The sequence below is a fragment of the Myxococcus qinghaiensis genome (genome assembly GCF_024198215.1).
GTDB classification, from domain to species: Bacteria; Myxococcota; Myxococcia; order Myxococcales; family Myxococcaceae; genus Myxococcus; species Myxococcus qinghaiensis.
Genome location: NZ_JAKCFA010000010.1, coordinates 170,793 through 228,463, shown reverse-complemented (window position 1 = coordinate 228,463; position 57,671 = coordinate 170,793). Strand labels below are relative to the sequence as shown.

Below are 57,671 nucleotides of genomic sequence, written 5' to 3'. Positions count from 1 at the left end.
ACGGCGACGGCACGCTGTCCGCCGAGGAGCGCGTCGCGCTGGTGGACGCCATGGAGGCGCGCTGCCAGCGCCTGCGCACCGAGCGGCTGGAGCAGCACGACACCAACGGCGACGGCTCGCTGGACGACTCCGAGCGGCAGGCGGCTCGGGCGGCCCGGCGCGCCCGCTGGGAGGCCCGGCGCCAGGAGCGGCTGGTGACGTACGACACGAATGACAACGGCGTGCTCGACGCGGGCGAGCGCGTGGCGCTGCGCGCGGACCGCGTGGAGGCGGCCCAGGAGCGCCGTGCGACGCTGCTGGCTACGTATGACTCCAACGGCGACGGCCGCCTGAGCACCGCGGAGGCCCTGCCGCTGCGCCAGGACATCCAGCGCCGCATCATCGAGGGGCGCGACGCGGAGGACTGAACCCCTCGTCTCCCAGGTTGCCCTCTTCCGGGCCTCGGGGCGGCAAGTGGCCGGTGGCTTTCGGTCGTCTTCCCCCGGGGCCCGCTGGCCCCTTGGAGTCCGAGTGCACACCTTTTCCGGCACGCAGCAAGGAGGAGGTCCCCCTGGAACCCGCGCTCATCGAGCCTCCACGCCGGCTGGCCCCGGACGACGGGCCCGCGGCCCTGGTGGTCAACACGCAGTCGCGCTCGGGCCGCGAGGCCTATGCGCGCGCCCGGGAGGCCCTCGCCTCGCGCGGTGTCCTGCTGGCGGAGAGCCACGCGCTGTCGAAAAGCGGACGGCTGCGCCGCGTGCTGGAGCAGGTGCTGGGCAAAGGCACCCGCCGCATCATCGTCGGCGGCGGAGACGGCACCCTGAGCGGCGTGGTGGGACACCTGCTGGGACGCGACGTGACGCTGGGCGTGCTGCCGCTGGGCACCGGCAACGACTTCGCGCGCTCGCTGGGGATTGAGCCCGACGTGGAGGCCGCGTGTGACGTCATCGCCCGGGGCTACACCGCGCGCGTGGACGTAGGCCTGGCCAACGGGCGGCCGTTCCTCAACGCGGCGAGCCTGGGACTGGCCTCGGCGATTGCCCGGCGGCTGACGAAGGAGCTGAAGCAGCGGGCGGGCAAGCTGGCCTATCCGGTGGCCGCCGCCGCGGAGGTGAAGGACCTGCGCCCCTTCCGCATCCGCATCAAGGCGGATGACCAGGAGCTGGAGCTGGACGTGCTGCAGCTCGTGGTGGGCAACGGGCTGTACCACGGCGCTGGAAACATGGTGGCTCCCGACGCGCGCCTGGATGACCGGCGGCTGCACGTCTACGCCGTCTCCGCGCCCTCGGCGACCTCCGGCCGGGACGGCACGGGCCTGGGACAGCTCCAGGACCTGGCCACGCTCGCGCGGGTGGCGCTGGCGGTGCGCAGCGGGGAGCATGGGGAGAACCCCGCCGTCACCGCGCTGCGCGCCGTGCGGCTGTACGTGGAGGCGACTCCGCCGCAGGAAGTCAACGCGGACGGGGAGCTCGTCGGCCTGACGCCCATGCGCTTCGAGGTGGCCCCCGCGGCCCTGCGCGTCTACGCCCCCGCGCCCGCCTAATTCCGAAATGACCCAGGCTGGCCTACGCTGGCGTCCTCACGAGGACGAGCCAACATGCGCCTGCGGTCCCACCGTCCCCTCTTCTTCGCCGCCCTGCTCGCCATTGGCGCGATGCTGCTGCTCTGGTTCCGCGTGCCGAGGCCCGGCGCGCCCTCCCACCCGACGCCCTCGGAGCTCCGCGCGAGCCCCACCGCCAACGCCGGAGGTCTGGCCGCGCGCGCCGAGCCCGTGTCGGCCACGACGGCTCGCGACGAGCCCGCGACCGACGAGGAAGGCGCCTTCGTGGTGCGGGTGGTGGGGCCCTCGGGTCCGGTGTCGGGCGCGAGTGTGCGGGCCTGGCGCAATGAGGCGGTGAACCGCGCCGATACCTCACCGTACTCCTGGCGGCTCGCGCGCGAGGGCGTCACGGCCGAGGACGGCACGCTGCGACTGCCGACCCGACCCGGCGACTACCTGTTGTCCGCGCGCGCGCAGGGCCACGCGCCCGCGCGCCGCGAGGCCACGCGCCCCTCGGGTGAGTCGGAGACGTCCGTCGAGCTGACGCTGAGCGCGGGTGTGACGCTCCAGGGCCGCACGGTGGAGGAGAAAGGCGGCGAGCCGGTGCCGCTGGCGGAGGTGACGCTCCATCCGTATCCCGGAGCCGCCATCGCCTGGGCGGAGCCCGCGACGATGCCCGAGGAGGCCGTGACGGCGACGAGCGACGGGCGCGGCCAGTTCCAGTTCTCCGGACTGGCTCCGGGCCGCTATGGCCTCACAGCCGAGGCACCGGGCTACAGCCGCCGCACGCTGCGCTTCCTCCATGTTCCCCAGCAGGGAGAGCTGGTGGTGGGGCTGTGGGGCGCGGGCACGCTGGAGGGCTTCGTCGTGGACGCGCAGGGCCAGCCCGTCTCCGGCGCGCAGGTGACGGCGTCGGGAGGGAGGGAGCCCGTGAACACCGCCACCAGCGAGGGCGGCGGCTTCGCGCTCGAGGTGGGCGGAGGTGACTGGGTGGTGACCGCGCGACATGGCAACACCCTGGGCCGCGTGCCCGGCACGCTGTTCGTGGCTCCGGGCCAGACGCTGCGCGGCCTCACCGTGAGGCTGGTCGCGGCGAGCGGGCTGACCGGGCAGGTGGTGTCGGCGGGGGATGGCGCGCCGGTGCGCGACGCGGAGTTGGTCGTCAGGTCCTCGGGGGCCGAGGGAGTGCTGGGCGGCACGACGTCCAGCGGCGAGGGCCTCTACCAGCTGGCCCTGCCGCCCGGTGAGTACGACGTGACGGTGCGGGCGCGGGGCTTCGCGAGGGCCACGCATGAGGGAGTGGTGGTGAGCGAGGGGGCGCCCGCGAAGCTCGATGTGAAGCTGGAGCCGGCCACGGCCGAAGTCGAAGGCGTCGTGCTCAATCCCCAGGGGAAGCCGGTGGAGGGGGCGGAGGTCCGCGCCCAGCCGCGCACGGGCGGAGGCGCCGCGAGCACCACGCGCACGGACACGCAAGGCGCGTACACGCTGAGCGGGCTGGTACCGGGCCCCACTGCGGTGCGCGCGCGCAGAGATGGCTCGCAGGGCTGGACGAGCCGCGTGGAGACGCTGAAGGCCGGCGTGCGCACGCGCGTGGACCTGACGCTGACGGAGTCCGGCATGGTGCAGGGACGCGTGACGCAGGCCTCGGGCGAGCCCCTGTCCGAGCCCGCCGTGGTGCGCGCGGTGCCACGCGGCGCTCCGGGTGGCACGTCGGACCTGGCATGGGCGGAGACGGACGCGGCGGGCCTGTATCAGCTGGAATTGCCGGCGGGCGTGTACCAGCTCACCGCGGTGCTGCCGCGCGCTCGCTTCATCTACTTTCAAGACGACGACCCGAGCGTGACGGTGAACGCGGGCAGCGCCGTGCAGCAGGACCTGGTGCTCGTGGAGGAGCGCGGCATCTCCGGCACGGTGCGCGAGCCCTCCGGCGCGCCCAGTCCCTTCGCGGTGGTGGCGGCCGTGCAGGGAGGCAACATGCCCTTCACCATGCGCGTGCGAGCGGACGAGGACGGCACGTTCGCAATCCCCACGCGTCCCTCGGGAGCACCGCCACTGGAAGAACTGGTGGCCCACAACGGAGGTCGCGTGGTGCGAGTGCCTTCGGTGCGCGAGGGCCAGGGCCTGGTGGACCTGCGCCTTCAGCCCGCGGCCCACCTGCGCGGCAAGGTGGTGGCGCGTGGTGGCGCGGTGCCCGAGGGCTTCACGTTGCGGCTGACGGAGGACAACGGCGAGGAGCTGCCGTGGGAACCCCTCGCCCCGTCAGCGCGGCGCTTCAGCGGTGACACCTTCGAGATGAGGGACGCGCCCGGACAGGTGGTGAAGGTGCACGTGCAGACGCATGACGGACGCACGGGCTCGGCGCGGGTGGCGTTGGAGCCGGGCGGCAGCGCGACTGTGGAGGTGCCGCTCACGACGGGAGGCGCGGCCTCCATCATCGGGCGCGCGGTGTGGAGTCGGGGGGGTGGGCCCGCGGCGGGCGTGGCGGTGTTCCTGGACCGCGCCGTGTCCGCGAAGCCCGACACCGTCACTGGCGCGGACGGCCGCTTCCGCCTGGAAGACGTCAGGCCCGGTCCGCACACGGTGCGGTTGATGCCGCCCGAGGGACGCGTGGAGACGCACCCCGTGAAGGTGACGGAGGCGGAGGCCTCGGACCTGGGTGACGTGACGGTGTCCCCGCGCCGCGCGTCTCCGGGCACGGTGGGCGCGGGCTTCAGCGAGGAGCGTGGACAGGTGGCCGTGGCATGGCTGACGCCGGACGGACCCGCCGCGCGCGCGGGTGTGGTGGTGGGCGACCGGCTCCTCGCGGTGGACGGCCTCGTGGTGCGCGACAGGATGGAAGCGGAGGCACGCACCAGAGGCGCGCCCGGCACACCGGTGCGGCTCCAGGTGCGGCGCGACGGCGGCGAGCGAGAGCTACAGGCCACTCGCGCGGAGTGAGGCGAGTTACACCGTCGGGTGACGGCCTCCGCGATGGTGCCCTCGCCGTCACCAAGTGAGGCGAGCGACCCTGCCGGGTGACGTCCTCCGCGAGGGCGCCCGCTCCGTCGCCGAGTGAGGCGCACCGCACCATCTTCGTCATTCGAGACGACACCCGCGCGGCGTCGTTCACCCACGGCACCGCGCGGAGGTATCCCCTCCGCGCGGAGTGACGCGGGCTACACCTTCTCCAGCACGCGCGAGAGCACCTGCGCGGTGAAGTTCACCAGCGGAATCACGCGGCGGTAGTCCATGCGCGTGGGGCCGATGACGCCCACCGTGCCGAGCACCTGCTCCTGGTTGCCGTAGGGGCTCGCGATGACGGACACGTCGCCAGCGGCGGAGAAGTCACTCTCCGCGCCAATGAAGATCTGCATCTCGTTGGCGCGCTGCACCTGGTCCAGCAGCGACAGCAGGCGGTGCTTCTCATCCAGCGTCTTGAAGAGCGCGCGCATGCGCTCCACGTCCGCGAACTCCGGCTGCTCCAGGAAGGAGTTCGTCCCCTGGATGAGCACGCGCTCCGTCGTCGGCAGGTCCGTGGCCGCCGCGCCCAGCTTGAGCGCCTTCGCCGTCAGCGCGTTGTAGAGCGCCTGCTCCTGGTCCATCTCCGAGCGGATGCGCTCGCGCGCCTCCTCCAGCGGCACCTCGTGCAGCAGCTCCGACAGGTAGTTGCTCGCCCGCATCAGCTCGTCCGAGGTGATGGGGAAGTCGACGGTGATGGCCTTGTTGTGCACCTGCCCGCTCTGCCCCACCAGGATGGCGAGCACGCGGTCCTCGCGCAGGCGGACGAACTCGATGCGACGGAACACCGCCGACTCGGGCCGGGGCGTGACGACGACGCCCGCGTGTCGCGTCAGCGAGTGGAGAAGCCGGCTGGCATCGCCCAGCACCTCCTCCAGGTTCGCGTCATGGAAGAGGCCCGCGTGGATGAGCTCACGGTCTCTCGGCGTGGGGTCCTTCAGCTTGACGAGCGTGTCCACGTAGAAGCGGTAGCCCGCGTCGGTGGGTACCCGGCCGGCCGACGTATGAGGCTTCTCCAGGAACCCCAGCTCCTCCAGGTCCGCCAGGACGTTGCGCATCGTTGCCGAGGAGACCTCGAATCCGGGGCGGCGGGCGAGCTGCTGACTCCCCACCGGCCCGCCCGTGGAGATGTACTCCTGCACCACCGCCCGGAGGACTTCCTTCTCGCGTTCACCCAGCTCTTCGGACGACATCCAGGCGCTCTCACTCTGGAGCATGCGGCCAGCCACGGCGCCGCGAGCGCTCCACGAGACCCAAGTGTAAGAAAGCGCGTCCGGGGGTTCAATCCACGTCGGAAGGAGACAGGCGGACAAAGGGTGGTCCCCGCCCTGGCTCACACCCGCCAGGGAGCCGAGCAGGCACTCCCGCATCCCACCTGACGTGCACCCGCACTGTACCGCCCGACGGCTCCAGCCACTGTGGGGTACGGCAATGCGCACATGGCCCACGGGGAGGGCGGACGCTACAAGCCGCGCCACCGTGTCCGCATCGTCCGCCGCTTCGTCCCTGTCCACGCCGCCCTCCACCCCCGCCCTCTCCTCCGTCGCGCCCCCTGTCCCCGGTGACGCGCTCCAGGCGGGCGCCCAGCGAGGTCGCATCCTGCTGTGCCTGGTGACGCTGTACCTCGTTTGGGGCTCCACCTATCTGGCCATCCGCTGGGTACTCCAGGGTGGCATGCCGCCGTTCCTGGCCTCGGGGACGCGCTTCCTGTTGGCGGGCGCGCTGCTGTTCGGGGTGATGTGGCTCAAGGGTTCGCCGGTGCCCACGGCGCGGCAGTGGGGCGCGAGCGCGGTGGTGGGACTGCTGCTGCTCGGTGTGGGCAACGGGGCGCTCGTCTTCGCGCAGCAGTGGGTGCCCTCCGGTGTCGCGGCGCTGGTGGTGGGCAGCCTGCCCATGTGGTCGGCGCTGTTTGGCGGACTGTTCGGCCAGTGGCCCGGAAAGCTGGAGCGCTGGGGGCTGGCGGTGGGGTTTGGCGGCATCGTCCTGCTCAACTTCGGGGGCAAGCTGGGCGGCGGCGGGTGGGCCACGCTGGCCCTGTTGATGTCGCCGATGAGCTGGGCGCTGGGCTCCGTGCTCGCGCGCCGCATGCCCATGCCGCAGGGGATGATGGCGCCCGCGGCGCAGATGCTGTGCGGGGGCGCGCTGATGCTGACCTTCGGCCTCCTGCGCGGCGAGCAGTTGGCGGCCATGCCGGAGGCACGAGCGCTCGCGGCCTTCGCGTACCTGGTCACCTTCGGCTCGCTGGTGGGCTACACCGCGTATGGCTATCTGATGCGCCACACGAGCCCCTCCGTGGCCACCAGCTACGCGTACGTCAACCCGGTGGTGGCGGTGCTGCTGGGCGTCGTGTTCGCGGGCGAGTCGATGAGCGCCCAGTCCTGGGTCGCCATGGCCGCCATTCTCGGCGCCGTCGTGCTGCTGACGCGCAAGAAGCGCTGACGACACCGGGCAGGGTGGTGCGGATTCACGGCTCCGGCGCGCAGCAGTGGCACATGCCCGACGCGGCCATCAAGGGCATTGGCGGGCTGTGCCTCGACATCGAGGGCGGCGTCATCACCCACGGCGCGCGTGCAGCTCTCCGAGCGCAACGGCGGCGCGCGGCAGAAGTGGGAGTACAACCTCTGGTCGCCTTGGGTCCTTCGCTCGCGGACCCTGGGTGCTCAGGGGACCGCACGTCGCGTGTCAACCTGAGCGAGCAGGGGCACACGGTGCTTGACGCTGGTGCCCTTCCTCGCTGTTTAACGGGGGGATGGAATTCGTCCGCGCGCTCTGTCTCACATGGCTGCTGGTGGGCGGCCTGGCCGCCGCCGCGCCCGTCGTCCAGGTGCCCGAGGGCGGCGCTGGCGTGCCGGTCGTCTCGAAGGGGGTCGTCTGCGGGCCCCTGCGCGCGGGCTGGACGCTGGCGACGGACGGCCGCACCCTCAAGCCACCGCAGCGGGTGGACCAGGACGACGCTCGCATCCAGGAGCTGAAGGTGGCTCCCTCGGCGGCGCAGTGCGAGACGACCGAGGAGCGCGTCACCGTCATCGCCACCGGCGCCTTTCCTCGCGTGGACGCGGCGGGTACGAACTTCTTTCCAGACGAGGGCCGCGTGGAGCTGCGCGGCACGGGGCTGGACCACGTGGGCATCGCCTGGAGCGGAACGCCCCGGGGCGAGTCCCAGCCCCAGCTCATCGAGGGACAGGACCGGTGCCTTGCGCCCTCGACGGAGCGAGGGACGGCGAGCTGCACGGTGCCGGTGGCGCGAGGGCTGCCCACGGACGCGGCGCTCTATTGGACACCCCCCCATGGACGGCATGGACCGGACGTCACGACGTACGATGCGGCGGGCAACGTGGTGGCGCCGGAGACGTTCCGCCTGCGTCCGGGCCGCGTGGTGCTGACGCAGCCACTCATCCAGTCGGGGGGCGTGGATGTGTCGCGAGGCCCGGGCTCGGTGGCGCTGAGTCACTCGGAGGCGCTCGCGTCGGTGGACTGCGGGCCGGTGCGCTGTGAGGTGAACGAGGGGACGGTGTCGCTGCGCAACGTGCCCGGCGTGGACGTGAGCGTGACGCTGCGCCTGCGCCTGGCGCCGCGCATCTACTTCGCGCGGGGCGAGGTGCTGGAGCAAGTGCTGTTGGAGACGCTGCCGGTGCTGGCGTGTCCGCTCACGGCCGTGGAGGGCACGGTGCTGCGCGACGCGGAGAACGCGGCGATGGTGGTGCGGCTGGACACCTCGTGTCAGCACGACCCGCGCAAGCTGCTGTGGTCGATGAACGACCAGCGCGCGCGCGTGGAGCGCGTGGTGAAGGCACAGGACGGCGTCTATGTGCTGCTGCGCACGGGGGGCACGTCCGAGCAGCAGGTGACGGTCATCGCGCAGACGTCGCGGGTGGAGGGCTCCGTGGTGGCGTCGGACACGACGAAGACGCAGCCCTTGCCGGTGCCGCGTGCGTCCCTGGAGCTGTCGGACCAGGGGGCTATCGACTTCATCCCCATCAACCGGCCGGCGGAGCTGATTGTCGCCTCCAGCGGGGAGCAGGGACGTTTCGTGCCGCGTCCGGTGGCGGGGGCGTACAGCATCACCTCGCGCGACGGGACGACCTATGTGCAGGGCGAGCCCACCGCGGGGGGCTTCGTGTCGCTGCGCTTCGGTTATCAGGTGTCCACGCTGCCCGGAGAGCTGGCGACGACGGACCTGTTCATCGTCAACGAGCGGGTGCAGCGCTCGGTGCGCGAGGCGAGCGTGCCCATCCGCATCGAGAGCGTGGTGGAGTTGGTGTGCGCGGACAAGGAGGGCAAGGACGAGGTGCTGGAGCCCAGCCGTCCGCACCGCATCCACTACGAGATGCGCAACTCGTGTCGGGTCATCATCCACCGTGAGCGGCTGAAGCCCGAGCAGGGCACGCAGGAAATCGTGCTGCGCATCGACGTCACCAAGGCGGACGGCGCGGCGCGAGGGGAGAGCCGGGTGGAGCAGCGGATGTTGCTGCGGCCCCAGGGCGAAGCGCGGACGATTCCGGTGCCGGGCCAGCTGTCGCAGTTCGACCGGATCCTGGTGCAGGTGTCGCTGGTGGCGGACGAGTCGCGTTATGCGCTGAGCACGTCGGACCGCTCGGGGCTGCCGTCGGCGCAGTGGACGGCCATCGTGAGTGGTGGGCGCTTCCGGCTGTACACGACGGCGACGATTCCAGCGGGCCTCTACCGGGCGACGGAGCCCAGCGGGCAGCTCATCCTGAACTTCGGCGTGGTGTCGCGCCTGGCGCTCCTGAACAGCGAGGGACAGGAGCGGCTGCTGGGCATCGAGATGGGGTTGATGGGGATGGGGTTGATTCCCCAGTCCGGAGACATCGAGTTCCCGCCGACGCTGGCGGTGGTGATGGGGCTCAGCTTGCGCGTGCCCATTGGACCGGGTGCGGCGGTGGGAGCGCAGGCGTGGGTGGCGAGGGAGTTCCGGGACGACATCACCCGCCGCTCCGACGGCTCCGTCATCGACTCGAGCCGCTGGTCCTTCATCTTCGGACCCAGCATCTCCGTGGGCAACGTGGGCTTCAACCTCTGACGCCGCGCTCGCGGCGCCCTGTCAGCTCGCCGTGCGCGTCCCGTGCTCGTGGTGCACGGCGCCGCCGGGGGACTCCGTCTCACGGGGCAGCCACACGTTGAACGTGGACCCCTGGCCCGGCACGCCCTGGGACTCCACCCAGATGCGACCGCCGTGCTGCTCGACGATGCCCTGGCTGATGGTGAGCCCCAACCCCAGGCCGCCGTACTTGCTGCCGTGCGCGCGCCCGAAGCGCTCGAAGATGAGCGCCTGCTTGTCCTTGGGAATCCCCACGCCGCTGTCGTTCACCGACAGGTGCACCCCTTCCTTCCCCTCGCGCACCAGTCGCACCAGCACCGCCCCACCCTCCGGTGAGTAGCGGATGGCGTTGGACAAGAGGTTCGTCAGCACCTGGTCCAGCCGACCCCGGTCCCACGTCCCCTCCAGGTGCTCCGGCGTCTCCACCTGGATTTCATGCCCCTGCGACAACACCGCCATGCGGTCCCGCGTCTCCTGCACCAGCTGGCTCAAGTCGAACTTCTCCAGCTCCAACGACAGCCGCCCCGCCTGCAGCCGGCTGATGTCCAGCAGGTCCTCCACCAGCTTCGCCATCCGGTCGATTTGCCGGTTGATGATTTTCAGCGACTTGCCCGGCCCCGCCTCCGTCTCGCCCCCCAGCTTCAGGAGCGCCAGGTGCGCGTGCCCCTTGGCCGCCGCCAGCGGCGTGCGCAGCTCGTGGCTCGCCGCCGCGAGGAACGCGTCCTTCGCCTCGCTCGCCAGCCGCAGCGCCGTCTCCGCCCGCTGCCGCTCGGTGATGTCGCGCGCCACGGAGATGAACCGTCCAGGCCCCTCCGCCGCGCCCACGAACTGGAGCACCACCTCCACCGGCACCTCGGTGCCATCCCGGCGCCGGTGCGTCGTGGAGTACGTCTGGCTGGGCAACGTCCCGCTCACCAGCGGCGCCAGCAACTTGCGGAACCCCGCCTCGTCGAACGCGCCCTCCACCTCCAGCACCGACAACCCCACCAGTTCGTCCGTGCTGCTCACCAGCTGCTTGGCCGCACCCGCGTTGGCGTACGTGAGCGTCAGCGAGTCCGGCGAGAACATCAGGACGCAGTCCAGCGTCGCGTCCAACGTCATCTTGAAGCGCCCCAGCGCCTCCTCCGCCCGCCGCTTGTCGTCGATGTCCGTGGCCACGGCAATCCAGCCCTGCACGTGCCCGGACTCGTCCCGCTCCGGCACCGCGCGCGCCAGATGCCAGCGATACACGCCGTCGAAGCGCCGCAGCCGGAACTCGCGCTCCACCCGCTGGGTGGAGCGGATGGCCGTCTCCCACGCCGAGCGCATCTCCTCCCGGTCCACCGGATGCACGAACTCCAGGAACGTGCTCAACGACAGCGGCTGCTCCTCGTGGATGCCCGTGTAGTCGCGCCCCGCCCGGTTGGCATACGTGAACGAGCCGTCCGCCCGCGCCGCCCACATGACTTCCGGCAGGGACTCCGTGAGCCGCCGGTAGCGCAGCTCGCCCTGCCGCTCCACCGCCTCGCGCTCGCGCTGGCGCAACATCGCCGCCTGGCGCTGGATTTGTTGTTCCTTGAGGAACAAATCCACGAAGACGCTGACCTTCGAGCGGAGGATTTCCGGGTCGAAGGGCTTGAGCAGGTAGTCCACCGCGCCGTGCGCGTAGCCCTTGAAGATGTGGGCCGCGTCGCGGCTGAGCGCGGTGAGGAAGATGATGGGGATGGTGCGCGTGCGCTCACGCTGCTTGATGAGCGTGGCCGTCTGGAACCCGTCCAGGCCCGGCATCTGCACGTCCATCAGGATGACGGCGAAGTCGCGCTGCAGCAGGAACTTCAGCGCCTCCTCGCCGCTGGTCGCCTTGACCAGCTCCTGCCCCAACGGCTCGAGGATGGCTTCCAGCGCCAGCAGGTTGGACGGGTGGTCGTCCACCATCAAGATGCTCGCCCGGGGACGGCTTGCGCCGTCCTGGGGGCGTTCGGAGATGTGTTCGCTAGGCGTCATTGAAATAGGAGCAAGGTATGCCCCACCGTTCACTGGCGGGACAGGCTAGGCGCGACCTCCGCTGTCCCCAAGCCCGGCGGTAACGAGTCGTGCGCTAACCATCATTCGACCTCTCAAGCCGACACCCAGAGACGGATGAGCTCCAGAAGCTTGTCCGTATCCACCGGCTTTGGCAGGTAATCACTGGCCCCCGCGGCCATGCACTTCTCCCGGTCGTCCTTCAGGGCCTTCGCGGTGACGGCGATGATGGGCAGGCTGGCGTACTTCACGTCCTTGCGGATGGCCCGCATGGTCTCGTACCCGTCCATCTCCGGCATCATCACGTCCATCAGGACAATGTCCACGTCGCGGTGCTGCTCGAGCGTCTCGATGGCCGCCCGCCCGTTCTCCGCGAAGACCACCTGCAGGCCGTGGTTCTCCAGCACGCTGGTGAGGGCGAAGATGTTGCGCATGTCGTCATCGACGACGAGCACCTTCTTGCCCGTCAGCTCCGTCTCCTGCTCGCTGCGCTGCGCCAGGGCCGCCCGCGCTCGCGGAGGCAGATTCTGGTCCAGCCGGTGCAGGAACAGCGCGGTGTCGCTGAGCAATTGCTCGGGGCTCTTCGTTCCGCTCTTGAGGATGACGCTGCCGGTGTAGCGGCGCAGGCGCGCGTCGTCCTTCGGCGTCAGCTCCTTGCCCGTGTAGATGACGATGGGCAGGTCGCGGAAGCGCTGCTGCGTCTTCACCTCCTCCACCAGCTTGATACCGTCCATGTCCGGCAGCAGCAGGTCGATGACGAGGCAGTCGAACTCGCCCTCCTCCAGCTTCTGGAGGACCTCCTGGCCTGTCGCCACCGCCGTGACGACGACGTCGCCGCCCTCGGCGAGCAGGCTGACCAGGCTGTTGCGCTGGACGTCGTCGTCCTCCACCAGCAGCAGGCGGCGCTCCTTGCGCTCCAGGAACTTCGCCAGCTGGTTGAACACCCGCTCCAGGCCTTCCTTGCTGACGGGCTTGGTGAGGTAGCCGAACGCGCCCTGGGCGTTGCCCAGGTGCTTGTCCATGACGCTGATGATGTGCACCGGGATGTGGCGCGTGCGCGGGTTGCGCTTGAGCCTGTCGAGCACGCTCCAGCCGTCCACGACGGGCAGCTGGATGTCGAGCGTCACCGCGTGCGGCTGGAACTCGTTGGCCATGGACAGGCCGGTGTCACCGCGCGTGGCGACCAGGGCCTTGAAGCCCTTCTCCCGCGCCAGCTGCACCATGATGCGGGCGAACTTCAGGTCGTCCTCGATGATGAGCAGGACGCGGTCACCCTCGCGGATGTGGTCCCGGTCGTCCTCCACCGCGAGCGGCGGCAAGAGCGAGTCCACCTGGGGAGGCGGCAGCGCCGCGTCCAGGACGTGCGCGCTCTCCGCGGCGGTGGGGGGCACCGGCACGGATGGGGGGACTTGCGGGAACAGGGGCTCCGAAATCGAGACGTGGGGCGCGCGCGACAGGGGATCGAGCGGCGCCGGCATGACCGGCATGCCGTCGTCCTCCGGGCCCACGTACTCGGGCGGCAGGTACAGCGTGAAGGTGCTGCCCTTGCGCGGCTCGCTGTGGACGTGGATTTCGCCGCCCAGCAGCTTGGCGATTTCGCGGCTGATGGACAGGCCCAGGCCGGTGCCGCCGTACTTGCGCGCGGTGGAGCCATCCGCCTGCTGGAACGCCTCGAAGATGAGGCGCTGCTTGTCCTTGGCGATGCCGATGCCCGTGTCCGTCACCGCGAAGGCGAGCACGAAGCGCGAGCGCTTGAGCACCTCGTGGTCCAGGCGCGTGCCCGGCTCGGCCAGCTTCACCGTCATCTTCACGCTGCCTTCGTCGGTGAACTTGAAGGCGTTGGAGAGCAGGTTCTTGAGCACCTGCTGCAGCCGCTGCGGGTCGGTGCGGATGTGGCGGGGGGCGCCCTGCGCCACCTCCACCGTGAAGGCCAGGTTCTTCTGGTCCGCGACGGGGCGGAAGCTCCGGTCGATGAACTGGTTGAGGTCCGACAGGACGATGTCCCGCGGCTCCACCTGCATCTTCCCGGCCTCCACCTTGGACAGGTCGAGGATTTCGTTGATGAGGCTGAGCAGGTCACCACCGGAGGCGTAGATGGTGTTCGCGTACTCCACCTGCTTGGTGCTGAGGTTGCCGTCCTTGTTGTCGGACAGCAGCTTGGCCAGGATGAGCAGGCTGTTGAGCGGCGTGCGCAGCTCGTGGCTCATGTTGGCCAGGAACTCGCTCTTGTACTTGGAGATGACGGTGAGCTGCTCGGCCTTCTCCTCCAGGCTGACGCGGGCGCGCTCGACCTCGTTGTTCTTCTCCTCGACGCGGCGGTTCTGCTCCTCGAGCAGCTTCGCCTTGTCCTCCAGCTCGCTGTTGCTGCGCTTGAGCGCGTCCTGCTGCTGCGTCAGCTCGCGCGACTGGCTCTGCAGCTCCTGAGTCAGGCCCTGCGACTGCTGCAGGAGCTGCTCGGTGCGCATGTTCGCCATGATCATGTTCAGGACCACGCCGATGCTCTCGGTGAGCTGGTCCAGGAAGATTTGATGGATGGCGCTGAAGGTGTGGAACGAGGCCAGCTCGATGACGGCCTTGACCTCACCCTCGAACAGCACGGGCAGGACGATGATGTTGAGGGGCGCGGACTCGCCCAGGCCGGAGGAGATGGTGATGTAGTCCGGCGGCACGTGGGTGAGCAGAATCGTCTTCCGCTCCAGCGCGCACTGGCCGACCAGGCCCTCGCCCAGCCGGAACCGGTTGGCGATGTGCTTGCGCTCCCGGTACGCGTAGGTGCTCGTCAGCTTGAGCACCGGCGTGCCGGAGTCGGTGTCCATCAGGAAGAAGGCGCCGTGGTGGGCGGAGACCAGCGGCGTCAGCTCGCTCATGATGAGACGGCTGACGGCGTCCAGGCTCTTCTGGCCCTGCATCATGCCGCTGAACTTCGCCAGGTTCGTCTTGAGCCAGTCCTGCTCCTGGTTCTTCTGCGTGGTCTCACGCAGGTTGACGATCATCTGGTTGATGTTGTCCTTCAGCGCCGCGACTTCGCCCTCGGCGACGACGGTGATGCTCCGGGTGAGGTCACCCTTCGTCACCGCGGTGGCCACATCCGAGATGGCGCGCAGCTGGCTCGTCAGCGTGCCGGCGAGCTGGTTCACGTTGTCGGTGAGCTGCCGCCACGTACCGCGCGCACCGGGCACGCGGGCCTGACCGCCCAGCTTCCCTTCGATACCGACTTCGCGGGCCACCGTGGACACCTGCTCGGCGAACGTGCCCAGCGTGTCCGTCATGTTGTTGATGGTGTCCGCGAGCGCGGCGACCTCGCCCTTCGCGTCGACGATGAGCTTCTGGGTGAGGTCACCGTTGGCGACCGCCGTCACCACGCGGACGATTCCGCGCACCTGGGTGGTGAGGTTGGAGGCCATGAAGTTCACGTTGTCCGTGAGGTCCTTCCACGTGCCGGCCACACCGGGCACGCGGGCCTGTCCACCCAGCTTCCCCTCGACACCGACTTCGCGGGCCACCGTGGACACCTGCTCGGCGAAGGTGCCCAGCGTGTCCGTCATGTTGTTGATGGTCTCCGCGAGGGCCGCCACTTCGCCCTTCGCGTCCACCACCAGCTTCTGCTTGAGGTCGCCGTTGGCGACGGCCGTCACGACCTTGACGATGCCACGCACCTGCGTCGTCAGGTTGCGGGCCATGAAGTTCACGTTGTCCGTCAGGTCCTTCCAGACGCCGGACACGCCGCGCACTTCCGCCTGCCCACCCAGCTTGCCTTCCGTGCCGACCTCGCGAGCGACGCGCGTCACCTCGGAAGCGAACGAGTTGAGCTGGTCCACCATGATGTTGATGGTGTCCTTCAGCTCCAGAATCTCGCCCTTGGCGTCGACGGTGATTTTCTTCGACAGGTCACCATTGGCGACCGCCGTCGTCACCAGCGCGATGTTTCGCACCTGCGCGGTGAGGTTGGAGGCCATGCTGTTGACGTTGTCGGTGAGGTCCTTCCACGTGCCGGCGACTCCGGGCACCGCGGCCTGACCGCCCAGCTTGCCGTCCGTACCGACTTCCTTCGCGACGCGAGTCACTTCGGCGGCGAACGCGCGGAGCTGGTCCACCATCGTGTTGATGGTGCTCTTGAGCTCCAGGATTTCGCCCCGCGCCTCGACGGAGATCTTCTGCGACAGGTCGCCGTTGGCGACGGCCGTCGTCACCTTGGCGATGTTGCGCACCTGGTCCGTCAGGTTGCCGGCGAGGACGTTCACGTTGTCGGTGAGCTCCTTCCAGACGCCCGCGACGCCGGGCACCGCGGCCTGACCGCCCAGCTTGCCCTCGGTGCCGACCTCCTTGGCGACGCGAGTCACTTCCGACGCGAAGCCTCGGAGCTGGTCCACCATCGTATTGATGGTGTTCTTCAGCTCCAGCACCTCGCCCTTCACGGAGACCGTGATCTTCTGCGACAGGTCGCCATTGGCGACAGCCGTCGTGACCTTGGCGATGTTGCGCACCTGGTCCGTCAGGTTGCCGGCGAGGACATTCACGTTGTCGGTGAGGTCCTTCCAGACGCCGGACACGCCCTTCACGTCGGCCTGTCCACCCAGCTTGCCCTCGGTGCCGACCTCCTTGGCGACGCGAGTCACTTCGGCGGCGAACGCGCGGAGCTGGTCCACCATCGTGTTGATGGTGCTCTTGAGCTCCAGCACCTCACCCTTGGCGTCGACGGTGATTTTCTTCGACAGGTCGCCATTCGCGACGGCCGTCGTCACCTCGGCGATGTTTCGCACCTGGGCCGTGAGGTTGTTGGCCAGCAGGTTCACGTTGTTGGTGAGGTCCTTCCACGTGCCCGCGACGCCCGGCACCTCCGCCTGCGCGCCCAGCTTGCCCTCGACACCCACCGTGCGGGCGACGTCCGTCACCTGCTGGGCGAAGATGGACAAGGTCTGCGTCATCGCGTTGATGGTCTCCGCGAGGGCGGCGATTTCGCCCTTCGCGTCCATGATGAGCTTCTGGGTGAGGTCTCCGTTGGCGACCGCCGTCACCACGCGCACGATGCCGCGCACCTGGCTGGTGAGGTTGGAGGCCATGAAGTTCACGTTGTCCGTGAGGTCCTTCCAGACGCCGGACACACCGCGCACTTCCGCCTGACCACCCAGCTTCCCCTCGGTTCCGACTTCCTTGGCGACGCGAGTCACTTCCGACGCGAAGCCTCGGAGCTGGTCCACCATGGTGTTGATGGTGCTCTTGAGCTCCAGCACCTCGCCCTTGGCGTCGACCGTAATCTTCTTCGACAGGTCACCATTCGCGACGGCCGTGGTGACTTCGGCGATGTTGCGGACCTGGTCGGTGAGGTTGTTCGCGAGCAGGTTCACGTTGTTGGTGAGGTCCTTCCACGTGCCCGCGACGCCCGGCACCACGGCCTGGGCGCCCAGCTTCCCTTCCACGCCCACCGTGCGCGCGACGTCCGTCACCTGCTGCGCGAAGATGGACAGGGTCTGCGTCATCGCGTTGATGGTGTCGGCCAGCTCGGCGACCTCGCCCTTGGCCTCCATCTTCAACCGCTGCGTCAAATCTCCGTTGGCGACCGCCGTCACCACCTTGGCGATGCCACGCACCTGGGTGGTGAGGTTGACGGCCATCACGTTCACGTTGTCCGTGAGGTCCTTCCACGTACCGGAGACACCCTTCACCTCGGCCTGACCGCCCAGCTTGCCGTGCGTGCCGACCTCGCGCGCGACGCGCGTCACCTCCGACGCGAACGAGTTGAGCTGGTCCACCATCGTGTTGATGGTGTTCTTCAGCTCCAGAATCTCGCCGCGAGCGTCGACCGTGATCTTCTTGGACAGGTCACCATTCGCCACCGACGTCGTCACCAGGGCGATGTTGCGCACCTGGGTGGTGAGGTTGGAGGCCATGCTGTTGACGTTGTCGGTGAGGTCCTTCCACACGCCGGCGACGCCCTTCACATCGGCCTGACCGCCCAGCTTGCCGTCGGTGCCCACCTCGCGCGCGACGCGCGTCACTTCGGAGGCGAAGGCGCGGAGCTGGTCCACCATCGTGTTGATGGTGTCCTTCAGCTCCATCACCTCGCCCTTCACGTCCACCGTGATCTTCTTCGACAGGTCGCCCTTGGCGACGGCCGTCGTCACGTCGGCGATGTTTCGCACCTGGGCCGTGAGGTTGTTGGCCATCAGGTTGACGTTGTCGGTGAGGTCCTTCCACGTGCCGGCGGCGCCGGGCACCTGGGCCTGGGCGCCCAGCTTGCCCTCGACACCCACCGTGCGCGCCACGCTCGTCACCTGCTGGGCGAAGACGTTGAGCGTGTCCGTCATGTTGTTGAGCGTCGCGCCCAGCGCGGCGATTTCGCCCTGCGACGGCACCATCAGCTTCTGGGTGAGGTCGCCGTTGGCGACGGCCGTCACCACCTTCACGATGCCGCGCACCTGAGTGGTCAGGTTGGACGCCATGAAGTTCACGTTGTCGGTGAGGTCCTTCCACGTGCCGGAGACGCCGGGCACCGCGGCCTGACCGCCCAGCTTTCCTTCCGTACCCACTTCGCGCGCGACGCGCGTCACTTCGGAGGCGAAGCCGTTGAGCTGGTCCACCATCGTGTTGATGGTGCTCTTGAGCTCCAGCACCTCGCCGCGCGCGTCCACCGTGATTTTCTTCGACAGGTCGCCGTTGGCGACGGCGGTGGACACCTCGGCGATGTTTCGCACCTGGGCCGTGAGGTTGTTGGCCATCAGGTTCACGTTGTCCGTGAGGTCCTTCCAGACGCCGGACACGCCCTTCACCTCGGCCTGACCGCCCAGCTTGCCGTCGCTGCCGACCTCGCGCGCGACGCGCGTCACCTCGGCGGCGAACGAGTTGAGCTGGTCCAACATCGCGTTCACGGTGGTGCCGATGCGCAGGAACTCGCCCTTCACCGGCTGGCCGTCGATTTCGAGGGCCATCTTCTGCGTCAGGTCGCCTTCGGCCACCGCCACCAGCACGCGCGCGACTTCCGTCGTCGGCTGCACCAGGTCGCCGATGAGCGCGTTGATGGAGTTCATCCCCGTCGCCCAGTCGCCGCGCACGTCGCCCAGCGACACGCGCTCGCCCATTCGGCCCTCGCGGCCGACGACGCGAGACACGCGCACCATCTCGTGCGTCATGGAGGAGTTGAGCGACACCACCGCGTTGAAGACGCGGGAGATGTCATCCATCACCGGCAGGCTGGAGAAGTCCGGCAGGCGCACGGAGAAGTCTCCGCCCTGCACCGCTCGCAGCGCGGCCAGCAGCGTCTGCATCGGGTCATCCCCTCGGATGCGCGTGCCGCCGCCGGGGGTCCTGGCGCCGCCCCCTCGGCCGCGCGATGCCTCGCCCCCCTGCCTGCCCGCGCCGTCGCCGGGGCGCGCTTCGCCCGCTCGGGTACGTGAGGCTTCCACGCGGTTGGCGGCGAGGTTTTCGCTGGAGCCCTGCGGGCTGGAGGCCGCTTCGCTCCGAGACTTGCGCGTCGGGGCGCGCTTCTTGCCGTTGGCGGTGGAGCTGGGAACCTTGGTGTCGTCCACGAGGAGAACCCTTCTGATCGGCGGGATGAACGCCGTGAGCTGTGTTTCACGACGGACGGGCCGGGGCTCGAATCTCCTGTGAGTTCGCGGGCTTGTCGATTCAAAGCCCACCCCGGCGGGGCGATTTGTCGGCTACTGGACTTCAAGGCGGGCATTCCGGACGCCCCGTGTGGAAACCACGGGACCCAGAGCCTTTGTGCAACATGTCAGGGCGGCGGCGCCGTGCAGGGAAAACCGTCACAGCCCTGCACATAGAGCGGCCGACCGGAGAGTCGGCGAGCAGGGGCCAGACTCCGATATTCCGGCGCCTTCTCCTGAACACCTGTGCGCACGTCGACCGTGAAGGACGGCGCCCCGGACGGTGCGCAGCCGATCAACAACCGCTCGGGTGCGTCCAGCCACCACACGGTCTCCACGGCGCAGGGAGAGGCCAGCTCGACGGGGGTGAGGGTGCGAGCGTCGAAGACCCGGAGCACGCCCTCGGAGAGCACGGCGGCCAGGATGCCGCCCGCGCCCACGGAGAGCCGGCTGGCGCTTCCGGAGACGAGCGTCTGCGCGAGCACCGTGCCGCCAGGGGACACGGCGACGAGTTGGCCGGAGTCATCCAGCGCCAGCATGCCGTGGGAGTGGCCAGCGAGGGCCACGGGCGCGAAGTCGCCCATGGGGCGAAGGGCCGCGCCGTCCTCGCGCAGCAGGCGGCCTCCGACGGAGAGCCACAGTCGGTTGTCCGCGTCGAAGGCCAGGGCGAGGGTGCCGGTGAGCTCCCTTCGGCTGACGAAGTCACCGGGGCCGCAGACGGCGACGGAGTGGGGGCCGTAGACGGCGGCGCGCGAGGCATCCGGGGAGACAGCCCAACCCAGCCGTGCCTCGGGGTGGGCCTGGGAGAGACAGTGGTTGAGGGCGCCGAAGTTCGGGTCCGTCGTCGGAGAGGACACGAGGTACGGCAGGCTGGTGCTGGCGACGTAGAGCAGGAGGCCCAGCGAGACGGCGGTGGCGAGGGTGAGGGGCCAGGGCCGGAGGCTGCGCGCACGGGTGTTCCTGGCGGACGCGCGTGCGCCCTTCCTTCCCGTGGTCACCGCGCTCTCGCGTCCACTCAAGGTGAGTCCTCGTGACAGTCCTGCCCCGGCCCTCGGCCTCACACGCATAGCGCCCGGACCGCTTCCGGGCCACCCACCCCGAGGGTGTTCGCAGCACAGCACGGAATCATCACGGGTGCCTGCCTGCTCCGTGCGGAAACCATGACCCAAGACGCTCGGGCCCCGTGGAAGGTTCTGGGGGATGCGGAACCTGACCGTGCTTCACGTCGTCGTCGGAGTCTTCTTGGGGATGGGCTGGACACCGAAGGCCTGGGCGGAGCCCACGGGCAACATCTTCGGCACGGTGATTGATGCCCAGAGCCGACAGCCCCTCTCCGATGTCGTGGTGACCGCTACCGCGTCCGAGCCTCGGGGTGAGTTCACTGTCGTCACGGAACTGGATGGTACCTACCGGTTCGAACCCCTTCCACCGGGCGTGTACGAGCTGCGCTTCGAGAAGGAAGGATTTCTACCGTTGAGGAGGGACTCGGTCCCCGCGCGAGCAGCGCGTGCCTTGCGCATCAATGCCAGCCTCCTTCCCGAGTCCTTTCGAGAGTTGTTTGAGCCCACTCGCGGCGAGTTCCCCCCAGTGGACACCGAGAGCACGGGTGTTTCCGAGACCCTCGACCACCTCGACACCGACCTTCTTCCCATCGCACGGCCCATCCCGGGCAGCGCGATGCGCTCGGTCGACAGGCTTCAGTCCTTGCGCTCGGAAGCAGTCGACACGAACCAGGGGCTCACACTCCTCGGCGCGAGTCCCTCGGAGAACGGATATGTGCTGGACGGCCTCTCCACCCAGGACGGCGTGTTCGGACGCAATGCCGTACCCCTGAGCCTGGAGCTGATTCAGTACAACTGGGGCGAGCTGCTGTTCCGTGGACGCCTTCCCCAATACGGCCGAGCCACGGGAGCCATCATCGATGCGGGGGAGAACAAATCCGGTGGCAATGAGTTCAACGGGTCCGTGTTCGCCCATTGGGCCACCGGCTTGCTCCAGGGGCGCCGGCCGCTCCAGGACGGTCCCCATGAGGTGATTGAGAACATGGGAGAGCTGGGCGCGGTCCTCTCCGGCGCCATCCTGAAGGACCAGCTCTGGTTCTCCCTGGGGCTGATTCCCTCGGTTCAGCGAGTGGAGAGCACACGCTCGCGGTCAGCCGTCCCCGAAGAGAACTCCCTCACCATTCACTCCGACCAACGAGAGGTCCAGGCCTTGGGTCGCCTGACCTACCTGTTCAACGCGGACCACAACACGACGCTGACGTTCATCACGATGCCCGCCACCCAGCGAGTGCATCAGGGGACGGCTGCTTTCGCACCCCGCACGCTGGAGCGAGACACCCTGCTGCTCGGACTCGGGCACCGCGGGGGGCTGTTGGACAAGGCGGTGTTGCTCGATATCGATGCGCGCTGGCTTCGACAACACTTCTCCCAGCGCCCTGCTCCCGCTGGGGACACGGAGACGAACACAGAGGGCCTCGACTGTGGCTCCACGCTGTTGGCGCTCTACACCCAGTGCGGAGGAGACCAGGAGCACGAGACGAATCAATTCCAGGTCCGTGGGTGGGCCCACTATCGAAAGTACGGCGCCCTGGGAGTCCAGGCGCTGCAGCACACCGTGAAGGTCGGGCTCGACGCGGAGTGGCTGGTCCACGATGCGGTACAGAGGGCACCTGGTGCTCAACGCCGGACTCCGCGTGGCCTCCAGGCAGAGGCCCCGAGCATTGTGACCCGCACGCATCGAGACATGGTGGGTGGCTTCGTCCAGGACTCCTGGATGTACTCCTACATTCTGACCCTCAACGTCGGCCTTCGTTACGACCTGCAGCGGCTCGCGCCATCACACGGGGAGGCACGTGCCGTCAGCCACGCGCTCTCGCCTCAATTGGGCGTCGTAGTGGACCCCTTCGGCCGTGGCGAGATGCGCCTCTTCGCGCACTACGGCAAGTATCGCGGGCAGGCGCTGCTCGGACTGCTCCTCCCCGATGCCTCGGGCGAACAGGTTCGCGAGGTGGAGGTGGACCCGCACCTGTCACCCACCTCCACCAGCGAGGTCACACTCGGTGCCGACGTGGCGGTACTGAGCGAAACAGTCTTGAGCGTGACCTATGTCTACAAGGAGTTGGATACGGGGCTTGGACTCGTGAGCGACCAGGAAGGCGATGCATGGCGGCTCGTCAATCCCGGCAAGGGGTTGGGCTCCGACCTGCCGAAGCAGGAGCAGACTCATGGCGCGGTGACGTTCCAACTGGCACGAACGGTCATGGACGACTGGGTGGGACAGGCCAGCTACACGTGGTCACGCTTCGGCGGCGGTCATGAGGATCCGCTGAACCGCGTGCCGAGGGGGGCGGCCGCCGTGGCACGGCATACCCATGTCCTCAAGGCGTTCGGGGCAAGGCGGCAACGATTGACCCCGACAATGTGGGCCCACCTGGGCGTGGCCTATGTCGCTGCATCGGGCGCACTCGAGGCAGGACAGCGGGCATCCACGCCTTGGCTGCATGTCGTCGATGCACGGCTCGGGGTGGACTATCGATTCGAGGGCCGGAAGGAGATGTCCTTCGACATCGATGCCTTCAATCTCTTCAACATCCAGGCGGCCCCCCGGATGCCCCCGAGCAGTGAAGGTCGCACCGAGGCCCTGGAGCATCAGCCTCCGCGACAGGTGCGCCTCGGCGCGCGGTACAGGTTCTGAGCCCTGGCTTCAAGACTGGCCTGAGGGCTGCACTGCGCCAAAGCCCATGCGATGGAAGCGCGGCTTGCGATGGCTGGTGTGGCTCCTGGGACTCACCGGTGTGGTGCTCCTGGCCGCACTGGAGGTCTTCTACAGCCACACTCTCGCGAAGGTACCTGCCCTCCCCTCCAAGCCCGTGCCCCTTTTCCGGCCTGCTGAGCGACTCCGGCTCCAATGGTGGATGAGCATGGCGCGGCCCCAGGTGACTCACGTCCAACCCATCTGGCCCTGGACAGTGGCCCTTGGTGTATTGAGATTGATCCCTTTTACGACCGCGTGCTTCGCAGAATGCGAACCCGAGGGATTCGGGCTCGCACTCGATGCCGCGTATCGCTGGAGTGATGAATTAGAGGAGCGCGGCACCGACGGCATTAGGCCTGGGGAACGCGTAGCGCTGGCCGTCTGGCTCACGCGCCACTGGAACGTGGAGGACCTGGTAATGGACGAACTCCAGCACCGCTCCCTCGACCTACAGGAACAGGACATCTTCGACGCCGCCAGGAGCGTCTTCGGCAAGGAGTGGGCAGAGCTCGACCTCGCGAGCACCGCACTGCTTAAAACGGTCTACGACGATCCCACGAGACGGGACCCCTGGTGCGCTCCGGAGCACAGTCTTGAGGGACGAGACTGGCTCCTGCGCGCCTCTCACGAGCACGGAGACATCACCCAGGATGAGCTGGAGGAAGCGCTCCGGGCACAGCCTCTTCTCGCACCACGTCCCAAGCAGTGGCCTCCCTGCAGAACACCTTGTCGAGGGAGTGGCACCCGAGATTGCGACGATCCGCCTTGATTCGAGGTGGATGCGACTTCTTCCCCGTGCTAATGCCCACGGACGGTCCTGAAGGCTGCACTGCGCCAACACCCATGCGATGGAAGCGTGGCTTGCAATGGCGGGTGTGGCTGCTGGGACTCATGCTTGTCTCGCCCCTGGTCGCACTGGAGGGGCTCTACCACCACACCCTTTCGCGGGTGCCCACCCTTCCCTCCAAGTCCGAGCGACTGTCCCTGCCCGAGGAGCGCCTTCGGCTCCGCTGGTGGATGAGCCTGGAGCAACCCCCAGTGCCTTACGTCCAGCCCGTGTGGTCGTGGACCGCGGCGGTCTATGTCCTGAAGGTATTCATGCGCACCTCGGATTATCGAGACGACTCACCCATGGGCCTCACGCTCGCGGATGGGGTGGCTCGCCAATGGAGCTCCGAGCTGGAACAGCAGGGCGCCCCCCGTCTTCGTGGACCGGAACGCCTGGCCCTGACGGTATGGCTCACGCGCCACTGGAGCGCGGAAGACCTGGTGATGCACGAACTCCAGCACCGCTCACTCTTCCAACAGCACGACAGTGTCTTCGACGCGGCCAGAAGCGTCTTCGGAAAAGAGTGGGCGGAGCTCGACCTCGCGAGCATCGCGCTGCTCAAGGCGTTCATCAACGCGCCCTCGCGCTGCAACCCCTGGTGCGCTCCGGAGCGCAGCCTGCGGAAAAGGGACTCACTCCTGCGTGCGGCTCACTCGAACACAGACATCACCTTGGAGGAGTTGGAAGAGGCCCTCCGGACCCGGCCTCTCCTCGCACCACGCCCCAAGCATTGGGCCTCCTGCGAAAACTCTCGCCTGGGCGACACCTGGAACTCCGCCACTCCACCTTGACGAAGACACGTCCTCAATCGACGGACACCGTCCAGCCGACTCCCTCCCTGCTCGCAGGTACGCAGTACGAACAAGCAGCACGCAGGACGAATGCGAGCACGCGAGCTTCCGCGAGGCTCGCTTGTCGCCAGGGCCCCCAGCCTCAACCTTGAGCATGAGGAAAGGACCCCACCCATGCGACGAGCGCTCTTCTCAGCGGCCCTGACGTTCAGCTTCTTGATGACTCCCGTTGCCCTCGCGCAGACAGCGGGCAGTGGTGCGAGCGGTGGGACGTCCGCTCAAGGAACAACCCCTCTCCCCGAGAATCAGCAAGGCAGAGGTGTCTCGGGCGATACCAGCGTGCAGCCCCCGGGCACGTATGAGTCAGGCAACTTCTCGCCCGTCCCACAGGGCGCCACGGGTGCCGAGGACAATCTCGGCACGCCGAACACGGACTACTCGGGCACCGGCGGCTCCGGCGCCAGCGATCCACGCTACACCCCACCCTCGCCCGGAACCTCGTTCGTGCCTCAAAGCTCGGACGTCGGCGGCACAGCAGGTACCGGTGGCTCAGGCACCACCACCCACTCGAACGGGAACACCGCCACGGACAACAACTCCAACGTCAGCGGCACCCAAGGCACCGGTGGCTCGGGCAACACGAACAACACTCCCGCCCAGAACCAGGGCTCTGGAAATAGCGTCCCCAGCGGCAGGGCGCCCTCCACGTCGCAAGGCACTGAGCCCACCGACGCGGCCGGCGACGCACACGGTGGCAGCGCGGAGGCCGCCGCCTCGGGAAAGGACCTGAGTCCTCGGCAGCTGACTCGTGAAGTCGCGATGCTTCGCTCCGATGTCCTGCGACTCCAGCGGCAGGTCAACGCCCTACGCGGCGGGCACGCAGACAAGCAGGACGAAGGCACCGGCGGCTCGGGACAGACTGCCTCGGGACAGAATGCGCCCCCGGAACAGAGTGCATCCTCGGAGCCCGCACGGGACACGGGGGCGAACCCTGAGAAGACCGTGGTCGCCAGCGTCGTCATGACCGGACAGGTGGCCTCGACCTCCAAGGGACGCGTCGTGGTCCGAGACTCGGAGACCGGTGACCTCTACAACCTGCGCGTGGGACAGAACACCCAGGTGGTCCGCGATGGCCAGCGCATCTCCCTCGACAGCCTGCCCCAGGGCACCGCCGTCCAGGCCGCGTTCAGCCTCATCGCCGACGGCAGCACCGATGCGACTCGAATCCAGGTCACCCCGAGCCCACGCCCGCGCTCACGCTGAGCCGTCACCGCTCTCGCGCGAACCGCTCGATGCGCTCCATCGCCAGCTCCATCTTGTGGCGCGCGGAGCTGTTCGCCGAGTGCACCCGGACTCGAGGAGGAACGAAGCCTCGCGTGGCCACCGCCTCCTCGAGCCACAGCAGCACGTCGTAGCCCGTGCCGTGCTCATCGTCTCCGAGGTCATGGTCGAGGCTGAGCTCGACGACCTGCCCGGCTTCGAGCAGCGCGATGGCCTCCTCCGGCCACCGCACCGCCACCCAGCCCTCGGGCGTGGGGCGCTCGTCGTCCAGATAGACCTTCATCGACGTGCCCACTCCACCGTGGACCTCAGCGTTCCTCGTCCTTCGACTTGCTCTCCGTGAGCTTCCGCATCTTCGCGGCGAAGGGGCTCTCCCCCTCCACGCGATTGGGTCCGCCCGCCAGCCGCTGGCGCCGGGTCATCGCCAGCGGACCTTCCGCGGGACCCTCCAGCGCTTCCTTCTCGTAGCGGTCCTGCCCTCCGAGCGCGCGTCCCACGGGACGGGCAGAGGCAACGCGACGATTGGTATCCACGGGCATGACGGGACCTCCAGCGGTGGCGACGCTCCCCGTTCTACCCCACCCGCGCGCTGCTCGCAGCCCCCCACGTCTCCTCCGGGGCCTCCAGCGCCGCGCCCACGTGCCGCAGCACCTTCGCCACCACCTCCACGTCGAGCGCCCGCGCATCCCACGTGCACGTCAGCGTCATCATCCGCCCGGGCACCAGCTCGCCCGCTTCCACCACCGGTACGGACCGCACCGCCCCCGGCGCGAGAATCAACGGCACCCGCGTGTACGGCACCGTCGCCACGAAGCCTCGCTCCAACCCCAGCGAGCCCAGGCTCGTCACCACCACCGAACCGAACGGGTCCCTGGGCATCCCCACCCAGCGCAGGTCGATGTTCAAGGTGAACCAGACGAAGGACAACAGCCGCAGCGCCAGCCCCATGAACATCCCGGGGATGCGATACGAACGGCGCTTGCCCCGCTCGATGACCGCGTCCTTGCGCGAGCGCACCTGGGCCACGACGGCCTCCATCGCCCCCGCGAACTCGCCCAGGGACAACGTGTCCGCGCAAGGCACCGTGGCCGTCGTCAGGTCCGCCCGGCCCGACTCCTCGGGCTGAACCACGAGCACGCACACGCCCACGTCCACGCGCGGCACGGGGGAGCCCCAGCGCAGGAGCACGTTGGCCTCGGGATGCAGGCGCAGCGCATCCGCGGACGCCTTGGCCACCAGGTGTGTCACCGTGAGCCGCTGCCCCGTGCGAGCCCGCCACGCCTCCAGGAACGCGACGGCCTTCTCCATGCGCACTTCCAGGGACGCATAGGCGCTCGCGTCACTCGGCGAGCGCCAGGCCCCCAGGGCGAGCTTGCGGAAGGCACCCGGCGGAGGTGCCGGCTTCAGGTCGAGTTCCACGGCGGGTGTCCGGCTTCGCACGGAGCCCGGGTGCCTGCAACCCTGCGCCGCGCACCCCACCCTGTTAGACAGGGGGCCACTGCTGGAAGCCCCCTCTCACCGAGGCACCCGACATGACGCCCCTTGCCCTGGCCCTGTCCCTCGCCCTCCAGGCCGCGCCGGCCCCGCAGAAGGCCCCGCCCCCGAAACCCGCTGCCCCCGCCAAGACCGTGTCCACTCCCACGACGCCCGAAGACCTCGCCGCCTCCACTCGCGCCTGGCATGAGCAGCGCATCCAGCGACTCCAGTCCGAGGAGGGATGGTTGACGCTCGTCGGCCTCTTCTGGCTCAAGGAGGGCGAGCAGACCGCCGGCTCCGCGCCCGAGAGCGACCTGGACTTTCCGGCCGGTACGCCCGCGAAGCTCGGCACCTTCACGCGCAAGGGCAACACCGTCAGCTTCCAGCCCGCGTCGGGTGTGCGGTTCACGCGCAACAACAACGAGCCCTTCACCGGGGGCGAGCTGAAGACGGATGAGAAGGGCTCGCCGGATGTGGTGAAGCTCGGCAGCCTCAACTTCCAGGTCATCCTCCGGGGCGACAAGCTGGGTGTGCGCGTGAAGGACTCGCAGGCGCAGGCGCGCAAGCAGTTCCACGGCATCGAGACCTATCCGGCGAGCCCCACGTGGAAGGTCACCGCGCGCTTCGAGCCCTCGGCGACTCCGCGCACGCTCCAGGTGCCCAACGTGCTGGGCACCACGGAGGAGATGAAGGCGCCGGGCACGCTCGTCTTCACGGTGGACGGCAAGGAGTACCGCCTGACGCCGGTGGAGGAGGAGGGCTCCAACCAGCTCTTCATCATCTTCGCGGACGAGACGAACCGCGACGCGACTTACGGCGCGGGCCGCTTCCTGTACTCGGACATGCCGAAGGACGGGCAGGTGGTGCTCGACTTCAACCGCTCCTACAACCCGCCCTGCGCCTTCACGCGTTTCGCCACCTGCCCGCTGCCGCCCCGTGGCAACCGCCTGGCCGTCCGAGTGGAAGCCGGCGAGAAGCGCTACGGCGACCACTGACGTCCGGGAAGCTGTTCATCCCGCTGTGCCTTGCGCCAACAGGCCACGAGCCGACACACTTCTCCGTCCGCTCGTGGCCCGTGACTCCATCAGTGCATGCTGGACGGCTGCTCCGAAGTGGCCTCGCGCCCGCGCGACGGCTCCATGCGCGGGGCAATGCCCTTGTCCACCTGCCGCAGCAGCGCTTCACTGAAGGCCGGCAGGTCCCCCGGGTTGCGTGAGGTGATGAGGTTGCCGTCCTCCACCACCTCGCGGTCCACCCAGCGAGCCCCCGCGTTGATGAGGTCCGTGCGGACGGAGGGCCAGGAGGTGACGGTCCGCCCGTCCAGGACATCCGCCTCCACCAACATCCACGGCGCATGGCACACGGCCGCCAGCGGCTTGTCCGCGCGGTAGAAGTCCCGCACGAAGCCCACCATGTCGATGTCCATGCGCAGATGGTCCGGCGAGTAGCCCCCCGGAATCACCAGCGCATCGAAGTCCCGGGACGACACGTTCCGAATCGCCTTGTCCGGGGTGATGACCTCCTGGCCCTTCTTGCCCTTCACGGGCTTGTCAGCCTCCACGCCGATGACGACCGCCTCGTGCCCCGCTTGCTTCACGCGGTCATACGGAATGCGGAACTCAGAATCCTCGAAGTCGTCTGCCAGGATGAACGCGATGCGCGCCATAGGACGTCTCCTTGTTGCGAATGGACGGGTTGTCCCGTGCGCTGAAGGTGCCCACGCGCCTCGCGACGACACAGGCGCGTATCCACGCGTGGCTCGCCCGCCTGCCCACCCTCCCGACGAGGGACTCCTCCCCGAGCGTCCCCGCCCTCACGTCCATCCCCTGTCACGCTGGCGCGCTCCCCCAGGGGCGGTCATTAATCGCCCCATGCGCGCCTCTCGCCTGCTCGCCTCCGCCCTCGTGGTGCTCGCCGTGTCGGCCTCCGCCTGTCGCAAGAGCCAGTCCCAGGGCACCGCGTCTCCCCAGGACTGCGTGCGCGTCGCGGACGACTGGGGTCCGGACGGCGCCGTGCCCATCACCGTGGACGTCATCGCCGAAGGCCTGGAGGTCCCCTGGGGCATCGCCTGGCTGCCAGGGGGCGACGCGCTCGTCACCGAGCGACCCGGCCGCGTGAGGCTGCTCAAGGCCGGCGTCCTCCAGCCCCAACCCGTGGCTACCGTGCGCATCACCCGCGCCGCGGAGGGCGGACTGCTCGGCATCACCGCCCACCCGGACTTCGCGACGAACCGCTGGTTCTACGTCTACGTCACCACCGACGCGAGCGGCCAGGACGAGAACCGCGTGGAGCGGTGGACCCTCTCCGAGGACCACACCACCGCGACGTTGGACCGCGTCGTCTTCGGCGGCATCCCCTCCGCCACCTACCACGACGGCGGACGCCTGCGCTTCGGCCCCGACGGCATGCTCTACGCGGGCACCGGCGACGCCCGCGAGCCGGACCGCTCGCAGAACGTCAATGACCCCGCCGGCAAGCTCCTGCGCCTCACCCCTGAAGGACAAATCCCCCAGGACAACCCCTTCCCCAACTCCCCCGCCTTCCTCACCGGCATCCGCAACCTCCAGGGCTGGGACTGGAAGGATGCCACCACGCTGTACGTCACGGACCACGGCCCGAGCGGCGAGACGATGCGCCGGGGACACGACGAGGTGAGCCTCGCGCGTCCCGGGAGCAACCTGGGCTGGCCCGGCAGCTACTCGTGCGAGATTCACGAGGGCTGGGTGACGCCCTCGCTCACGTTCGCGGACGCGATGCCCCCGGGGGGCGCCGCCCTCTACACCGGCACCGCCATCCCCGAGTGGAAGGGCTCGCTGCTGGTGGGGACGCTGGGCTCCCGGCACCTGCACCGCGTGGAGTTCGCCTCGGACAACCCGGCCCGCGTCGCCCGCCACGAGGTGTACCTTCGCGACACGTACGGCCGGCTGCGCGAGGTGAGCATGGGTCCGGACGGCCACCTGTACGTCACCACCAGCAACTGCGACGGGCGCGGGGACTGCGGGGCGAAGAAGGACCTCATCCTCCGCCTGAGGCGCTAGTCGCGCCCGCGGGCAGGCCGACGGTTCGCGCGAGGGGGTCGTGACCTCGCTCTTCCGTTCTGGAAGACTGCGCGCCGTGCACTTGGAGATGCCTCTCGTCATTGGACTGATGGTGGCGGCCATCGTCCTGGCCATCGCAGCCAAGCGGGCGAACATGCCCTACAACGTGGCGCTCGTGGTGGGAGGGCTGCTCATCTCGGTGGGCAACCTGCTCCCCGGCGTGCCACCCCTCAACCCGGAGGTGGTGTTCCTCGTCTGCCTGCCGGCGCTGCTCTTCGAGGGAGGCATCACCGCGGACCTCAATGGCATCCGCGCCAATGCCCTGCCCATCCTCATCCTGTCCACGCTCGGGATGGTGCTGGCCATTGGCGCCACGGGCACCGCGCTGCACTACCTGGTGGACCTGGCCATCTGGCCCGCGCTGCTGTTGGGCGCGCTCCTGGCAGTGACGGACACCGTCTCCATCCTCTACGCGTTCCGTCGCGCCCCGGTGCCGCCGCGCCTGTCCGGCATCATCCAGGGCGAGAGCCTCTTCAACGACGGCACGGCGCTGGTGGCCTACGCGGCCATCGCCAGCGTGGTGGCGGGAGCCGCGGCGCCGTCCCTGCCGATGCTGGCCGCGCGGGTGCTGCTCGCGTCGGCGGGTGGCGCGGTGGTGGGGCTCGCGGTGGGCATGCTGGGCGCCTTCGTCATCCGCCGCACCGAGGACCCGCTGGCCGAAATCATGGTGACGACGGCCGTGGCCCTGGCCTCGTTCGTGGTCGCCGAGCAGATTCACCTGTCGGGCGCCATCTCCGCCGTCGTCGCGGGACTGGCCGTCGGTGTCGGGCTTCGCAAGGACGTGTCCCCGCAGAGCCGCGTGGCCATCCACTCCTTCTGGGAGTACGCCACGTTCGGGGTGAACACCTTCCTCTTCCTGGCGGTGGGGCTCACCACCAAGCCGGAGACGCTCAGCGGCTACCTGCCGGAGACGGCCATCGCCGTGGGCTGCGTGCTGGGCGGGCGCGCGGTGGCCATCTACGGGCCCTTCTTGCTGCTGCGGCTCATCCGGCCGGCGGAGGCGGTGCCGCCGCGCTGGCAGCACGTGTTCATCGTGGGCAACATCAAGGGCGCGCTCTCCATTGGGCTCGCGCTGGGGCTTCCGGAGACGACGCCGGGCCGCGAGAAGCTGGTGGCCATCGCCTTCGGCGTGACGCTGGTGTCGCTGGTGGGTCAGGGGTTGGTGCTCACGCACGCGCTGAAGTGGCTGGGCCTGTTCCAGCAGGACGAGGTGGCGCTGGCCATGTCCGAGCAGCGCGGCCGGCTCATCGCCAGTCGCGCGGCGCACCAGGAGCTGGCGTCGCTGCACGAGCAGGGGCTGGTGCCCCGGGCCGCGTATGACCACCTGCGCAGCGAGTACCAGGTGAGCATCGCGCGGGCAGAGCGGGAGCTGCGGCGGCTCAATGACCATCATCTGGCACAGGGGGCCAGGGACCTCATCGCCATGCGACGGCGGCTCATCGACGCGGAGCGCACGGCGTTGCAGGTGGCGCGCCGGAGCGGGCTCATCCCCGAGACGACGGCGGAGCACATGCTGGCGCAGTTGGATGAGCGGACGCTGATGTTGGAGAAGGTGTTGCACGGAGCGCACGGCGACGAGCCGGCGGCGGAGCCCGGGAGGAAGGCGTCGTGAAAATCGTCATCGCGGGAGGGGGACGGGTGGGAAGTGTGCTCGCGTCCCGGCTGGTGGCCGAGCAGCACAGCGTGACGGTCATCGAGCGGGACTCGAGCATCTGCACGCGCCTCTTCGAGGAAGTGGGCGTGGTGGCGGTGTGCGGGGACGCGACGAGTCCTCAAGTACTCGAAGCGGCGGGCGTGGCGTCCGCGGACGTGGCGGCGGGCGTGCTGGCGAGGGACCCGGAGAACCTGGCGTTCGCCATGCTGGTGCGCAGCATGTCGCCCGCGCGCATCATGGTGCGCATGCTGGACACGAGCTACCGCGAGGCCTACCGGCTGGCGGGCGTGAAGGAGCTGGTGGCGGAGGCGGAGGTGGTGGTGGCGAAGATGACCACGGCCATCGACTTCCCGCAGGTGGCGGGCTCGTTGCCGCTGGGTGATGGCGACACGGTGCTGTTCGAGCTGGCGCTGCCGCTGCGTGCGCGCGTGGCGGGGCAGACGGTGGCGCAGGTGCGGGCGATGGAGGGCTTCCCGCGCGAGTGCATCTTCATCGGCATGGTGGACCCGCAGGGCCGGGCGGCGCTGCCGGATGGGAGCACGGTGCTGAAGGCGGGGCACACCATCATCCTCGTCGCGAGGCGGGCACAGCTCGCGGACGCGGTGACGTTCCTCACGACGGAGCCGGTGGGCACGACGGGGGCGGCGGCGCTGGCGGCGACGTTGCGCAAGGTGGACTTCCTGGCGCCGTTGAATCCGGGAGAGTTGGAGGCGGTGGCACGAGGCGCGGAGCACCTCCAGCGTCCGGCGGGCACGGAGCTGTTCCGACAGGGTGACGCGGGGGAGAGCTTCTACGTGGTGCTCGCGGGCGAGGTGCAGCTCAAGGACACGGGGGGACAGGCCGTGGCCACGGTGAAGCCAGGAGGCTTCTTCGGAGAGCTGGCGCTGCTGACGGGCGAGCCGCGCACGGCCACGGCGGTGACGGCCACGGCCTGCGAGCTGGCGGCGGTGGGCCGCGAGGACTTCCGCAGCGTCGTCATGGCCAACCCGGGCGTGGCGCTGGAGATGAGCCGCATCCTCGGAGAGCGCCTGTCGCGCGCGCAGGGCGGCAAGACGCCCAAGCGCTGGGGACTGTTCGGCCGGTAGCGGAGGAGCGGTGGGGCGTCAGGAGCGCCACCACCGCGGCTCAGCCCTCGGCCAGCTTCTTCAACAGCCGCTCGGCCTGCTCGCGGACGACGCCTTCTCCCAGCGCCTGCGCGCGCTGCGCATGGTGGATGCAGGCGGCACGGTCCGTCAGGAAGTGCGCCACCGACATGTTCAGGTGCGTCGTCGCATCCTCGGGATGCGCGGCCAGCGCCTGCTCCAGGATGGGCTTCGCGCGGGCATGCTCGTCGTCCTGCATCAGGAGCAGCGCCAGGTCATTGACCGGCCCCAGCTCGGTGGGCACCAGCGCCACCGCCTCCTCCAGTCGCCGCCGTGCCTCCGCGCGCTCACCCAGCGCTCCATGCATCTGCGCCAGCGCATGCAGCGTCTGCCAGCTCCGGGGCGCCAGTCGCAGCGCCTCCTCGAAGAGCGCCTTCGCCTCCGCGAAGCTGCCCGCGCTCATCACCGCCAGGCCGTGCATGTACACGTAGTTCACGTGGTTCGGCTCCACCTGCCGCAGCTCCAGCGCGGAGCGCTTCGCCCCCTCGGGGCTCCCCGCCGACAGGTAGAGCTTGAACAGGTCCTCCAGCACCGCGCGCCGCAGACCGCCCTGCGCCTTCTCCAACGCCTGCGTCCCCGCCTGGATGCCCAGCCCCAACGAGCCCTGCGCCGCATGCGCGCGCATCAACATCAGCAGCGGCATCGCCTCCTGCGTCGCGCCCTCGGCCGCCTTCTGGAAGTGCGTCACCGCCGCGCTCGGCGTGCCCTGCTGCAGATGGATGCGCCCCAGTTCGAAGTGCGTGTGCGCGCTGTCGGGCGACACCTGGAGCGCGGACTCATACGCGGCCCTCGCGCCATTCAGGTCGCCCCGGTCCAACAACAGGCCGCCCAGGTTGAAGCGCTCGAAGTAGCCCGACGTGGGCGCCGCGGCCAACGCCTTGAGCGCCTCCAGCGCATCCGCGTTGCCCGCCTGCGCCCTCAGCATGGCGAGGTGCGCCTGCCCCTCCGCATGGTCCGGCTTCGCCTTCAAGAGCCGCAACGCCGCGGCCTCCGCGTCGCCCGCCGCCCCCGTGCTCAGGTACGTCCGGACCAGCCCCAGCAGACAGTCCACGTCCTCCGGGTCGATGGCGAGCCCCTTCTGGAAGCTCTTCACCGCCTCCTGCGGCTGCCCCACCTGGAGAAACCGTCCGCCTTCCCGAGCATGCGTCGATGACATGCCCCGGGTTTATCACGGGCTCACGAGCCCCGGCAGCCCTGGGACGGGCCCCCGGAGCCCCTGCTGGGAGAGTGAATCCACGACACTCAGCGACGCAGCGCCGCCGCGGCGATTCCCGGAATCTTCAGCCAGGACGGAGCCCGCTCGAACTGGACCAGCCGCCGCCCCAGGTCGCCCACGCCGCGGTGCCCCGGGACCCAGGGCGGGACGGGCAGGCTCGTCAGCGGCGCGCGCAGGACGGACTTCTCCACCTGCTCCAGCATCAGGCTGTTGTGCACCCAGCCCAGGCCACTCTGGATGTCCCGGGCCGTCGAGGACGGATGCCCACCCCAGGGCAACGAGACGAGCGCATAGCCCGCCGCGGGCCACGTGTTCACCGCCACGGTGCCGTAGCGCAGCTCGCGGATGGCCTTCTCCAGCGCGGCGGCCACGGCCGCGTCCTTCAGCGAGCTCGGGTGGACGATGAGCGTGACGTTCAACGTGCCCCACACCTTGTCGTTGAGGAACGACACCGCGCTCGCCAGGAAGGCCACCGGGTCGTCTCCACCGGGCAGCCCCGTCTCCGAGAGCACCGTGCACCAGGGCTCGTGACGGAAGACGCGGTCCTCGGCGTGGCGCGGGTCCACGTCTGCAATCAGCGCGAAGGGCAGCTCGCCCACGCCCGCGTGGCCCACCTGCCGCAAGTGCGGACGTCCCTCGGTGAACTGGCGCCAGCGCTGGTCCGCGCCCGGGTAGTACGCGCGCCGCACGGTGGCCTTGCCCAGGCTGGCCTCCACGACATCCACCAGGTGCGAGCGGGGCCTCCAGTCCTTCGGCTGCACCAGCAGCTTGGCCGCGTTGCAGTTGAAGGACGCGTTGTTGGACACCATGCCGGCGATGCTGTCCGCCTGGAAGCGCAGCTCCCCTTCCGTGTACGGCCCCGGCACCACCACCACCGGCGAGATGTTCCCCAGCTCGCTGGTGAACGGCTTGCGCAGCAGGGGCTCATCGCGCGCGCGCCGTGCGTCCGACTCCGGGCCGGGCGGCCCCCACACCAGGGCGTCATGGGTTTTGTCGCTGCCGGTGATGTGGACCTCATCCACCGCCGGGTGCCCTACCAGCGCCGCGCCTTCGTCCGCGCCGCCGTACACCACGGCGAAGACGTCCCGCCGCGCCAGCGCCGCGAAGGCCTGCTCCAGCAAGGGCCCCAGGTAGGCGTTCACCGGGTTCATCTTGAGGACACACGCGGCGCCTTCGACGAAGAGCTTGTAGAGACAGTCGGCGGGAGGAATCGAGTTGACGTTGCCCGCGCCGAGCACCGCGCACAGCCGTCCGTCATGCGGCTTGCGGTAGAAGGACGCCTGGTGCTCGCGGAGGTTGTCGGCGGTCACGCCGGGGAGGAAGTGGACCTCTCCCTCGGTGCGCGGCAGCAGCATCCCCTCCAGCGCGTTCATCGGGTAGATGCGCGCCGCGAGCCTTCCGTCCTCCAGCGTGCGCAGCCGGGACGCGGGGATGCGCGGAACACCGTGACGTTGGATGTCCCGCAGTGATTCGGCCAGCAGGCGCAGGTTGCGCACCACCACCATGGGGCCCGCCAGCCACTCTTCTCCGGCCAGCGGACCGTGGGGGTCGATTCCCTTCGCCTCGCAGGCGGCGCGCACGCTCGGCTCGGCGATGGCCATGTAGCCGCGGCTGAGCTCCTCCAGCAGCGAGAGTCGCTCGGGAATCCCGAGCTTCACCCACGCTCGGGAGCCTTGCTTCACCCGCTGGATGACGGTCTCCAGCGTACTGACAGGCGTGCTGCGAGGGGCGGCGGCGAGACTCATGAGGACCTCCGGCAGAGGACGGGCTCCTCAAGCTAGAGGAGCGCCAGCCCGCGCGACACGAGTCCCCACGTGGACCGTCATCAGGTGGGCAACGGCTGGCCCAGACCCTTGCGCAGTGCCTCGTCGATGACGGATTGGATCTTCCGCTCCGAGTCGCGAATGTCACTCTCGTGGAGCGTGTGGAGCTTCTCCATCTCGCGGCCCATCTCCTCCTGCTGCCGGCCGAGCTTCTCCTGCTCACGGCCCAGCTCCTCCTGCTGCTTCGACAGCGCCTCCTGCTTCTCGTCGAGGGCGTCGATCTCCTTGTCGAGCGCCGCCTCCTGCTTGTCCAGCTCCGCCTGACGACGCTCACGCTCGGCCTCGGGGAGCGAGTCCAGGCGATTGGACTCCAGGTGCAACCCGGCGCGCTTGTGGGCCAGCTCCGCGTGCTGCAAGGCCAGCTCGCTCTGCTGCACGCCCAACTTGCCCTGCTTCAGTCCCAGCTTGCCCTGCTCCTGTCCCAGCGCCCCCATGCGCGAGCCCATGCCGCCCTGCTCCAGGCTCTTCACCCGGATGGGCTCCAGCGCGTCCTTCATCGCCTTCAGCGTGGCCGCGTCGCGGATGATGAACGCCTCACCCTTGCGACGGACGTAGAGCAGCTCGCCGCCGTTCTTGTCCTTGAACATCTTCGCGAGCTTCAGGTCCACCGTGCTGCCGTTCATCGTGGCCTTGTCGCCCGAGAGCAGCACATAGCCGGAGTCATCGTCCTCGTCGCGAGGCGACGGGGGCGTGGGCGGCGTCGGGGGAACGGCGAGCACACCGCTCACCGCCAGCCGTGGCGCTGTCGGGGCCATGGCCATCATCGGCCTCGGCGCGACAGGAGCCATGGGCGCGACGGCGCGCGGCCCCACCGGAGACGGTGGCGTCATCGGCGCGACAGGGCTCGGTCCCGTCGGAGGCAGAGCCACCATGGGCGCGACGGGACGCGGCCCCACAGGGGACGCTGGCGCCATCGGCGCGACAGGGGCGACAGGGGTCGTCCGTGCCGCCATGGGCGCGACACGAGCCGGCCCGGCGGGAGGCCGCGGCGGCCTCGGCGCGACAGGACGCTCACCCACGGGAGCAGCCGGCGCCATCGGTGCGACAGGGCTCGGTCCGGCCACGGACATCGGCGTGGCGGGCGTCGCCGCGTCCATCTTCCCGGTGCGCACGGTGCCTTGCTTCAAGGGCGCCGGCGCTGACGGAGCACTGTCGAGCGACGTCGGGCCAACAGAGGGTGGCTCCGCGATGGGCGTCGGCGCGGGAGTCGTGCTCGACGCGCGCTCCTGCTCGGCCTTCGCCTCCTGTCGCGCGACGACCTGGAAGGGCACCAGGGCCACGAGCCCCAACGCGGAGACCGTCACCTTCAACCAACGACGGGAACGGGAGGAACCGATGTCGACGTGCTCCAGCATGCTCAACCTCCTGTGCAACGCGTGAACGTGAGCGGACGCACCGAGCGCGGCGGCGGTCCCATGAGGACGGGTGACTCCGAAGGCGAGCAGCAGCTCGCCGTAATCCGCGGGCTCCGCGCCCGTCAGCCGCAGCGCCTCCGCGTCACACGCCTCCTCGCGGGCCAGCGCGTATTCCCGCGCCGCACGCCGCGCGAGCGGATGGAAGAAGAGCAGCGCCTCCGCGAGCGCCGGCACCCAGCCGAGCCACAAGTCACCGCGCTTCAGGTGCGCCACCTCGTGCGCCAGCGCCATGCGCAGCCCCTCCACGGGAAGCCGCTGCACCGCCTTCGTCGGCAGCACCACCACCGGAGACCACAGCCCCGTCGCCAGCGGACTCGCGACGACGTCCGACACGAGCAACGAAGGCGCCCGCCGCAGTCCCGCGCTCTCCGACAGCGCGAGGACCTCCGCCTCCAGCTCCGGGTGCTCCAGCGGGCGCGCGCTCCGCCGCAGCCGCCGCATCAAGGTCCAGCTCCGCGCCTGCGACCGCACCTGCCACGCCACGCCCATCACCCACGCCGCCAGCAGCGCCAGCACCAGGACCTGCTTCCAGCCCACCGCCAGCTCACGCATTCCGGACAGCAACGAGCCGTTCCCATCTCCGACGCCCTGCCCCGAGGCCTCGCCACTCGCCCCCTCCGTGACATGTCCCGAAGCCTCGGCGCTCGACCTCCGCGTGACTTGCCCCAAGGGCTCTTCACGCGCTCCCCATGCGCCCTGCCCCACCGGCGCGAAGTGGACCTCACCTCCCACCATCCCGAGAGTCCCGACGTGCGCGTCACGCTCGCCCACCAACCCATGCGCCGCACCGAATGACGGCGCCACCGCGCCACCCCGCTCCACCGAGCCGAGCGACGTGCCCACCGCGCCACGCTCGACTCGCTCGGAGCCCACGGGCGCCTTCGTCTCCGCCTGTCCCGAGAGGAACGCGAGCGACGCGGGCAACACCGGCAGCGCCAGCGGACGCGGCCCGCCGAGCGACACCACGAACTTGAGCGCCACCAACCACCACAGGCCCGCGCGCAGCGAGGCCGGCATCCGCGTCCACAGGCGCGTCAGCCCCCACACCAGCGCCGCGCACACCGCGCCCTGCCACGACGCGCGCCACAAGCCTTCCGGCCACGACGCCAACCCCGAGGCCACTTCCATCAGCCATCCGGTCCGCATGGGCTACTCCTTCCGCTTCTTCGAGCGAAGCCGCGCCACCACATCCTGGAGCTGCGCGAGGTCCTTGTCGGAGACATCGTCCGCGTCGGACAGGTACGCGGCGAAAGGTGACAGCGAGCCGGACAGGGTGCGCTGGACGAAGTCGCCCACCACATCCCGCAGCAGCTCTCCCTCCCGCACCGGCGAGGCGTACTGGTACACGCCGTCCACCTTGCGCCGCGTGAGGTAGCCCTTCAGCCGCAGCCGCTCCATCACCGTCAGGATGGTGGAACGCGCCAGCCCCTGGGGCTCACCGAAGCGCTCCACCACCTCGCCCACCGTCGCGGGCCCGTGCTCGGCCACGTACCGCAGCACCGACAGCTCCTGCTCACCCACCGGCTTCTTCATGACCATCCTCTGACGACAACTGTAGTCACGGAACAAGTACGCCTGACTACAGCCGTAGTCAAGCAGGCACCAAGGGGCGAAGCGACCCTTTCCCGCCACCGGGACGAGTCCCATGTTTGGGAATGAGCGGGCGGCCATGCCGCATGGAGGTGGCGCGAGTGACGAAGGGCGACATGCGGGAGGGGCAGGCAAGTCCGGATGCCTCCGCTCCGGCGAGTTCCGCTCCCGCGCTCGAGCGACTCCTCCAGGTGGGCAAGAGCCTCCACGCCGCGCTCATCGTGGACGCGGCGAATCGCATTGTCTGGATGGACACGGTGCTGGCCCTGTCCGCCGGCTGGAAGCATGGGGACGTCGGAGGGCGGGCGGCGGACGAGGTGCTCGCCCGGATGCCGTGGCTCGCCCGCGCGCTGGAAGCGGCGCTGTCAGGTGGACAGGGGCTGGGCGAAGGCAGCGGCGAGAGCCAGCGGCTGCGCGCCCTGGTGCTGGCCGTGCATGGAGACGACGACCAGTTGCTGGGAGCGTGCGCGAGGCTCCAGACGCTGGGGCTCGAGGAGGTGGCGCGAGACGCGCTGTCCGCGGAGCTGTCACGCGTCCGCAAGCGCTACGAGGACTTCATCGACAGCATCGACGGCATCGTCTGGGAGGCCGACGCCGAGTTCCGCTTCACCTTCGTCAGCAAACAGGCCGAGCGGCTCCTGGGCATCCCCGCGGAGCAGTGGCTGCGCCAGCCGGACTTCTGGGCGCGGCACGTCCATCCGGATGACTGGCCAGGGGTCCTCTCTTCGTGTCTGAGCGCCTGGAGGCAGGGGCGTCCTCACGAGTTCGAGTACCGCATGCTCGCCGCCGACGGGCACATCGCCTGGATGCGGGCCCACGTCACGGCCGTCATGGAGGATGGCCGGCCGATGCGGCTGCGCGGGCTGATGGTGGACGTCACGGAACAGCGCCAGGCCCGTGAGCGGCTGGAGCACGCCCACTCCGTGCTGCGCGCGACGTTCGATTCCATCGGGGATGGCGTCGTCCTGGTGGGCCTGGACCAGCGCATCATCGCCTTCAACAAGCGCTTCCAGCTCATGTGGGGTCTGAGCGACGAGGTGATGGAGTCACGCGTCGCGCAGCGGGCGCTGGAGAGCGCGGCGCCGCTGACCAGGGACCCGGCGCGCTTCGTCAGGCGCATCCAGGACCAGTACTTCCCCTCGGAGGAAATCACCGTGGACTCCATCGAGCTGCGCGACGGCCGCGTGCTCGAGGGCACGTCCCTGCCCCAGCGGGTAGGCGACGCGGTCATCGGCCGCGTATGGAGCTACCGCGACGTGACGGAGGAGCGCCGCGCGAAGGTGGAGCGGGAGCGGCTGCTCGTCGCGGAGCAGAACGCGCGCGAGCGGGCCGAGGAGTCCTTCGCGTTGCTCGACACGTTCCTCAACCACGCCCCCGTGGGGCTCGCCTTCATCAACCGGGAGCTGCGCTACCTGCGCATCAACGATGCCCTGGCGTCCCTGCACGGGCGCAAGCGCGACGAGGAGCTGGGCAGGACGGTGCGGGAGATGAACCCCAACATGGCCTCCATCTTCGAGCCGCTGATGCTCCAGGTCATGGAGACCGGCATCCCCCTGAGCGACATGGAGATGTCCGGACACGTGCCCGCCACGCCCGACGAGCTGCGGCACTGGCGCGTCAGCTACTACCCGGTGCGGACCCCGAGCGGCGGCGTCGTCGGGCTGGGCGCCGTCGTCGTGGAGGTGACGGCGGAGCACCGCGCGCGGCAGGAGCGGGAGCGGCTGCTGAAGGAGGCGCAGGAGGCCATCAGCGTCCGGGACGACTTCCTGTCCATCGCCGCCCATGAGCTGAAGACGCCGCTGACGCCGCTCAAGCTGCACCTCCAGATGATGAAGCAGCAGTCCACCGCGGGCCATGCGCGCCAACCGCACCACGTGGACAAGGCGCTCGCCCAGGTGACGCGGCTGTCCGTGCTCATCCATGACCTGCTGGATGCCACGCGCATCGAAGCGGGCAGGCTGGAGCTGCGCCGCGAGCCCGTGGAGCTGCAGGCGCTCGCCAACGAGGTGCTCGCGGAGACCCGCCCGCTCGGCCATCAACACACGCTGGAGTACGAAGCGCCGCCGGAGCCGCTGGTGGTGAAGGGAGACCGGGGACGGCTGGCGCAGGTGCTGACGAACCTCCTGGAGAACGCGTTCAAGTACAGCCCCAGCGGGGGCGTCGTCCGGCTGACGCTGGAGCGCGACGGAGCCCAGGCCCTCATCTCGGTGAAGGACACGGGCATCGGCATCCCCGAGGACCAGCGCGAGCACCTCTTCCAGCGCTTCTTCCGCGCGCGCAACGCGCCCATCTCCGGCTTCGGCGGGCTGGGCCTGGGGCTCTACATCTGCCGCGACATCATCGAGCGCCACGGCGGCCACATCTGGGTCGACACGGAGGTGGGCCAGGGCTCCACCTTCCGCGTCACCCTGCCGCTGGAGACCTGAAGGCTCAGCGCTGGAAGTCCACGCCCACGCCCATGCCCGCCGTCACGCCGCGCACCAGCTGCCCATCCGCCTGCGGGAAGTGCACCGTGCCGCCGGAGCCCCACGCGTACAGGTGGTTCACCAGTCGCTGGCGGACCTCCACGCCCAGCGAGTAGCGAGGCCTGTCGCCCAGCGCCGTCAGCACCGCGCGCGCCAGGGCCCGGGTGCGGCCTCCGGGCAGCTCGAAGCCCGCCGACACATCCAGGTCCGTGCGGCCAAAGCCGTGGTACTGCGCGGCCACGCTGCCCAGCAGCAGCGTCGTGTCGGCGCTGCCCTTGGCGATGGACGCCTCCAGGTAGCCGGCGAAGCCGTCCGGGAGCTCCTCGTCGGCGATGGGCTGCTCCGTCAGGCCCGTGCCGGAGAAGCGCCCCAGTTCGTAGTCCGGACCGAACATGCCGAAGCGGAAGCGCCCGCCCTGCTTGCGGCCCTGCAGCGTGAAGCTCAGCTGCGTGCCGCTCTCCAGCTGCCCCTCCATCGCCACGCCCAACAGGCCACCGACGGCCGGCGAGTGCGACTCCGCGAAGCGCGCGCCACCGGCGAGCAGCGCCCATGCCCGCAGGCGCTCACCCTTGTAGAGGGCGACGTCGCCGCCCACCGAGGTCAGCGTCATGTTCGGCGTCTCGCCGCCCGCCTTCGCCGCGTCGTGAGCGGCGGACAGGCGCAAGAGGTAGCGGTCGAACTTGCCCGCGTCGTCACTGGCCGCGCGGCCCAAATCCAACATCAGCTCACCGGCGAAGATGCGCGCGCCCAGCACGTCGCTGGCCAGAAGCTCCGCGCGCACCGGGCCCTTCACCATCGTCAGCGAGCCGCCCGCCGGGTGGTAGTCCGGCGACAGCGCGTTGCTGTAGCGGCCCATCAGGTAGCCCCGGCCCAGCGACTCGTCGACGAAGGGCTCCACGCGCAGGAAGAGCGAAGACTGTCCCTCCCGGCCGATGCGCAGCATGCGCACCACCTGGCCGATATCGCTCAGCTCGTCCCAGTCCTCGCGGCGCAGGCGCGCGCCGTAGTCGCCGTCCGCCTGCTTGGGTTCCTCGTCCACCATGCGCATCCGGAGGTTGGCGCCCAGCCGCAGCACGAAGGAGTCCCCCTTCGTCAGCCCCAGCGAGGGGTACACCCGGATGAACAGGTCCTGCCCGCCGTCCGGCGTTCCGGAGGGGAGGCTCAGGCCACCGGCCTCCAGCTGGCCGCTGAAGCCGAAGCCCTCGCCGCCCACGCGACTGCCTGGAGGCGCGGGTTCATCCAGGCGCGCCGCGGACACCGGCGTGTCCTGTCCAGAGGGCTCAGGCCCCTCCTCGGAGATGGTGGAGCTCTGGTTGGATACGAGGGCGAAGAGGACGAGAAGGGGGGCGCCAGTCATCGTCCCCTGAGTCTACCCGGCCCCGTGCTCCCGCGAAGCAACTGGGCCTCACGGTGTGGGTGACACTGCCGAGCCTCGGCACACCCGCCTCACGGGTGACACCCCTGTCACGCTCCTCCGCCCTCCAAGCAAGCCCGCTCGCGAGGGGCGGCCCTCAGCCGCAGCGACCGCCCTCGTCATCCGGGGCCGCGGGGAGGATGGCCCGGTGGGGACGCTCCTCCGCCGCGCCCACCAGCCAGCGCGACAAGAGCCGGATGCCGGACGCGAACAGCCCGTCCTCCGCGCCGCGCAGCGCCTCGAAGAGGGACTCGTCCAGCACGGAGTCCTCCGGGTCGATGACGAGCTCCTCCGGCTCCAGCGACTTGAGCAGCGGGCTCTGGTCGAACACCGTCTCCAGCGGGTGCGGGCGGAGCCGGTGCAGGCCCGCGCTCGCCACCGCGTCCAGCCAGTCCACCCACGACGGCTCCGCGCGAGCCAGCGGCAGCAGCTCCTCCACGCCCGACAGCCCCGCGTGCTCGGCCACCAGCGACAGCCGGACGCGGCGGATGGCGCGCGACACCGCGTCACCCTCCTCCTCCGACTCCCAGCTCAGGTTCAGCTCCGAGTCCAGGCCGAGGCTGCGGTTGGTGGTGTTGGCCGAGCCCAGCGTGAGGAAGCGGTCGTCCACCACCATCACCTTCGAGTGGATGTACGTGTAGACGTCCGCGCCCGTCTCCGGATTGCGCCCCGCCGAGCAGTACACCCGGAAGGTGTTGCCCGTCTCCTTCGCCACCATCTCCAGCGTGCGCAGGAGCCGCACCTGGGCGATGCCCATGGCCAGCTGCTCGCGCAGGGCCTCCGGCTGCCGTGGCAGCACCAGCACCACCTGGATGGGTGGACGTCCCGTCGCGCGGAAGCGCTTCACCAGCGCCTGGAAGATGGCCCGCGACGAAAAGTATTGGTTCTCGATGTAGATGAACCGGTCCGCCGCCTCGATGGCGTCCAGGAACAGCGCGCGAACCTCCTGCACCGCTTCCTGCGGCGGCACGAGCGTCTTGCCGAACGTGCGGCTGATGGCCACGGGCCCCGGCGGCGCCGGCACGCTGGACGAGAACGTCACGTCGTCGCGCGCCACCCGCGGCAGGTGCAGCTCACCGCCGCCCGCGTGCGCCCAGCGCGCCTCGAACAGCTCCGTCAGTCTCTCCACCACCGGCCCGGTCAGCACCGCCTGCACGTCGTGATAGGGGCCGTGAGGGTCTCTCCCGCTGTCGCACCTCAGCGTCGAACCCAGCCGGTGCTCGCGGTCATCCCACCGACAATCACAGACATCCATGCCGCCCGTGAAGGCCTGCACGCCGTCCACCACGACGAGCTTCTGGTGATGCGCCCCGTACAGGGGACTGGAGGCGTCGAAGCGGAACTTCACGCGCTCGTTCGTCGTCCAGTTGAACAGCAGGTGTTGCATCCACTCGCGCTCCATGGCGAGCAGCATGCTGAAGTCCCACGCCAGGATGTAGACATGCAGCTCCGGGTTGGCCCGGCACAGCGCATCCAGCATGGGCAGCAGGCGCACTTCGCCGCCGCGCGCTTCTTCCAGGTCCTCGCCCCGCAGCAAGGACACGTCGCTGTCGAACTGCCAACCCGTCATCGCGATGTAGCGACGGGCCTTCTTCGCCGCCCGGTACAGCTCCCGATAGTAGTCGCGCCCGTCCACCAGCACGCCACCGTCGCTCGAGTCCTCCACCGTCCAGCAGTTGCGTCCGGGAATGATGATGCGCTTCACGCAGTCCGCTCCCCTCGCCGCCCCCACCCTGAGCGCCACATGACCGTGGCGCCCTCGCGCGCTCTTCCTCAGCCCACGAAGACGATGTGCTTGCCGGTGGCGAGCGTCATGTCCGTGGAGGACATCACCTGCTTCACCTTCTTCACCTCGCCGCCCACGGTGTCGAACGCCGCCGCGATGAGGTCGCCCAGCGTCACCTGCACCTGGCGTGCGTGCTTCCCAGCGCCCGACACCGCCCGAGCCGTCGTCGCCTTCACCTGCCGAGCCTTACGACGGATGACCTGCCCACCACTCCGCTGAGTCTTCGCCATGGTTCTTCTCCAAGGATGAGGGATGCACCGCGCCACCACACCGACCCGCCACCGCCGCCGCCGCCCGCCTGCCCCCAGCCCAAGAGCAACCCACGTGCCGAAGCTCAACCCCGCGACTTCACTGGATTTGGCCGCCCGCACCGGCCCCGCGCTTTGTGCAGGACTGCCAATTTTTCAGTCCGGACTGCGATCTCCGCACGACATGTCAGGCCCACCCGCATCCGCGCACCCGCGCCCCAATCCTCCCACGCGAGTGTTTGAAACCTCACACGAGACATCAAGACATGGGTCAGCCTTACCCCCAATGTGAAACGTATTCACGCCAGCGGAAAAGTTTAAACATATCAGTCAATTTGAAAAGACTTGAGAAAACGGCTTCAATGCGTGGCACCGCTTCGCGAGGTCATCCACGTATGGAATTGAAGACCCCTCCCTCAGTCCATCCCACCCCGCCCACCTTCGCAGCCTTCCAGGGCGTGGAAATCGTCGGACAGTCCATCCTCGCCATCGTCAACGGGATGGAGCTGGCCCAGGCCCGCGCGCTGCGAATCCTCGCGGAGAACGGCATCACTCCCCTGGAAGCGAAGACGTGGTACCCGATGCCATCGCTGTTGAAATCCTTCAGCCTGGTGTTCGAGAAGATTGGCCCCAGCACGGTGCGAACGATTGGCCGGAAGATTCCAGACAGCGCGCACTTCCCTCCGGATATCGACACCCTTGAAAAAGGGCTGCGCGCGGTGGACCTGGCGTACAAGATGAACCACCGGGGCAAGGGCAACATCGGGGGTTACCACTACGAGCCGGTGGACAAGCGCAACGCGAGGATGCGCTGCGACAATCCCTATCCGTGTGACCTGGACTACGGCCTGTTAGAGGCAATCACGGACAGGTTCCGTCCCAAGGATTCGCTTTGGGTGCGTATTGAACATGACCCCAAGAGCTGTCGCCGTCGGGGAGATGGGGCCTGCACGTACAACATCAGTTGGTAGCGCACATCGCTGGCCTCCAGGGCCGCGTGGCTCCCCCACTCGGACCTGGGCGTGTCGTCTAAAGACACTCCGCCAGGGCCGAGCGGAGACATGCATCCGGGAGGGACATCCATGAAGGCCGTGCTCCAACACATCGCGGTGTGCGAGGAGCGGTTCGCCTCGCACCCTTTCTTCGCGGACCTGAAGCAGGACCGCCCCATAGAACAGGTGATGGCGTTCGCGCCTCGCCTCACCTTCTGGGTGATGACGTTCCAGGACGTGCTGCGCCTCAACGCGCACTTCATCCAGGACGCTCACCTGAAGGAGCTCGCCACGCACCACCATGCGGAGGAAGGCGGGCATGACCAGTGGTTCGAGGAGGACATCGCCCAGCTCACCGGGGGCTCGCTGAGCATCGGCACGCTCTACGGCAAGGCCCACGCGAAGACGCGCGACGCGGCCTACTCCATCATCAGCGAGGTGTACCGCTCGGTGGATGACCGGCTGCGCATCGTCCTGCTGTGGGCGCTGGAGTCCACCAGCCACGTGTTCTTCAGTCGCACCGCGGTCATCAGCGCGGCGCAGGGCGCGGACGACAAGCTGAAGTACTTCTCCGACCACCACATGCAGGCCGAGCAGCAGCACGCCATGTTCGAGCAGCAGCTGGCGGAAGAGCTGGAGGCGATGGTGCTGGAGCCGGCGGTGCGCGACGACGCCCTGGCCATGGTGAACCGCATCTACGCGGCCTTCGACACCATGTTCGACGGGCTGCGCATCCACCTGGAGCACGAGCGCGCCGACCAGACGGAGCCGCGACGCGCCACGCTGGCGCCCGCCCCGAAAGTGGAGGCCGAGGAGCCCTTCGAGGTGGACGAGGCCGACTTCAGCGACGTGGCGCTGGAGGTGGACCGGGCCGCCTGAGCCGTCAGGCCCGGCGGGCCCGCTCTCAACAGCGGGCTACTTCGATGGCGGGGAGAGCACCAGGATGAGCTCTCCGCCCACGTACTTGCCCGCCTTCTGGTAGACGGCGCCCTGACGGCCCAGCTCCACGTCCAGCGTGGGCTGGCGCGGGATGGCCACGCGCACCGTGGCGGTGCCGTCCTTCATGCCCAGCAGGAGCAGCGACGCGTTGCTGCCGTTGGGCAGCTTCACCTCGGTGGCCGTCTTCGCGCCCACTTCCAGCTTCTCGTTGGACAGGCGCTTGAAGGACGTGAAGTTGAAGTTCTGCTTTTCGAACTGCTCCTTCATCTTCGCCAGCTCCGGGGGCTCCACTTCCGAGCCCTTCTTGGAGGCGAGCACCACCTCCACCTGGACGCTGACCTTCTGCTCCTCCTGGGCCTGCCCCACCACCGGCATCAGCAAGCCCAGGCCCAGCACGGCCAGCAGCAGCCGGCCGGACGACACGTTTCTTCTCACAGGGGACCTCCCGAGGGGCGCTCCACGTCGGTCTTCGGCTTGCCCAGGGGCTTGGGCCCCTTGCCATTGTTGCGAAGCCCGCCGCCAATGTCCTCTTCCAGCTCCTCGTCCTCTTCCGACGGGGAGCCGTCCTGCGTCTCTTCGTCCACCAGCCAGATGATGGTGCCACCGTTATCGGTTTCCATCACCACCGGCGCCACGCGGGCGTCCCGGTAGGGTTGGATGGACTTCACCGTCATCCGCTCCGCGCCATAGCCCACCGGGGCCCTGTCGCTGAGGAGCAGCGGCAGCCCCACCAGCACGAGCACCGCCGCCGTCGCCAGCGAGGAGACCATCGCCGTGCGCTGGTAGAGGAACATTTCAGACAGCGCCAGCTTCAGCCGCTCCAGGAGGGGCGGCTTCTCCGGCGTCACCCGCGCCATGACCTTCTGCGCGAAGTCCTTGAAGTCGACGTCATCCACCGCCATGTCCAGGCCGACCCTGAGCAGGCCCGACTCGGCCCGCAGGTCCGCCGCGCGCCCCGTGCAGTCGCGGCACGCGCCCAGATGACGCTCCACGTTCACCCGCTCCGCGGGGGTCAGCTCCCCGTCGACATACGGGGAGAGCATGGGGACGAAACGCTCACATGCGGGATTTCCGGCCATAACCTTCACCCTGCTCGGTGGTGGAAGCTGCGAACGCTGTGACGCGGGGGTCCCTCAGATATTCGAGGGCCCTTCATTCGCTGCCCACTCCGCTCTTCGCTTCGTCCAACTCCAGGTATTCACTGAGGATTTTCTGGACCTTCGCCCGGGCATGGAAGAGGCGGCTCATCACCGTGCCCTTGGGGATATCGAGCGTCCGGGCCAGGTCCTCGTAGGACATGCCCTCAATCTCCCGGAGGAGCAGAATCGCGCGGTGCTTCTCGGGCACGGTGGCGAGCGCTTCCTGGATCTTCTCCGCCAGCTCGCGTCGCAGCGCGCTCTTCTGGGGGTTGGTGCCCAGGCGGCTGCCCAGCGCGCCGATGCGCGCCTCTGACAGGTCCATGGCCTGGGTCTCATCGAACTCCACCGCCTCGCCTCCACCTCCGCGCTTGCGCAGCACGTCGATGCAGATGTTCACGGTGATGCGATAGAGCCAGGTGTAGAAGGACGAGTCGCCCTTGAAGTGGTCCAGGTACTTGTAGACCTTGACGAACGCCTCCTGGGAGACGTCCATCGATTCCTCCTTGTCCTTGAGCATGCCGAGCGCGACCGCGTACACCTTGCGCTGGTAACGCTCGACGAGGAGTTTGAAGGCGCGCTGGTCGCCGCTCCGGACGCGCTTGACGAGTGTAAGGTCGTCGGTTGCCAATGGGTGCGGCAACGTACCACAAGCCGGCCAGCGCCGAGGACTTTCCGCCGCGAGGCAGTCTCCTGGCCCCTCTCCCTAGAGGCTCACGAGCGCCAGCACGAGGAGGGCGATGCCCACCAGGGCCAGCATGGCCCCGAAGGCCGCCCTGTCCCAGTGCCCCTGCGCCACCGCCCCGTCCTCGGGGTCCGAGCGGAACCGGTGCAGCACGTTCCAGAGCATCTGCGGCCCCAGTCGCTTGCCCGAGGAGCGGCGCCGGCCGTCGGAATCCGAGGGTTGGTCATCGGACTCCTCGGACTCGGACGCCCGGAGCCCCAGCGGCGCGGGGCCGCCCCGGAGCGTGTCCGGTCCCCGGGCCTGCGTGGCGAGCCCTGCCTCGGCCGGCCCCTCTTTGCGGACGGCGGCCTCCGAGTGGAGGACCTCCGGGGGCGGCTCCAGCCGGACGGTGGCCACCCGCTCGCGGGCCTCCTCGGGCGTCCCGGCCGTCAGCACCCACAGGCCCTGCGTCACGCCGTCCTGGCCGGTGCGCGCGTCGCGCAGCTCCGCGAAGCCCTGGGCCTTGAGCGAGTCGCCAAAGGCCTCCTGCCCCTCCTTCTGGGGCGGCTGGGCCACGGCGGCCTCGGCATAGGCGGCGAAGAAGGCCCACAGCCGGGTGGCGCGCTCGCTGCTCGACAGCTGCGAGGGCTTGAGGTGCTGGGCCAGGAGCGCCGCGTCCGAGCCGAAGCGCAGGCCCAGCTCCTCCTGGCCCGCCACCTTCTCGAGCCCGGGAGGAATCAGCTCCGCCACCTTGCGCACCGGCGCCCGCTCCTGGCCGCCCAGGGTGGGATGGCCACCGGGGATGGTGCCCTCGGTCCGAAAGGCGTCGCCCTTCTCACGGCCCCCACCCGCCAGCCCGCCGCCCTCGGGGACCTGGGGCATGGCGCGCGGCACTCCCGAGGAGGATTTGAGGAGGAGCCGGGCGAGCTGGCCGAAGCCTGAAGTGATGCGCGAGGAAGAGGACATGGGCGCGGCCTCGTCATCCAGCGTGGAAAGGGGCGTCTCCAGCACGTCCCCAGTGGGCTCCGGCTCCGCCGAAGGACTCCGGGAGCCTAACGCGGGAGTGTCCTGAGGGCTGTTTCGAGGGATGAACGAAGTGTCCGGCAGTGACGGTGTGCCCCGGGGTCCAAGGCCGGGCTCCCTCCGAGGCGCCCCGCCCCTGCCCGCCCGGGAGCCGTCACGAGGCCCCCTCATGTCGCCGACGTGGCCCATTTCCCAGATTCTCGCCCCGAGCGAGGAGTGGGTTGCGGCCCGTCACTCGCCTTCGCGCTCCACCTCGACGGGCGTCGTCATCCCGTTGGCGTCCAGCCGCACGCGGTAGACGGAGTTGAGCCCGTCCCCGTCGAAGTCGCCGCGCGCCAGGCACGACACCTCGGGCTCCCCCACGGGGCTCTCCTGCACCACCACCTCGTACTGGAAGCGCACCTTCTCCCCCGGCTCGAAGCCCAGGTGGTGGAAGACGTCGTTCTCCGGGAAGGGCACCGCCTCGCCGCCGCGCGGCACCTCCCGGGGCGTGGGGCCCGCGACTTGATAGGCGCCGTGCTCATCGCGGTAGGCCTGCACCGCGTCACAGAGCGCCAGCACGTTGAGGCGCGCCTCGGTGTCGGTGGGACGCTCGCTCGACTGCCGGGCGTTCCGGAGGGCGAGCACGCCGAGCACCGCGGCGATGACGCCCAGCCCCAGGGCGAAGAGGGGCCGCTTCATGCGGCGGGTGCCACCCGTCGGAGGCGGCGGGGACATGGGCGCGTCGTCGTTGGAGGGCATGGTCCTCAGCCCTCCGGCTTCCAGGCGGCCCAGTCGCGAGGCTGCCGCAGCACGTCCACCAGCCGCGACTCCCAGGTTCCGGGCTCCGGGTGGTGGTCATAGCGCCAGCGCGTCTGGGGCGGCAGGGACATGAGGATGGACTCGGTGCGCCCGCGCGTCTCCAGGCCGAAGACGGTGCCCCGGTCATAGACGAGGTTGAACTCCACGTAGCGCCCGCGCCGCACCTCCTGCCAGAAGCGCTGGGCCTCGGTGAAGGGCGTGTCCTTGCGCCGCTCGGCGATGGGCAGGTACGCGTCCAGGAAGGCCCGGCCGCAGTCGCGCACGAAGTCCAGCTCGCGCTCCAGATCCCCGCCCATGTTCTCGAAGAAGACGCCGCCCACGCCGCGCGTCTCCTCGCGGTGGCGCACGAAGAAGTACTGGTCACACGCGGCCTTGAAGCGCGGGTAGTACGTCGCATCGTGCTGGTCGCACGCGGCCTTGTGCACGCGGTGGAAGTGCGCCGCGTCCTCTTCATAGAGGTAGTACGGCGTCAGGTCCGCGCCGCCGCCGAACCACGCCTTGCCGCCCTGATGGATGAAGCGGTAGTTGGCGTGCACGGTGGGCACGTGCGGGTTGCGCGGGTGGAGCACGAGGGAGATGCCGGCGGCCCAGAAGGAGCGCCCCTCACCCTGGAGCTTCTTCGCGAACTGGTCCTCCAATTCGCCGAACACCACCGACGTGTTGACGCCCGCCTTCTCCAGCACGGCGCCGTCCTCCAGCACGCGGCTGCGGCCGCCGCCCCCGCCAGGCCGCGACCAGGCGTCCTCGCGAAAGCGCCCCGTGCCGTCCAGGCGCTCCAGCGCGCCGCAGATATCGTCCTGCAGCGACTGGGTGAAGGAGGCCATCCGCTCCTTCAGACTCTCCACGTCCACCTTCGTCATGCCTGCTCCTGGCGATTGCCGCTACGGCGCGGAGTAGTCGGCCGGCGCCTCGAAGTCCACAGGCGGAACGGGGGGCGCGTTGTGGCCCGCCGCATCGAACGCCTCGATGCGCGCCCGGTAGCTGCGGCCGTCCTCCATGGCGAACGTCCCGCTGCACGCCTCGTGGCCGATGAAGGCCGTGTTGTTGTGCACCGGCACCACGTACTGCTGGACGCTGGGGCCCGGACGGCGCGGCTCCAGCTTCACCACGAGGTACGCGGGGCTCTCCTCCTTCAGCGACAGGTTGAGGCGCACGAAGCGCGCGGTGCCCTGGGCCGTGCGGCGCAGGAAGCCCTCCGAGACGGCGGGGCGCTTCTGCCAGCGCGGCGGCTGGGTGTCCGCGCCCTTGCCGGTGTTCCACTCGGGCAGCACCCCGCCCCGGCCGTTGAGCACGGTGACGTTGGGCAGCACCTCGTCGAGCCGCAGCGTGTAGCGCTTGTCCGGCTCCAGCTTGCCCACCACCTTGAGGACGACGGTGGCCCGGCCCAGGCTGCTCTCCCAGCCGCGCTGCGCCTTCACCTCCACCTCGTGGTCGCTCGCCACCAGCCGCAGCTTCTTGCCCACCAGCGCGACGACGGGCTCCCGGGCCGTGCCCACGCCTTCCAGCAGGAACCGGCTGTTGATGGGGACGATGGCACCGGGCGTGGGAAACAACTGCACGCCGTCACCCAGGCACTGGGCGGAGGCGGTACGAGCGCACAGCAGCACGAACAACGAGACGAGGATTCGGAGCACGATGTCCCGAGTCTGCGCCGCTGCGGGATGGATTCCAACCCGTTCAGCGCGCGCGGCGATATGAGCGGCACGCACGGTGCGTCTCCAGGAGTGCCCCCGGGCCCGCGGGCGCGCGCTCCACCCGTCTTCCCCGGGGAATTCCGAGAACATCACCATGCGCTCACGCCTTTCGACGTGGGTGACGGTCGGCGGCCCCCGAGTCAGTGCATGCCGCCGTCGTCCTCGCGCAGGACGATGGCGCCGTACTTGGCCTCGTAGCGGTTGAGGTTGTCCTGCATGGCCAGCATCAGCCGCTTCATGTGCTTGGGGCTGGTGATGATGCGCGAGCGCACCTTGGCCCGGAGCTGCTGCGGCTGGACGTAGATGAAATCCAACGTGAATTCCGTGTCCGTATGGTTCACGAGGGCCATGTTCGCGTACTGACCATTGGCGACGTCCTCGTCGATTTGAATCTGCAACTGCATGTCCGGGGGCTTCGGAGTGTCCGCCATGTGGCATGGGGCATAGCGCCTGCGCCTCCGCGTGGCCAGCCTGTCTTCCATGATGGATGCCCTGCTCGCCATGGACGCTGAGAAGACGGAGCCCTTCGAGCTGGGACGGGGCCCCGACGCGTGTCTGTTGCTGCACGGCTTCACGGGCAGTCCCTGGGATGTGCGCCCCTTGGGAGAGGCGCTGGCGGCGCGGGGGATGCATGTGGTGGCGCCGCTCCTGCCGGGCCATGGCACGACGCCCCAGGCGCTCCTGGGAGTCACCTGGCGCGACTGGCGGGAGGCGGCCCGGGAGGCCCTGGACGGGCTGCGGGGTCACCGGAGCATCTTCGTCGCGGGGCTGTCCATGGGGGCGCTGCTGGCGCTGGGGCTGGCCGCGGACCATCCGGAGCAGGTGCGGGCGCTGGCGCTCGTCGCCCCGGCCATCCGCTTCCGGGGGCCTCGGATGATGCTCATCCGTCAACTGTCGCGCACGCCGCTGTTGGAGTGGGCGCGGCCGTGGGTGGAGAAGACGGGCACGGACATCTCGGACCCGGTGGCCCTGGCCGACGCGCCGGTGCTCTCCGGCTTCCCGGTGGCGCGCCTGAGGGATTTGGTCACCCTGCAGGACGAGGCGGCGCGACGTGTGTCGGGGGTGCGCTGTCCGGTGCTGGTGGCGGTGGCCGAGCAGGACCACGTGGTGGACCCGGAGGGAGGACGGTGGCTGGCGCGCCGGCTCACCGCGTCTCCGAGCGTGCGCGTCGTGTCGCTGCGACGCGGCTTCCACGTCATCCCCCGGGACGCCGACGGCCCCCTGCTCGCGAGCGAGGTGGGGGGCTTCCTGACGCAGTGGCGTGACTTCGGGGAATGGGAGCCACAACCGGCGGGCGCGTGACGGAGGCTCGGGACGCGGCGAAAAGCGCCGTCCCCGTATATCAAGGGCTCGAACATGCCTGAGTCCGACACTCCTCCTCTCGTCGAGCTGCGTGACGTCACCAAGTCCTATGCCGAGGGCGACACCGCGCGCGAGGTGCTCTCCGGCGTGCGGCTGACGCTGCGCCGGGGCGAGTTCGTGGTGCTGCTGGGCCGCAGCGGCTCGGGCAAGTCCACGCTCCTCAACCTCATCAGCGGCATCGACCTGCCCACGCGCGGCGAGGTGCTCATCGACGGCCGGAACCTGGGCACGATGAGCGAGCGCGAGCGCACGCTGCTGCGCCGCGAGCACGTGGGCTTCATCTTCCAGGCGTTCAACCTGCTGCCCACGTTGACGGTGGAGGAGAACGTGCGGCTGCCGGTGGAGCTCAACGGGCACGACGCGGCGGAGGCGAGCGCGAAGGCCCGGGCGCTGCTGGAGCGCGTGGGACTGGCCACGCGCGCGAACAGCTTTCCGGACCGGCTCTCCGGTGGCGAGCAGCAGCGCGTGGCGGTGGCGCGGGCGCTCGCGCACTCACCGCCGCTGCTCCTCGCGGACGAGCCCACGGGCAACCTGGATGAGGCCACGGGGCGACAGGTGTTGGATTTGCTGGAGGGCCTCACGCGGCAGGGCAACGCGTGCGCGTTCGTCGTCACGCACGAGCCGGGCCTCGTCGCCCGCGCGGACCGGGTGCTGGAGATGACGGGCGGACGCCTGGTGGAACGCGAAGCGCCGCGAAGGGAGCCCCGGTGACGAATCTCCTGGTGCGCTCCAGCCTGCGCCACCTGGGGCGCCACCCGTGGCTGACGGCGCTGTCCCTCTTGGGCATCGCCCTGGGTGTGGCGGTGGTGGTGTCGATTGACCTGGCGAGCGGCAGCGCGCTGCGCGCCTTCGAGCGCTCCACGGACGCGGTGACGGGGAAGGCCACGCACCAGCTCGTGGGCGGCACCTCCGGGCTGTCCGAGGACGTGTATCGGGACTTGCGGCTGCTTCCTGACGCGCCCGTGTCCGCACCGGTGGTGGAGGGCTACGTGCAAGCCACGGTGGGCGACCGGCGCACGCTCACGGTGCTGGGGGTGGACCCGTTCGCGGAGACGCCCTTCCGGGACTACGCGGGTGACGAAGCCGTGGGCGACGTGGGCGCGCTGCTCACCCAGCCGGGCACGGTGCTCTTGAGCGCGCGGGCCGCGCGGGCGCTGGGCGTGGAGGCCGGTGGGCTCCTGCCGGTGCGCGTGGAGGGCCGAGAGACTTCGCTGCGGGTGGCGGCGCTGCTGGCGCCCACGAACGAGGACACGGCGCGGGCGCTGGAGGCGCTGGTGCTGACGGACGTGTCCACGGCGCAGGAGGTGCTCGGGCGCGTGGGACGGCTGACGCGCGTGGACCTGAGACTGACGGGCGGAGACGCGCAGGTGGAACGACTGCGCGCGAGCCTGCCCACGGGGACGGAGGTGGTGCGCGCGTCGGCGCGGGCCAGCACGGTGGAGCAGATGACGAAGGCGTTCCGCACCAACCTCACCGCGCTGTCGCTGCTGGCGCTCGTGGTGGGCATGTTCCTCATCTACAACACGATGACGTTCTCCGTGGTGCAGCGGCGCGGATTGCTCGGGCGGCTGCGCGCGGTGGGCATCACCCGGGGCGAGCTGTTCGCGCTGGTGCTGGGCGAGGCGCTGGTGCTCGGCATCGTCGGCACGGTGGCGGGACTGCTGCTCGGCATCCTCCTGGGGCGCGGGTTGGTGGGGCTCATCACCCAGACCATCAACGACCTCTACTTCGTGGTGAGCGTGCGCGGGCTGGTGCTGGAGCCCTTCACGCTGGCCAAGGGACTGGCGCTGGGCCTGGGGGCCACGGTGCTGGCGGCCCTGGTGCCCGCGTGGGAGGCGGCCCGCTCCGCGCCGGCGACGACGCTGCGCCGCTCGACGTTGGAGGACGTGTCGCGCACGCGCGCGCCGAAGCTGGCGCTGCTCGGAGTGCTGGTGCTGGCGGGAGGCGTAGGGCTGCTGGGGTGGCCCACGCAGGCGCTGGTTCCAGCGTACCTGGGGCTCTTCTCGGTGCTGATCGGCGCCGCGCTGCTGGTGCCGTGGGTGACGGAGCGGCTGTCTCTCTTCGCGGCGGTGCCCCTGGGGTTCGCCTTCGGACTGCTGGGACGCATGGCGGCGCGCGGCGTGAGGACGAGCCTCAGTCGCACGGCGGTGGCACTGGCGGCGCTGATGGTCGCGGTGGCGACGACGGTGGGCGTAGGCCTGATGGTGTCCAGCTTCCGCGGCACGGTGTTGTCGTGGCTGGAGTCGTCACTGCTGGCGGATGTGTTCATCTCCCCGCCCTCGTTGGTGGCGCGACGGGGAGACTCCACGCTGGCGCCGGGCCTGGTGGAGCGACTGCGCACCCTTCCGGGCGTCTCCGGCAGCAGCACCCTGCGCGTGACGCGGGCCCGGGTGGACGGCGTGCCCACGGACCTGCTCGCCGTCGACTTCAGTCGCTCTCCGGCGCGGCCCTACCAGTTCAAGCAGGGGGACGAGGCCGCCGTGTGGCGCGAGCTGGATGCGTCGACGGAGGCGCTCATCGTCTCGGAGCCCTTCGCGTTCCACCGGGGCGTGGGCGTGGGCGACACGGTGAAGCTGGCCACGGACCGGGGGCTTCAGGCCTTCCGGGTGGCCGGAGTGTACTTCGATTACGGCTCCGACGTGGGGACGATGCTGATGCCTCGCGCCACGTACGAGCACTGGTACGAAGACAGGGGTGTGAGCGGCGTGGCGCTGTACGCGTCGCCGGGGCAGGACGTGGACTCGCTGGTGACCGCGGTGCGAGCGAGCGCGGGGGACGAGCAGGCCTTGCTGGTGCGGGCCAATCGCTCGCTGCGACAGGCGTCGATGGAGGTGTTCGACCGCACCTTCACGATTACCCAGGTGCTCCGGCTGCTGGCCGTCGGCGTGGCCTTCGTGGGGGTGCTCAGCGCGTTGATGTCATTGCAGCTGGAGCGGGCGCGCGAGTTCGCGGTGCTTCGGGCCACGGGACTGACGCCTCGACAGCTCTGGGGGCTGGTGTCGCTGCAGACGGGGCTCCTGGGTTTGCTGGCGGGGTTGTTCTCGATGCCGCTGGGAGTGGGGCTGGCGTACATCCTGGTGCATGTCATCAACCAGCGGTCCTTCGGCTGGACCGTGCGGCTGGAGGTGACGCCGGAGACGCTGGGGCAGGCGATGCTGCTGGCGTTGGTGGCCTCGGCGCTGGCGGGGCTGTACCCGGCGTGGAAGATGACCCGTGCCAATCCCGCGTACGCGCTGAGAGAGGAGTGACGCCATGAGCAACGGCCGAGGGCTCGTCATCGGAACGGCGGTGGTGCTGGCGGCGCTGGCGGTGGCGGCGTACGTCGTCACGCGCGAGACGGAGCCTCCCGTGCTCGCGAGGAGCGGGACGCTGACGGTGGCGAAGGCGCTCGGTGGGGGCGATGGTGGCACGGAGGGTTATGCGCGCGCCTTCGAGTCCCGGGCATTCCACTTCCCCGAGGACCACGGCCCCCATCCGGAGTTTCGCACGGAGTGGTGGTACTGGACGGGGAACCTCGAGACGACGGATGGGCGGGCGTTCGGATATCAATTCACCCTGTTCCGCAACGCGCTGGCACCCGAGGCACCGGCGCGCGACTCCGCGTGGGGCACGCGGCAGGTGTACCTGGGGCACTTCACGGTGACGGACGTGGCGGCGGGCCGGTTCCACGTCGCGGAGCGCTACAGCCGCGCGGCACTGGGGCTCGCGGGGGCGACGACGCAGCCGTTCAAGGTGTGGCTGGAGGACTGGGAGGCGGCGAGCGTGGGTGAGGCGACGTGGCCGGTGCGGCTGCGCGCCCAGACGGACGACGTCACGCTGGAGTTGTTGTTGGAGCCGGGCAAGCCGCCGGTGCTCGAAGGCGACCGGGGCTTGAGCCAGAAGAGCGCCGAGCCGGGCAA

General features: G+C 69.6%; 43 protein-coding genes (2 of these 43 cut by a window edge). 20 read left to right on the top strand and 23 right to left on the bottom strand.

Features of this window, described 5'->3' with window-relative positions; genetic code table 11:
- The 3 genes from LZ199_RS20790 to LZ199_RS20780 form a co-directional block, all read left to right on the top strand.
- Positions 1-407: the 3' end of an EF-hand domain-containing protein gene (locus LZ199_RS20790; RefSeq protein WP_253995471.1), read on the top strand. It extends 463 nt beyond the left edge of the window; 407 of the gene's 870 nt are visible here — the last part of the coding sequence; its start codon lies off the left edge, out of view; it ends in the stop codon at positions 405-407.
- A gap of 203 nt (positions 408-610) precedes the next feature.
- On the top strand, positions 611-1,522 hold the full coding sequence (locus tag LZ199_RS20785; RefSeq protein ID WP_253995605.1) for a lipid kinase: 912 nt from the start codon (positions 611-613) through the stop codon (positions 1,520-1,522).
- Between the two features lie 54 nt (positions 1,523-1,576).
- Positions 1,577-4,456: a carboxypeptidase regulatory-like domain-containing protein gene (locus LZ199_RS20780; protein ID WP_253995470.1), complete on the top strand. Its 2,880-nt coding sequence runs from the start codon at positions 1,577-1,579 to the stop codon at positions 4,454-4,456.
- Between the two features lie 218 nt (positions 4,457-4,674).
- Here LZ199_RS20780 and hrcA read toward each other — a convergent pair whose 3' ends face one another.
- Positions 4,675-5,709, bottom strand: coding sequence for a heat-inducible transcriptional repressor HrcA (hrcA, locus tag LZ199_RS20775; protein ID WP_253995469.1), 1,035 nt, complete (start codon positions 5,707-5,709; stop codon positions 4,675-4,677).
- A gap of 286 nt (positions 5,710-5,995) precedes the next feature.
- Here hrcA and yedA point away from each other — a divergent pair, with 286 nt between their 5' ends.
- Positions 5,996-6,955, top strand: a complete 960-nt coding sequence (gene yedA, locus LZ199_RS20770) for a drug/metabolite exporter YedA (protein ID WP_253995468.1) — start codon at positions 5,996-5,998, stop codon at positions 6,953-6,955.
- Positions 6,956-7,265: 310 nt separating this feature from the next.
- On the top strand, positions 7,266-9,557 hold the full coding sequence (locus LZ199_RS20765) for a hypothetical protein (RefSeq protein ID WP_253995467.1): 2,292 nt from the start codon (positions 7,266-7,268) through the stop codon (positions 9,555-9,557).
- Positions 9,558-9,578: 21 nt separating this feature from the next.
- Here LZ199_RS20765 and LZ199_RS20760 read toward each other — a convergent pair whose 3' ends face one another.
- From LZ199_RS20760 to LZ199_RS20750, 3 genes are all read right to left on the bottom strand, one after another.
- The gene (locus tag LZ199_RS20760) at positions 9,579-11,558 is read right to left on the bottom strand and encodes a hybrid sensor histidine kinase/response regulator (protein WP_253995466.1); all 1,980 of its coding nucleotides are present in this window, start codon (positions 11,556-11,558) and stop codon (positions 9,579-9,581) included.
- Between the two features lie 113 nt (positions 11,559-11,671).
- On the bottom strand, positions 11,672-18,838 hold the full coding sequence (locus LZ199_RS20755; RefSeq protein WP_256569297.1) for a HAMP domain-containing protein: 7,167 nt from the start codon (positions 18,836-18,838) through the stop codon (positions 11,672-11,674).
- 467 nt (positions 18,839-19,305) lie between these two features.
- Complete coding sequence (locus tag LZ199_RS20750; RefSeq protein ID WP_253995464.1) at positions 19,306-20,196, bottom strand: hypothetical protein; 891 nt, start codon at positions 20,194-20,196, stop codon at positions 19,306-19,308.
- Between the two features lie 181 nt (positions 20,197-20,377).
- Between LZ199_RS20750 and LZ199_RS20745 the strand changes: the two genes are divergently transcribed.
- From LZ199_RS20745 to LZ199_RS20730, 4 genes are all read left to right on the top strand, one after another.
- Positions 20,378-22,873, top strand: a complete 2,496-nt coding sequence (locus LZ199_RS20745; protein WP_253995463.1) for a TonB-dependent receptor — start codon at positions 20,378-20,380, stop codon at positions 22,871-22,873.
- Positions 22,874-22,937: 64 nt separating this feature from the next.
- Positions 22,938-23,702, top strand: coding sequence for a transglycosylase domain-containing protein (locus LZ199_RS20740; RefSeq protein ID WP_253995462.1), 765 nt, complete (start codon positions 22,938-22,940; stop codon positions 23,700-23,702).
- Positions 23,703-23,824: 122 nt separating this feature from the next.
- Positions 23,825-24,553 carry a transglycosylase domain-containing protein gene (locus LZ199_RS20735; RefSeq protein ID WP_253995461.1) on the top strand — a complete coding sequence of 243 codons (729 nt, stop codon included), beginning with the start codon at positions 23,825-23,827 and terminating at the stop codon, positions 24,551-24,553.
- A 174-nt stretch (positions 24,554-24,727) separates the two neighbouring features.
- Positions 24,728-25,816: a hypothetical protein gene (locus LZ199_RS20730; RefSeq protein WP_253995460.1), complete on the top strand. Its 1,089-nt coding sequence runs from the start codon at positions 24,728-24,730 to the stop codon at positions 25,814-25,816.
- A 4-nt stretch (positions 25,817-25,820) separates the two neighbouring features.
- Here LZ199_RS20730 and LZ199_RS20725 read toward each other — a convergent pair whose 3' ends face one another.
- From LZ199_RS20725 to LZ199_RS20715, 3 genes are read right to left on the bottom strand one after another with little or no spacing between them, the layout of a single operon-like run.
- A complete protein-coding gene (locus LZ199_RS20725) occupies positions 25,821-26,117 on the bottom strand; it encodes a cyclic-phosphate processing receiver domain-containing protein (protein ID WP_253995459.1) in 297 nt (98 codons plus the stop codon).
- A 25-nt stretch (positions 26,118-26,142) separates the two neighbouring features.
- Entirely contained in the window at positions 26,143-26,373 is a 231-nt protein-coding gene (locus LZ199_RS20720) for a hypothetical protein (RefSeq protein WP_253995458.1), read from the bottom strand.
- 34 nt (positions 26,374-26,407) lie between these two features.
- On the bottom strand, positions 26,408-27,253 hold the full coding sequence (locus LZ199_RS20715; RefSeq protein WP_253995457.1) for a 2-oxo acid dehydrogenase subunit E2: 846 nt from the start codon (positions 27,251-27,253) through the stop codon (positions 26,408-26,410).
- Positions 27,254-27,366: 113 nt separating this feature from the next.
- On the opposite strand from LZ199_RS20715, the gene LZ199_RS20710 reads away from it, so the two are divergent.
- On the top strand, positions 27,367-28,305 hold the full coding sequence (locus LZ199_RS20710; RefSeq protein ID WP_253995456.1) for a DUF1684 domain-containing protein: 939 nt from the start codon (positions 27,367-27,369) through the stop codon (positions 28,303-28,305).
- A gap of 89 nt (positions 28,306-28,394) precedes the next feature.
- On the opposite strand, the gene LZ199_RS20705 is transcribed toward LZ199_RS20710, so the two are convergent.
- A complete protein-coding gene (locus LZ199_RS20705) occupies positions 28,395-28,976 on the bottom strand; it encodes a type 1 glutamine amidotransferase domain-containing protein (RefSeq protein ID WP_253995455.1) in 582 nt (193 codons plus the stop codon).
- A gap of 205 nt (positions 28,977-29,181) precedes the next feature.
- Here LZ199_RS20705 and LZ199_RS20700 point away from each other — a divergent pair, with 205 nt between their 5' ends.
- From LZ199_RS20700 to LZ199_RS46165, 3 genes are all read left to right on the top strand, one after another.
- Entirely contained in the window at positions 29,182-30,348 is a 1,167-nt protein-coding gene (locus LZ199_RS20700) for a PQQ-dependent sugar dehydrogenase (protein WP_253995454.1), read from the top strand.
- Between the two features lie 76 nt (positions 30,349-30,424).
- On the top strand, positions 30,425-32,020 hold the full coding sequence (locus LZ199_RS20695) for a cation:proton antiporter (RefSeq protein WP_253995453.1): 1,596 nt from the start codon (positions 30,425-30,427) through the stop codon (positions 32,018-32,020).
- Positions 32,017-33,147, top strand: a complete 1,131-nt coding sequence (locus LZ199_RS46165; RefSeq protein WP_323389795.1) for an NAD-binding protein — start codon at positions 32,017-32,019, stop codon at positions 33,145-33,147. The genes LZ199_RS20695 and LZ199_RS46165 overlap by 4 nt, the downstream gene beginning before the upstream one ends.
- A gap of 40 nt (positions 33,148-33,187) precedes the next feature.
- Here the strand turns inward: LZ199_RS46165 and LZ199_RS20680 are convergent, their stop codons facing one another.
- The 4 genes from LZ199_RS20680 to LZ199_RS20665 form a co-directional block, all read right to left on the bottom strand.
- A complete protein-coding gene (locus LZ199_RS20680) occupies positions 33,188-34,360 on the bottom strand; it encodes a tetratricopeptide repeat protein (protein ID WP_253995452.1) in 1,173 nt (390 codons plus the stop codon).
- Positions 34,361-34,446: 86 nt separating this feature from the next.
- Complete coding sequence (locus LZ199_RS20675) at positions 34,447-36,165, bottom strand: aldehyde dehydrogenase family protein (protein WP_253995451.1); 1,719 nt, start codon at positions 36,163-36,165, stop codon at positions 34,447-34,449.
- 80 nt (positions 36,166-36,245) lie between these two features.
- Positions 36,246-38,804 carry a M56 family metallopeptidase gene (locus LZ199_RS20670; protein WP_253995450.1) on the bottom strand — a complete coding sequence of 853 codons (2,559 nt, stop codon included), beginning with the start codon at positions 38,802-38,804 and terminating at the stop codon, positions 36,246-36,248.
- Between the two features lie 3 nt (positions 38,805-38,807).
- On the bottom strand, positions 38,808-39,191 hold the full coding sequence (locus LZ199_RS20665; RefSeq protein WP_163864150.1) for a BlaI/MecI/CopY family transcriptional regulator: 384 nt from the start codon (positions 39,189-39,191) through the stop codon (positions 38,808-38,810).
- Positions 39,192-39,496: 305 nt separating this feature from the next.
- On the opposite strand from LZ199_RS20665, the gene LZ199_RS20660 reads away from it, so the two are divergent.
- A complete protein-coding gene (locus LZ199_RS20660) occupies positions 39,497-41,674 on the top strand; it encodes a PAS domain-containing sensor histidine kinase (protein WP_407667225.1) in 2,178 nt (725 codons plus the stop codon).
- 4 nt (positions 41,675-41,678) lie between these two features.
- On the opposite strand, the gene LZ199_RS20655 is transcribed toward LZ199_RS20660, so the two are convergent.
- The 3 genes from LZ199_RS20655 to LZ199_RS20645 form a co-directional block, all read right to left on the bottom strand.
- Positions 41,679-43,070, bottom strand: coding sequence for a hypothetical protein (locus tag LZ199_RS20655; RefSeq protein ID WP_253995448.1), 1,392 nt, complete (start codon positions 43,068-43,070; stop codon positions 41,679-41,681).
- A 154-nt stretch (positions 43,071-43,224) separates the two neighbouring features.
- On the bottom strand, positions 43,225-44,832 hold the full coding sequence (locus LZ199_RS20650; RefSeq protein WP_253995447.1) for a phospholipase D-like domain-containing protein: 1,608 nt from the start codon (positions 44,830-44,832) through the stop codon (positions 43,225-43,227).
- 68 nt (positions 44,833-44,900) lie between these two features.
- Complete coding sequence (locus tag LZ199_RS20645) at positions 44,901-45,143, bottom strand: chaperonin (RefSeq protein WP_163864153.1); 243 nt, start codon at positions 45,141-45,143, stop codon at positions 44,901-44,903.
- Between the two features lie 413 nt (positions 45,144-45,556).
- Between LZ199_RS20645 and LZ199_RS20640 the strand changes: the two genes are divergently transcribed.
- Complete coding sequence (locus LZ199_RS20640) at positions 45,557-46,132, top strand: hypothetical protein (RefSeq protein ID WP_253995446.1); 576 nt, start codon at positions 45,557-45,559, stop codon at positions 46,130-46,132.
- 111 nt (positions 46,133-46,243) lie between these two features.
- Positions 46,244-47,032 carry a hypothetical protein gene (locus LZ199_RS20635; RefSeq protein ID WP_253995445.1) on the top strand — a complete coding sequence of 263 codons (789 nt, stop codon included), beginning with the start codon at positions 46,244-46,246 and terminating at the stop codon, positions 47,030-47,032.
- Positions 47,033-47,068: 36 nt separating this feature from the next.
- Here the strand turns inward: LZ199_RS20635 and LZ199_RS20630 are convergent, their stop codons facing one another.
- The 8 genes from LZ199_RS20630 to LZ199_RS20595 form a co-directional block, all read right to left on the bottom strand.
- Complete coding sequence (locus LZ199_RS20630; RefSeq protein WP_253995444.1) at positions 47,069-47,527, bottom strand: hypothetical protein; 459 nt, start codon at positions 47,525-47,527, stop codon at positions 47,069-47,071.
- Complete coding sequence (locus LZ199_RS20625) at positions 47,524-48,171, bottom strand: anti-sigma factor family protein (RefSeq protein WP_253995443.1); 648 nt, start codon at positions 48,169-48,171, stop codon at positions 47,524-47,526. Before LZ199_RS20625 ends, LZ199_RS20630 begins: the two co-directional genes overlap by 4 nt.
- Positions 48,172-48,244: 73 nt before the next feature.
- Positions 48,245-48,859, bottom strand: coding sequence for an RNA polymerase sigma factor (locus LZ199_RS20620; RefSeq protein ID WP_253995442.1), 615 nt, complete (start codon positions 48,857-48,859; stop codon positions 48,245-48,247).
- Positions 48,860-48,934: 75 nt separating this feature from the next.
- Positions 48,935-49,903, bottom strand: coding sequence for an Immediate early protein ICP0 (locus LZ199_RS20615; RefSeq protein ID WP_253995441.1), 969 nt, complete (start codon positions 49,901-49,903; stop codon positions 48,935-48,937).
- A 243-nt stretch (positions 49,904-50,146) separates the two neighbouring features.
- A complete protein-coding gene (locus tag LZ199_RS20610; protein WP_407667224.1) occupies positions 50,147-50,596 on the bottom strand; it encodes a hypothetical protein in 450 nt (149 codons plus the stop codon).
- Between the two features lie 65 nt (positions 50,597-50,661).
- Entirely contained in the window at positions 50,662-51,576 is a 915-nt protein-coding gene (hemF, locus tag LZ199_RS20605; RefSeq protein ID WP_253995439.1) for an oxygen-dependent coproporphyrinogen oxidase, read from the bottom strand.
- 21 nt (positions 51,577-51,597) lie between these two features.
- Positions 51,598-52,353 (bottom strand): hypothetical protein, encoded by a 756-nt coding sequence (locus LZ199_RS20600; RefSeq protein WP_253995603.1) that lies wholly within the window; start codon positions 52,351-52,353, stop codon positions 51,598-51,600.
- Positions 52,354-52,550: 197 nt separating this feature from the next.
- Positions 52,551-52,841 (bottom strand): DUF3467 domain-containing protein, encoded by a 291-nt coding sequence (locus tag LZ199_RS20595; protein ID WP_141641313.1) that lies wholly within the window; start codon positions 52,839-52,841, stop codon positions 52,551-52,553.
- A 70-nt stretch (positions 52,842-52,911) separates the two neighbouring features.
- Here LZ199_RS20595 and LZ199_RS20590 point away from each other — a divergent pair, with 70 nt between their 5' ends.
- The 4 genes in view from LZ199_RS20590 to LZ199_RS20575 are tightly spaced (at most 54 nt apart) and all read left to right on the top strand, a layout consistent with a single transcriptional unit that may run on beyond the window.
- The gene (locus LZ199_RS20590) at positions 52,912-53,712 is read left to right on the top strand and encodes an alpha/beta hydrolase (RefSeq protein WP_253995438.1); all 801 of its coding nucleotides are present in this window, start codon (positions 52,912-52,914) and stop codon (positions 53,710-53,712) included.
- A gap of 54 nt (positions 53,713-53,766) precedes the next feature.
- Positions 53,767-54,483: an ABC transporter ATP-binding protein gene (locus LZ199_RS20585; protein WP_253995437.1), complete on the top strand. Its 717-nt coding sequence runs from the start codon at positions 53,767-53,769 to the stop codon at positions 54,481-54,483.
- Positions 54,480-57,020: an FtsX-like permease family protein gene (locus LZ199_RS20580; RefSeq protein WP_253995436.1), complete on the top strand. Its 2,541-nt coding sequence runs from the start codon at positions 54,480-54,482 to the stop codon at positions 57,018-57,020. The genes LZ199_RS20585 and LZ199_RS20580 overlap by 4 nt, the downstream gene beginning before the upstream one ends.
- 4 nt (positions 57,021-57,024) lie before the next feature.
- A protein-coding gene (locus LZ199_RS20575) for a lipocalin-like domain-containing protein (protein WP_253995435.1) crosses the window boundary here: on the top strand, positions 57,025-57,671 show its 5' portion. Its footprint extends 619 nt past the window's final position; 647 of the gene's 1,266 nt are visible here — the first part of the coding sequence; it begins with the start codon at positions 57,025-57,027; its stop codon lies beyond the right edge, outside the window.

Excerpts from the sequence above, each read along its gene's own strand:
- LZ199_RS20780 (WP_253995470.1), top strand. The coding sequence starts at position 1,577 with ATGCGCCTGCGGTCCCACCGTCCCCTCTTCTTCGCCGCCCTGCTCGCC.
- hrcA (WP_253995469.1), bottom strand. The coding sequence starts at position 5,709 with ATGTCGTCCGAAGAGCTGGGTGAACGCGAGAAGGAAGTCCTCCGGGCG.
- LZ199_RS20765 (WP_253995467.1), top strand. The coding sequence starts at position 7,266 with ATGGAATTCGTCCGCGCGCTCTGTCTCACATGGCTGCTGGTGGGCGGC.
- LZ199_RS20760 (WP_253995466.1), bottom strand. The coding sequence starts at position 11,558 with ATGACGCCTAGCGAACACATCTCCGAACGCCCCCAGGACGGCGCAAGC.
- LZ199_RS20755 (WP_256569297.1), bottom strand. The coding sequence starts at position 18,838 with ATGCAGACGCTGCTGGCCGCGCTGCGAGCGGTGCAGGGCGGAGACTTC.
- LZ199_RS20745 (WP_253995463.1), top strand. The coding sequence starts at position 20,378 with ATGCGGAACCTGACCGTGCTTCACGTCGTCGTCGGAGTCTTCTTGGGG.
- LZ199_RS20735 (WP_253995461.1), top strand. The coding sequence starts at position 23,825 with ATGCTTGTCTCGCCCCTGGTCGCACTGGAGGGGCTCTACCACCACACC.
- LZ199_RS20730 (WP_253995460.1), top strand. The coding sequence starts at position 24,728 with ATGCGACGAGCGCTCTTCTCAGCGGCCCTGACGTTCAGCTTCTTGATG.
- LZ199_RS20725 (WP_253995459.1), bottom strand. The coding sequence starts at position 26,117 with ATGAAGGTCTATCTGGACGACGAGCGCCCCACGCCCGAGGGCTGGGTG.
- LZ199_RS20720 (WP_253995458.1), bottom strand. The coding sequence starts at position 26,373 with ATGCCCGTGGATACCAATCGTCGCGTTGCCTCTGCCCGTCCCGTGGGA.
- LZ199_RS20710 (WP_253995456.1), top strand. The coding sequence starts at position 27,367 with ATGACGCCCCTTGCCCTGGCCCTGTCCCTCGCCCTCCAGGCCGCGCCG.
- LZ199_RS20705 (WP_253995455.1), bottom strand. The coding sequence starts at position 28,976 with ATGGCGCGCATCGCGTTCATCCTGGCAGACGACTTCGAGGATTCTGAG.
- LZ199_RS20700 (WP_253995454.1), top strand. The coding sequence starts at position 29,182 with ATGCGCGCCTCTCGCCTGCTCGCCTCCGCCCTCGTGGTGCTCGCCGTG.
- LZ199_RS20680 (WP_253995452.1), bottom strand. The coding sequence starts at position 34,360 with ATGTCATCGACGCATGCTCGGGAAGGCGGACGGTTTCTCCAGGTGGGG.
- LZ199_RS20675 (WP_253995451.1), bottom strand. The coding sequence starts at position 36,165 with ATGAGTCTCGCCGCCGCCCCTCGCAGCACGCCTGTCAGTACGCTGGAG.
- LZ199_RS20670 (WP_253995450.1), bottom strand. The coding sequence starts at position 38,804 with ATGCGGACCGGATGGCTGATGGAAGTGGCCTCGGGGTTGGCGTCGTGG.
- LZ199_RS20665 (WP_163864150.1), bottom strand. The coding sequence starts at position 39,191 with ATGAAGAAGCCGGTGGGTGAGCAGGAGCTGTCGGTGCTGCGGTACGTG.
- LZ199_RS20660 (WP_407667225.1), top strand. The coding sequence starts at position 39,497 with ATGGACACGGTGCTGGCCCTGTCCGCCGGCTGGAAGCATGGGGACGTC.
- LZ199_RS20655 (WP_253995448.1), bottom strand. The coding sequence starts at position 43,070 with ATGACTGGCGCCCCCCTTCTCGTCCTCTTCGCCCTCGTATCCAACCAG.
- LZ199_RS20645 (WP_163864153.1), bottom strand. The coding sequence starts at position 45,143 with ATGGCGAAGACTCAGCGGAGTGGTGGGCAGGTCATCCGTCGTAAGGCT.
- LZ199_RS20640 (WP_253995446.1), top strand. The coding sequence starts at position 45,557 with ATGGAATTGAAGACCCCTCCCTCAGTCCATCCCACCCCGCCCACCTTC.
- LZ199_RS20635 (WP_253995445.1), top strand. The coding sequence starts at position 46,244 with ATGAAGGCCGTGCTCCAACACATCGCGGTGTGCGAGGAGCGGTTCGCC.
- LZ199_RS20625 (WP_253995443.1), bottom strand. The coding sequence starts at position 48,171 with ATGGCCGGAAATCCCGCATGTGAGCGTTTCGTCCCCATGCTCTCCCCG.
- LZ199_RS20610 (WP_407667224.1), bottom strand. The coding sequence starts at position 50,596 with ATGAAGCGGCCCCTCTTCGCCCTGGGGCTGGGCGTCATCGCCGCGGTG.
- hemF (WP_253995439.1), bottom strand. The coding sequence starts at position 51,576 with ATGACGAAGGTGGACGTGGAGAGTCTGAAGGAGCGGATGGCCTCCTTC.
- LZ199_RS20595 (WP_141641313.1), bottom strand. The coding sequence starts at position 52,841 with ATGGCGGACACTCCGAAGCCCCCGGACATGCAGTTGCAGATTCAAATC.
- LZ199_RS20590 (WP_253995438.1), top strand. The coding sequence starts at position 52,912 with ATGGACGCTGAGAAGACGGAGCCCTTCGAGCTGGGACGGGGCCCCGAC.
- LZ199_RS20585 (WP_253995437.1), top strand. The coding sequence starts at position 53,767 with ATGCCTGAGTCCGACACTCCTCCTCTCGTCGAGCTGCGTGACGTCACC.